We start from the raw sequence: 55,499 nt of genomic DNA, 5'->3' as shown, positions 1-55,499 counted from the left end.
GCGCTCCACACACCACTTGCAGTCCGGATCGGCCGCGTCTGGATTGAGGTGTGCCTGGAGCCAGGAGATGCGGAGCCCTTCCTTGGCGCGAAGCGCCAGTGCGGACACCGCGTTGGGTTTCAGGCCCAGCAACGGTGCCACCTCACGCGGTTGCATGCCCTCCACTTCCACATACCAAAGGACTCTCCGCCACTCGGGTTTGAGGTTGGCGAAGGCCCGGCTGGTGATTGTCTTATCGAGGGTGACACCCTCGAACGAATAAGAGGGTTCGTTTTGTTGATACACCTCATCGAGCGGCGTGGTTGCCTCCCCTTGGGGATCCCAGCTCATGGAGACTGACCTGAGCACCGAGTAGAGGTACGGGCGGAAAACTTCCCGTGGACCTGCGTGGCCGCGGATGGCGACCAGGATGCGGGTGAAAGCCTCCTGCAACATATCCTCGGGGTCGAATTTGCCCGTGATGGACCGGGCGGCCCTCAGGCCGGCGCTTCTGTGGCGATGCCACAACGCCACATACGCTGTTTCATCGCCCTCCCGGGTCAACTCAAGCAGTTGCAGGTCAGAGAGCTGGAGGAAGTCCCCATGACTGTGAGGTGTGGGGGATGCCACGCGCATTTTCATGTCCTGATGTGAAGAGGGGCTCATTCCATGCTGACCGACCACTCGGGCAAGCAGTTGGGCAGCGGCGGGAAATGCTGCGGCTTAGAGGTGATCCTAGCCCCTTTTGCTGAGAATTTTTACCGGGATGCACAAACTAACCAGATATCGGGGATTTCCGTCAGGGAAACAATAAGAATGTCTTTCACAATTTGCGTCACGATTTCCTGCGAGCCCGGCCTGGCTTGGGCTGCCCTCGCGTCGACGTCTTCAGTGTCACGGTGCAGGCTGAGACCAGCTACGACAAGGCGGACCAGATAGTGACAGTCCTTCGCTCGGATACCGAGGCGCTGCGCTGACCGTGCTTTTCTCAGCTCTCAACGTAAGGAACCCCGGCCAACTCATTGACGAGTTGACCGGGGTTCCTTACGGTTCTGGGGTTCCTAGCCGAAGTACTTCGGCAAGGTGCCCTCGTGTGCCTCGCGGAGTTCGGACAGCGGGGCAGCGAACAAACCTTGCAGGTCCAAGGCGCCGCCGGCTGCGTCAACAACACCGATGCGGGCTACCGGGAAGTTCCGGGCCGTGCACATGTCATTGAAGCGGACCTCTTCGCTGCGAGGAACAGACACTATGGCCCGGCCCTGAGTTTCGGAGAACAGCAGTGTGAAGGTGTCCACGCCGTCGCGCTGGGCAACTTCGTTCAATGCCACGCGGGCGCCAGTGTTGAAACGCAGTGCAGACTCAACCAGGCCAGCCGCAAGGCCGCCCTCGGAGAGGTCGTGCGCGGAGTCGATCATGCCGTCACGGGAAGCGTTGATCAGGATCTCGCCCAATTCACGTTCACCGGCCAGGTCAACCTTCGGCGGCAATCCGCCCAGGTGGCCGCGCATGTTGGCCCACTCGGAACCATCCAATTCATCTGCCGTGGTGCCCAGCAGGTAGATGGCCTGGCCGTCTTCGACCCAGCCCGACGGCGTGCGGCGCGCAACGTCGTCGAACTTGCCCAAAACCGCAACAACCGGGGAGGGGTGGATGGGGGTGGAACCGGTCTGGTTGTACAGTGAAACGTTGCCGCCGGTGACCGGGATGCCCAACACCATGCAGGCGTCGGACAGGCCACGAATCGCTTCGGCCAGCTGCCACATGACATCCGGATCCTCGGGCGAACCGAAGTTCAGGCAGTCACTGACGGCCATGGGCACGGCGCCGGAGGTGGCCACGTTGCGGTAGGCTTCGGCCAGCGCCAGCTGTGCACCGTGGTACGGGTCAAGGAAGGTGTAGCGGCCGTTCGCATCGGTGGCCAGGGCAACGCCCAAGCCGGTTTCCTCGTCGACTCGGATCACGCCGGCGTCGTCCGGGAACGCCATGGAGGTATTGCCGCCCACGTAGCGGTCGTACTGGTTGGTGATCCAGTCCTTTGAGCACATGTTCGGTGACGCAATGAGTTCCAGCACTGCTTCCTTCAGCTCATCCGCGGTTGCCGGTCGGCCGGCATCCTGGACGGAGCCGGTGAACGCGTCGGCTTGCAAGGCGTCTTGCCATTCCGGGCGGGCGTAGGGGCGGTCGTACACCGGGCCGTCGTGTGCCACGGTGCGCGGGTCGACGTCAACAATGACTTCGCCTTCCCACTTGATGATCAAGCGGCCGGTGCCGGTGACCTCGCCGAGCCAAGAGTACTCCACGGCCCATTTTTCCATGACGGCCTCAAACGCTGCCATGTTCTCCGGCGTCACCACGGCCATCATGCGTTCCTGCGACTCGGACATGAGGATTTCGCCCGGGGTCAGGGAGGGGTCGCGCAGCAGGACGGAGGTCAGTTCGACTTCCATGCCGCCGTCTCCGTTGGAGGCCAGCTCGCTCGTGGCGCAGGAAATACCTGCGGCGCCGAGGTCCTGGATACCTTCAACCAAGGAGCCCTTGAACAGTTCCAGGCAGCACTCGATCAGGACCTTCTCGGCGAAGGGATCGCCCACCTGCACTGCGGGGCGCTTGGACGGCTTCGTGTCATCGAAGGACTCCGAAGCCAGCACCGAAGCGCCGCCAATGCCGTCGCCGCCGGTGCGCGCACCGAACAGAACAACCTTGTTGCCCTTGCCGGACGCGTTGGCCAGCCGGATGTCCTCGTGGCGCATGACGCCAACAGCCAAGGCGTTGACCAACGGGTTGCCCTGGTAAACGGCGTCGAACACCATTTCGCCGCCAATGTTTGGCAGGCCCAGCGAGTTGCCGTAACCACCAATACCGGCAACGGCACCATGCATGACGCGGGCGGTGTCCGGGTGGTCGATGGCGCCGAAACGCAGCGGATCCATGACGGCCACCGGGCGTGCGCCCATGGAGATGATGTCGCGGACAATGCCGCCGATGCCTGTTGCGGCGCCCTGGTAGGGCTCAACGAACGACGGCGAATTGTGGGACTCGATCTTGAACGTCACGGCCCAGCCGTCGCCCAAGTTGGTGACGCCGGCGTTTTCGCCGATGCCCACCAGCATGTCCTTCTTCATTTCCTCGGTGACCTTTTCGCCAAACTGGCGCAGGTGGTTTTTGGAGGACTTGTAGGAGCAGTGCTCGCTCCACATGACCGAGTACATGGCCAGCTCGGCGCCGGTGGGGCGGCGGCCAAGAACCTTCACGACGTCGTCGAACTCGTTTTGCTTCAGGCCCAGCTCGGCCCACGGCAGCTCAACATCGGGGGTCACGGCTGCGTTGGCAACGGTGTCGATATTGAACTTCTTGGCTGACTCGGTAGTCGAGGTCTCAGACATTTATTTGCCTCCCAGAAGCGTGTTCAGGACAGAGGTGAAGAATCCCAGCCCGTCGGTGCCGGTGTGGCCGGGGCCGTAGCCGTTTTCGATGGCGTGCTCCGGGTGCGGCATGAGGCCCACCACGTTGCCCGCGGCATTGGAGATGCCTGCGATGTCGCGGCGTGAACCGTTCGGGTTCATGCCGACGTAGCGGAAAGCCACCCGGCCCTCAGCCTCGAGGGCGTCAAGGGTCTTCTCGTCGGCAATGTACTGGCCATCCTGGTTTTTCAACGGGATGGTGATTTCGGTGCCTGCTGCGTAGGCGTTGGTCCATGCGGTGGAGTTGTTCTCCACGCGCAGCACCTGGTCGCGGCACAGGAACTTCAAGTGATCGTTCTTGATCATCGAGCCGGGCAACAGGTGCGCCTCGGTGAGGATCTGGAAACCGTTGCAAATACCCAAAACAGGCAGCTTGGCGTCGGAATTCGCGGCATCAACGATCTGGCTCATCAACGGCGCAAAACGGGCGATGGCGCCGGCGCGCAGGTAGTCGCCGTAGGAGAATCCGCCGGGGATGACAATTGCGTCAACGTCAGCCAGCGTGGTGTCGGCGTGCCACAGTGACACGGCTGTGGCACCTGAGGCGCGCACTGCACGGGCGGCGTCGCGGTCATCCAGTGTTCCGGGGAACGTGACAACGCCGATGCGTGCCCCTGCCAAACGGGAATCGACGGGGGCAAAAGTGGCCCCGCCAATCAAGGGGGTTTCAGTCATGGCTAGTCCGCCACTACTTCAACGTTGACCACGTCTTCGATGACAGGGTTGGAAAGCATGGTTTCCGCGGCATTGCGAGCCTGCGCCAGGATTTCCTCTGTCACCTCGCCGTCAACAAAAAGTTCAAAGCGCTTGCCCTGGCGCACAGCGGAAAACGCTGTGAAGCCCAAACGGGGAAGAGCGCCAACAATGGCCTTTCCCTGCGGGTCAAGGATTTCGGGTTTAAGCATGACGTCGACAACGATCCGGGGCATCCGGGGACTCCTGATGTGAAAAAGGGGTGGCCACGGATTGCCGTCTTACGCCGTCTTTTGGGTCAGGAGGTCAAGACCTGAAAACCGGTGAGTCGAAGCGCTCCGCGAGCTTGCCTTTCCATTCTACGCAAGTGTTTGCGAACTCCTGAATTTGCGTGGCCTGCGTCGCATTTGAGCCGACAGAGTTGCCGAGCCCAGCCAACGGGGCGGCTGTTGTGCGCACCTTTTTCGCGACGGAGCACACACCCGGGTTGAGGGCTGCGCCGTGGCGTCAACAGGCCACGATGCGGGCTCTTTAGGCAACCAGTTCCTCGACGGCTGCGCGCAACCGCTCACGCAACACCGCCGCCTCGGCGCTAAATGCTCGCTGAGCTGCCACATAGTCGGCCTTGCCGGCGACTGTTTCAATCGCGATGGCAGGGTAGCCCCACTGGGCCAGGTCGTAGGGTGATGCTTGCATGTCCATGGCCCGGATGCGCCAGGACAGCTCAAAGCAATCCATCACCAGCTCGCTGGGCAAGGATGGCGAGAGTTTGTACGCCCACTTGTAGAGGTCCATGTTGGCGTGCAGGCACCCGGGCTGTTCCAGCTCGCGCTGATTCGCACGGGTTGGCGTCAACTCGTTGAGCCCGACCGCCTGCGGGGTGTAGAAACGGTACGCATCAAAGTGTGTGCAACGAATCTTGCTCTCCTGAACCACCTGGTCAGTGCCCGCCGCGCCAAGGCGCAGCTGAAGGTATTCGTGCCGCACAGCATTGGCCTCCTGTTTGTACACCATGGCCCATTCATGCAGCCCAAAACAGCCGAACTGGGCCGGCCGGGCAGCCGTGCGCCCCAGGATTATGCGAGCAAAATCCACGGCGTCCTTGCGTTCGGCCAAGAACTTTTCCGTGTCAAAAACGACGCCGGAACGTGGGTGAGATGCCCCGGTCGCCGAGGAATCGGCGTCGGGCGCTGCTCGGTAAAACTTCCAGTTCAAGCGCTCGGTGGCGGCGTCGCCCGTGAGGATGACGCCCGCGCCCGGGTGCCAACGCGCGAGTTGGCCCGGTTTCTGGGTGTAGTAGGTGAAGAGGAAGTCTTCCACCGGGTGCTTTTTGTTGGCTGAACGGCGGGCGAGGTAGGGGGCTGCGTAGCGGTCGACGCGGTTGTGGTGCGCTGCGGCGCGGGCCTGCCAAGCGTCCTCGGTGAGGGGGAGTGGGGCAGAGGTCATGTTCTCAATTATCCGCCACGGCCACGGCGCCAGAGTCCGCAAGCGATGCGGGCTCTTCGTCGCGAGTGGCGGCCTCGATCAAAGCCATCATGCTGCCGTGCAACGCCATGGCACCGGCCCGGTCCAGGCCCAGCTTGGCCAGCATGGTCCCCGGCACGGAAAGGGCCCGTTCCCGGAGGGCCGCGCCCGACCGTGTGAGGTCCACGGCCAAGGCTCGCTCGTCGTTCAGGTCCTTGGCTCGAGTGATAAACCCCAGGGCCTCAAGGCGCTTAAGGAGCGGGGAAAGCGTTGCTGATTCCAACAGCAAGGCGTTGCCAATGTCCTTAACCCGGCGCGGTGCCTGCTCCCACAGGGCCAGCATGACCAAGTACTGCGGGTGAGTCAGCCCCAAGGCGGCCAGTACCGGCTTGTAGGCGGCAATGACGCTGCGGGAGGCCACGCTGAGGCCAAAACAAAGTTGGCGCTCCAGCAATAGATCGTCTTCCGTGGTGCTCACAGCCTTGCTCCCTCGATTTAGTTAGTACACTAACTATCAGGGTACTATGTGTTTTGTTGACTTTCATGATTCGGCCAGGGAAACCCGTCGCTGGCCCACGCGCTATAAGGAACCCTGCCCATGCCCAAGATAAGTCCGGTACAAAAACTGATGCGTTTCACGGGCCGCTTGCGCTACATTCTGGGCCCCGCCAGCAGCAGCCCCCTGGATCATGAGATGACGCCGGAGAACAAGGCGCTGCTGAAGAGCCAGGAAGAAGCGGCGGTGCAGTGGAAAACAGTCGCCAGGGCCGACGGCAGCACATATTTGGTGCCCACGGACCCCACCGACAGGTCCTTGCGCTAACGCTCCCTCCCGGTTCATCAGCCCAGCAACCCATGAGTGCCCTTGCGGGGCAAACAGGCGTAAACTTATTAGATTCTGGCGGCAAGATTTTCCGCTCCCGAAAGGGGTGTTGATGATGACCAGCGGTGAAAAATTCGTGGACAAATTCATGCACGCAACCGAAAAGCTGCAAAGAGTTTTTGGGCCTGCGGATCAAGGTGACTCAGCTGCCCCCGTGGTGCATCGTCACGATGCATTTGAAGAAAGCAGCGAAGAGCAGCTCTCCCACTTTGAACAACATACTGATTCGGCGGGCCACCATTACGCTGTCCGCAAGGAAGACGCTGCGGACTAGCCTCACTTCCTCAACTGACCCGCAGAAAACGCCGAAAATCGGGCCCAAAGCGCGTTTTTTCGTCGTTTACTGCGGGCCAGTTTGACTGCGGGGGCGACTAGCGGCCGGTGCCGCCATAAACTGTCGCCTCGTCGTCGCCATCCAAGCCAAAAGCCTGGTGTACTGCGCGCACCGCAACATCTAGCAAGTCAGCGCGGGTGACCACCGAGATGCGGATCTCGGAGGTGGAGATCAGATCAATGTTCACACCGGCGTCGGACAAGGCCTGGAAGAAGCGGTAGGACACGCCCGGGTTGGAGCGCATGCCGGCGCCGATGAGGGAGAGCTTGCCGATTTGATCGTCGTAGATCAGGTCCTCGAAGCCAACGTCGTCCTGCCTGGCGCGCAGGGCGCTCAGCGCATCTTCGCCCTCCACCATGGGAAGTGTGAAGGAGATGTCCGTCTTGCCTGAACCCTTCGTGGAAATGTTCTGCACAATCATGTCGATGTTTGAATGCGCGCCGGCGATGATGCCGAAGATCATGGCAGCCTTGCCGGGGATGTCCGGCACGCCAACAACTGTGACCTTGGCTTCGGACCGGTCATGGGCCACGCCGGAAATGATTGGCTGCTCCAAGGCAACTCCCTCTGAGATCTTGATTTTGTCGTCGGGGCTGGGCAAAACCCAGGTTCCCTCATTGTCGCTAAAGGAGGACCGCACATGGATGGGCAGTCCAAAACGTCTGGCGTATTCAACGCAGCGAAGGTGCAAGATCTTGGCACCCGAGGCTGCCATTTCCAGCATTTCCTCGCTGGAGATCTTGTTGATCTTCTGGGCGCTGGACACCACGCGCGGATCGGCCGTATAGACGCCGTCGACGTCCGTGTAAATTTCGCACACATCGGCGTCCAGTGCCGCGGCGAGGGCAACTGCTGTGGTGTCCGAACCGCCGCGGCCCATGGTGGTGATCTCATTGGTCTGGCGGCTCATGCCCTGGAAGCCGGCCACAATGGCGACCTTGCCCTTGTCCAGTGCGGTGCGGACGCGATGCGGGTCCACGTCGATGATGCGGGCCTTACCGTGGATGCCGTCGGTGATCATGCCGGCCTGGCTGCCCGTGAAGGACTGTGCTACCCCGCCCAATGAGCTGATGGCCATGGCCAGCAGCGCCATCGAAATGCGCTCACCGGCTGTCATGAGCATGTCCAGCTCGCGGGCTGGGGGATGCTCGGAGACTTGGGCGGCCAGATCCAGCAGTTCATCTGTGGTGTCGCCCATGGCGGATACGACTACCACTACCTCATGGCCTGCCGTTTGGGTGCTGACAACCCTGCGGGCTACGCGCAAAATGCCTTCGGCGTCGGACACGGACGAGCCGCCGTACTTTTGAACTATCAAGCTCATGGATGCACACTCATTGACTTACCTAACGCAACACTAGGAGAAGGAAACTTGCTGCCGCCCACACCAGAGCCGCGCCACAGCGCTGGGCCAGTGCGGCATCATCAGCGCAGAAGGCAGTTTCAGGCCAGTTTAGCGCGGTGGCGCGTCAACACCGAACTATGAAGTCCACATATTGATACTTGAAGGTCATTATGTGGTCGCCGCCGGCGGTGGAGGCATCAGCTGAATATCCGACGCCGGGATGATGACTCCCGTGGGCAGAGGGGCCTATGCTGAGTCCATATCCGCTAGTGCGGACCATCGGGGAGGGAAATTATGACGCAGCAATTACCACCGGAACAGGATCCGCCAGCGCCTCAGGATCCGCAGACAGCTCTTGTTTCCGAGCATGCTGGTGCGCCGACGGACGGCGGGGCGCAGGCCTTCCACGGATTGTCTGCCGTGGGGTTGTCCCGCAGCTTTGGTGCCGTCCACGCCGTCGTCAATATGGACCTGCAGGCACCGGCGGGGAAGGTTACTGCCCTTATCGGCCCCAACGGTGCCGGAAAAACCACGCTGCTGCTCATGCTTGCTTCGTTGCTGGCACCGGATTCGGGAACTGTCAGCGTTATGGGCGTTGACCCGGTCAAGGACCCGGCCGCGGCCAGGGCGAAGATCGGCTGGATGCCGGACACGCTCGGGGTGTGGGAGGCGCTCACGGCTCGCGAAATCCTCACCACCATGGGCAAGTTTTACAGATTGCCGAAGGAACAGATTCCAGGCCGGGTTGCAGAACTGTTGACCCTGGTGAACTTGACCGCCCTAGCCGACCAGAAGGCGCGGGTGCTGTCGCGTGGCCAGCAACAGCGGCTAAGCCTTGCCCGTGCGTTGATCCATGACCCGCAGGTGTTGCTGCTCGATGAGCCGGCATCCGGGCTGGATCCGGGCTCGCGTGTTGCCTTGCGGGGGATCCTGCGCCAGCTTGCCGCCGCAGGAAAAGCCATAGTGGTTTCCTCGCATGTGCTGGCCGAACTGGACGAGATCGCTGACGGTGCGGTGTTTGTGAACCAGGGCCGCACGGTGCTGGCGCAAACAGTGGATCAAGCGGCCGGGCAGGGGCGCAAGTATTCCATCGCTGCCCTGGACCCGTCCGCATTGGACGCTGCACTGACGGCGTTGGGTATGAACTATGGGGCCGGAAATGGCCGCCGGGACACCGTCACCGTCACCGTGGGCACCCAGCAGCAGGCATCTGCGCTGTTGCGAGATCTGGTGATGGCGGGGGTAGCGGTGTGTGCCTTCGCCCCCGCCACCGGCGCTTTGGAAGAAACGTATATGAGTATGAAGGTGGAACAGCCATGACGCAGATTCATAGCGAGGCAGGTTCCCGCCCGGTTCCGGACGGTGGTTCTCGGTACACTGGCCTGCGCGCCTATTCGGGTGGCGTATTTGCCGTTGTGGGAATGGAAATGCGCCAGAGGCTGCGCTCGCGCGGCTGGTACATCATGTTGGCATTGTGGTTTCTGGTCATCGGCATAGTCACAGCCCTGACGTGGTGGAGTTGGCAGGCTCAGCAAGAGACCAGCATGGCATGGGATACAACAGCCAGCAGCACCGGGCCCGGGCCGCTGATCTTTGAGATAGTGCTGGCCTTCGTGCTGCTGTTCGGCCTGCTGGTGGCCCCGGCGTTTTCAGCCAATGCCATAAACGGGGACAGGGCCGGGGGAACCTTGGCGATCCTGCAGGTGACGTTGCTGAGTTCCGGACAAATCTTGTGGGGGAAGTTCCTGGCCTCATGGATTGCCGGGATAGCGTTCCTGGCCGCCAGTATCCCGTTCCTGGTCTTCGCCATTGTGCAAGGCGGCCTGGGGTTCGGACACATAGCCATTGCACTGCTGATGCTCGCCGTGGAAATTGCTGTGGTGTGTGCCTTGGGTGTTGGTATTTCAGCTCTCGCCAACAGGCCGCTGTTCTCCATTGTTGTCACCTACTTGGTGGTGTCGGTGCTGGTCTTTGGCACGCTCATAGCATTCGGGCTCGGGGCAATGGTCAGCCAAGGAAAAGTGCAGGCCAATCAGATGGGTTACGCAGGCTCCTACGGTTACGACTATGACATCGGTGACGGCAGCGAGAACCCGCCGCCCCTCCCTAGCGACGTCACCGATCGCAATGGTGATAGCTACTGCTTTGGGCCCATCCAGGAGGTAGATGCCGTGCGCACGGACCGGGTTGCTTGGATGCTGGGCATGAACCCATTTGTGGTGATTGCCGACGCCATCCCCTATCAACAATCGGTTCAACAATCGGTGACCGAGGGCACGGGGCCCACGGGCATCTTCGAGATGATCAGCCAAGGCGCCAGGTACGCCCAGGCCGGTCCCGAAGCAACCTACACTTGCGCCAACGGCAAGCTCACAGCTGACTACATGGGCCAGAAAACCCCGTTGTGGCCACTAGGACTGGGGTTGCAACTCGTGGTGGCGGCCGGCGTCGTGGCACTGGGCTGGCGGGCGCTGCGCACGCCAGCAGGCAAACTACCCAAGGGCACCCGCGTGGCCTAGAGACGGACCATGAACTTCTAGAACCCGCAGTGCAATCTGTGTGGCAGTTGTTGGCTTCGGTCCAACAACTGCCACACAGATGTGAGGGGGCGGTACTAGACGGAAACTTCAGTCCGGGGTGCCACCATCATGACAGCGTCCTCCGGGACTTGGCGGATGGCGCCCTTGTCGGCGCTGGTGGCCATTGAGGCGTAAGCGCGCAGTGCCAGCGAGACTTCCCGCTCGCGGGCCACCGGACGGTAGCCGGTGGTTGCCTCGAGCAGATCGCGCCGTTCGTCCAGTTCGCCCGGGTCAACCAGCAGTTCCATGGACCGGTTGGGGATGTCGATCCGGATCCGGTCCCCGTCCTGAACCAGGGCGATGGTGCCGCCGGAGGCCGCCTCGGGGGAGACGTGGCCAATGGAGAGGCCGGAGGTGCCGCCGGAGAAACGGCCGTCGGTGATGAGCGCGCAAACCTTGCCCAGGCCCAGACCCTTCAGGAATGAGGTGGGGTACAGCATTTCCTGCATGCCGGGGCCACCGCGCGGCCCTTCGTAGCGAATGACCACCACGTCGCCGGCCTTGACGGTCTTGCTGAGGATCTTTTCCACTGCCTCGTCCTGGGACTCACACACCACGGCCGGGCCCTCAAACGTCCAGATGGACGGGTCAACACCGGCTGTTTTGACCACTGCGCCGTCGGGGGCAATATTGCCGCGCAGCACTGCCAGTCCGCCGTCCTTGGAGAAGGCGTGCTCCACAGCGCGCAGGCACCCGCCCGCGGCATCGGTGTCCAGGGAGGTCCACTCGGCCGACTGTGAGAACGCGGTAGAGGAGCGTTGGCCACCCGGGGCCGCAGTCCACAGGGCCTGTGCCTCCGCGGTCGCCTTGCCGCCGCGAATGTCCCAGTCGTCCAGCCAGCCGGTGAGGTTGTTCGAGTGGACCGAGCGGACGTTCGTGTGGAGCAAACCGCCACGGTTGAGCTCCCCCAAGAGGGCGGGGATGCCGCCGGCGCGGTGTACATCCTCCATGTAGTACGTTTTGTCTCCAGCAACGTTCGGCGCAACCTTGGCCAGGCACGGGACCTGGCGGGACTTGGCGTCGATGTCGTCAAGATCGTACTTCAGGCCCGCTTCCTGTGCTGCTGCGAGCAGGTGCAGGATGGTGTTCGTGGAGCCGCCCATGGCGATGTCCAGGGCCATGGCGTTGTCGAACGCCTCGAAGGACGCGATGGCACGGGGCAGCACCGACGCGTCGTCGTCCTCGTAGTAGCGCTTGGCGATTTCGACGGCGGTGGCGCCGGCACGCTCGTACAGCTCCTTGCGGGCCGTGTGCGTGGCGAGGAGCGAGCCGTTGCCCGGAAGGGACAGGCCGATGGCTTCGGTGAGGCAGTTCATGGAGTTAGCGGTGAACATGCCAGAACAGGAACCGCAGGTGGGGCAGGCGTTCGCCTCGATCAGGTCAATGTCGGCGTCGGAGATGGAATCATCCACGGCGTCGGAGATGGCGTTGACCAAGTCCAGTGAGCGGATGGAGCCGTCGGTCATGGTCACCCGGCCAGCCTCCATGGGGCCGCCGCTGACAAACACTGTGGGGATGTTCAGGCGCAGGGCGGCCATGAGCATGCCGGGGGTGATCTTGTCGCAGTTGGAGATGCACACCAGCACGTCGGCGCAGTGGGCGTTGACCATGTACTCAACGGAGTCGGCAATGAGGTCGCGTGAGGGCAGCGAGTACAGCATGCCGCCGTGCCCCATGGCGATGCCGTCATCCACGGCGATGGTGTTGAATTCGCGGGCGATGGCGCCGGCAGCGTGAATGGCGTCGGAGACAATCCGGCCCACGGGCGCTAGGTGGGTGTGGCCGGGGACAAACTCCGTGAACGAGTTGGCGACGGCGACGATCGGTTTGCCGATGTCGCTCTTGGCGACGCCGGAGGCCATCATGAGGGCGCGGGCGCCTGCCATGTTGCGGCCGTGGGTGACTGTGCGTGAACGTAATGGAGGCATAGGGACAGTTAACCAGCATTTTGGCCCGGACAGGAAGACGGCGCTGATACTAGTAGTGGCAGTGCTAGATTTGGTGGCATGGATGAAGAACGACGGCGGGAGCTGGGTCAGTTTTTGCGTGACCGCCGCGCCAATCTAGTCCGCGCCGAACACGGCTTGCCGCCCATTGGCCGCAGCCGCACGCTGGGGTTGCGGCGTGAGGAGATTGCGGCGTTCGCAGCCGTCAGCGTCACCTGGTACACGTGGTTGGAACAGGGGCGGGACATCAACGCATCCCGCCAGGTGCTCGAATCTATTGGGCGTGTGTTGCGCCTGAGTGCCGCCGAGCATGGCTATTTGTTGGCGATGGGTGGCTACGCGGGGCTTCCCTTGGCGGAGGTTGCGGCCATTGAGGCGGCGCCGCCACATTTGCAGGCGTTGCTCGATGCCCTGGATTTCCCCGCCTTTGCCGTGGCCCCGGACTGGGGGATTGCCGGCTGGAACAACGCCTACGCCTGCCTGTACTCACGCATTGGCGACGTTGCCCCGGAGCAGCGGAATCTGTTGTGGCTGATCTTTACCGACCCTGCCTTGCATCAGATGCTGCCCGACTGGGAAGAAACTTCACGGCATTTTGTGGCCGAATTCCGGGCCGAAGCCGGACCCCGGCTCGGCTCGGCCGCGCACACGGCGCTGGTGGCAAGGCTGGCTGCTGCCAGCGAGGATTTCGCCCGCATTTGGGCCGATCACGGGGTGGCCGGATTCGCCTCCAGGCAGCGCACCTTTATCCACCCGGAGGTGGGCGAGCTGATCTTTGACCAGCACCGGCTGGTGCCTTCCGACGCCCCCGATCTGCACTTTGTCCTGTACACCCCCACCCCGGGCACGCCCACGCGCGAACGGCTGGCAACCCTGGCGGCGGGACCGGCGTAGGCGTCGAATCCGACAGCTCCCATCCGGCAGCTCCAGCCCCGCGAACGTACAGTTGATGTTGATGTTTCGCGCAAACATCAACATCAACTGTACGTTCGGCGTTTAGGTCAGTGCGTTCCGGCGGCCCTCGAAGGCGCGGCCCAGCGTGACCTCATCGGCGTACTCCAAGTCGCCACCCACGGGGAGCCCTGACGCCAGCCGGGTCACGGCGATCCCGATGGTTTTGAGCATGCGCGAGAGGTACGTGGCCGTGGCCTCACCCTCCAGGTTGGGGTCGGTGGCGATGATGACCTCCTGGATTTGGCTGTCGTTCAGGCGGGTAAGCAGTTCACGGATGCGTAGCTGGTCAGGGCCAATGCCCGCGATGGGGTTGATGGAGCCGCCCAGCACGTGATAGCGGCCACGGAAGGCGCGGGTCCGTTCCACAGCCAGGACGTCCTTGGATTCCTCCACGACGCAGATGATGCTGGGGTCACGGCGCGGGTCGCGGCAAATGTTGCACAGCTCCGCCTCGGTGACATTGCCGCACACGGTGCAAAATTTTACGCGTTCCTTGACGGTGACAATGGCCCTGACTAGGCGCTGCATGTCCTCGGTGTCCGCTTCCAGAATGTGGAAGGCGAGCCGTTGCGCCGATTTCGGCCCAATTCCTGGCAGCCGCCCCAACTCATCGATGAGCTCCTGAACTGCTCCCTCGTACACAATGCCTCTTGTCTATTGGTTCAAAAATGGTGTCGGCGCCGGACCGGTCAGTTGGACCCGTTGAGCGGGCGTTCCTCAATCAGTACTCCGCCAAGAATACGCTCCACCGCGGCCTGACCCACCACCCCGGATTCCTCAATGGTGACGTCGTCTGGACTGGGGACGTCCTCCACATAGGGTTGCCGCGCTGCAGCCGCCGGGGATAGTGTGCGCGCGGCCTGGGCCTCCGAACTATTGGCCAGGCGTTGGTACCTGCTCAGCTTTGCCGCACCACTGTCAAGGTTCGACGCCGGGTCCTCCAACGCTTCGGCGCCCGCCCGTGCTGTTGCTGGCGCCGTGGCTGGCGCTGTGGCCTGCGCGGGGACGGTGGCCGTGGGCTGTGCTGGCGACGAAGCTGCTGGGTCAGCTGGCGGGGTCGCCGGTGTCTCCGGTGCCGGAGCGTCCGAATCCGCCTGTGCCCAGTCTGGGGCGCTGGATATGCTGCCCCACCCGGGATCTTTTACGTCAGAACGTGCGGGTGCGCCCAACGACACACCCCAGTCCTGCGGGGCCTGTTGTGACATTTGCTCAGCCAGGCGAGCACTGCGTTTGGGTGCTTCGGCCTGCGGAGGATTCTCGCTGGCAGGGGCACTGCTGGGCGCCGGGGTGTCCCAGCCGGTGGTCCAAGCGGCAATGGGTGAAACCTTCGGCGGTGTGTGGGCTGCCGGCGCAACAGTTGCTGGTTGCGCTGCGGGCGCCACGTGGGGCAGTCGCGCTGCAGGGCGCTGGGCCTCCGGTTTTGGCGAATCCGTGACCTGGTCCTGGTAGGGATCGGCCGGGGGATACGAATCCGGGTGTGGCTCATCCCATGGATCACTGGGTTCCGTAGGACCATCCCAGTAGGGCGGCTCCTCAACCGGTGCGGCCAGCGTTGGCGCTTCCGCGGCCGGAGTCGCACTTCTCGGCGCTGCGGGCGCTGAAGCCTCCGGCGCAGGCGCTGGCTGGGTTTGGGCGGGGATGTTGCCTGGCTGCTGCGTGGAGCCAGCCGTGCCGCCGCGACCCCTCTCCGGTACTGCGGCTGGACTACCGGTTTGAACTTTTGGGTTTGGCTCAGCGCTCGCCTTCGGGGCGTCGCCAGCTGCGGGCATGATCTGAACGCCCATGCCCAACACCTGCTTGATGGCCTGCTGCAAATTCTCCAGGTGGCCACTATTGGTGAAAGTGCTGATCAGGCCGGCCGATGGAAGACCCACGCGAAGCTCTTGACCGTCAAAGGTCTGCGGCACCACGTTCTGGTTGACAATGACCCAGGACGCCATGCGGATGGTGCGCAGCGAGCCAAGGATCTCCGGCCAGGCGCGGCGAATGATCTCAATATTGGAGGAACCGCCCCCAGCTGCCGGGCCGGGGTGTGGTTCACGGGGTGCGGCAGCAGCGGTTGGGACCGGCTGAGCGGGCTCAACAACTGTCGCGCTGGGCTGCGGCCGTTGCACAACTTGTGGCTGCGGAATCTGCTCGACTGTTGGCGCGGCTGCGGCAGTGGGGGTTTCGGCGGGCGCCTGTGCCGGAGCTTGCTCCGGAGTTTGGCGGGCCGCCACTTCAGCGCCGGCGGCTTCCTTGGCGCGCGCCAACTGTGCACGGACGGCAGCCAAACCACCACTGGACCCGGCGGGGTCAGCGGCGGCGGGTGCCGGCGTCGGACTTTGCGCGGAAACGCCGTGGTCAGCGGACAGCGGGGCAACTGCGGGCGGGCCGGGGGTAACCGCCGTGGCCCCGGCGTAGTTCAGGCGCCGTTCCAGCTGCTCGAGCCGGGTGGCCATGCCGCGGGCGGAGGAATCTGCGCCCGGCAGCAGCAGACGTGCACCCAGCAACTCCAGATGCAATCTGGGAGAGGTGGCACCGGTCATTTCATTGAACGCTGCGTTGGTCACGTCGGCGGCACGGGAGAGCTCGGCGGCACCGAGCTGGGCGGCCTGGGTTTGCATCCGTGCAATGAGTTCATCGGGGGTGCCGCGCAAGATCGCGTGGGCGCTCTCGGGCATTGCCTGAACAATGATGAGGTCGCGGAAGCGCTCCAGGAGGTCTTCCACGAAGCGGCGGGGATCGTGGCCGGTCTGGATCACCCTGTCCACCGATTTGAAAACGGTCGCCGAATCGGAGGCGGCAAGCGCCTCCACCACGTCGTCGAGCAGTGAAGCGTGGGTGTATCCGAGCAGGTCAACAGCCAAGTCATAGTTCAAACCGGTGGCACCGGCGCCAGCCATCAACTGATCAAGAACAGACAATGAGTCGCGTACTGAACCGCCGCCGGCACGCACCACCAGCGAAAGGACGCCGGGAGCTACGGGGACGTTTTCCGCGTCGCACAACTGTGCCAAATACGCCATGAGAGGCTCCGGCGGCACCAACCGGAAGGGGTAATGGTGGGTGCGCGAGCGGATGGTGCCAATGACCTTGTCAGGTTCGGTGGTGGCAAAGATGAACTTAATATGCTCCGGCGGCTCTTCAACAATCTTCAGCAGTGCGTTAAAACCTGCCGAGGTGACCATGTGGGCCTCGTCAATGATGAAGATTTTGTAGCGGTCACGAATGGGGGCGAAGGTGGCGCGTTCGCGAAGATCGCGGGCATCATCAACGCCACCGTGGCTGGCCGCGTCAATTTCGATGACATCCAGGGAGCCGGTGCCGCCACGGGCCAGCTCCACGCAGCTGTCGCAGGTGCCGCAGGGGTGTGATGTGGGGCCCTGGGCGCAGTTGAGGCAGCGGGCAAGAATGCGGGCGGAAGTGGTTTTACCGCAACCACGAGGCCCCGAGAACAGGTAGGCATGGTTGACACGGTTCTTATCCAGGGCAGTCATCAGGGGGGAGGTGACATGCTCTTGGCCAATTACGTTCGCAAACGAATCGGGACGGTACCGGCGATACAGGGCTGTTGGTGCGCTCACAGTTGAAACCCTATCTAATCCGCCTGACAAATTGCCGCATAGATGCCGCATTTGGGGCACATCTGGGGATAAATAAAGACCCCCCATGCACCCGCCAGAGCCCGCTTACCCTTGCTACCTTCCGGTCCTGGGGGAGTTCACAGGGTGACGCCACATGAGGGGCCGTCAATTAGCTTACCCGAGTGTGGCGGTGCGGGCGAATCCGGATGCCACCCTGTGGGCCATTTCAATTTCCCTGTCACGGTGATACGTTCGCCACAAGGGGCACTGACGCTACTGACGCCACAGCGAAGCTGGTCCCGGCACGCGTTGCCCTTGCGCGGCCTGGCCCACGAAGGAGCGAGTCACCATGTTGGGGTTTGGATTCTTTGAATGGTTGTTTTGGGTGCTGGCCTTCGGTACGGGGATTCTTGCCCTGACCCGCATTGAGACGTTTTCCACCAACTCAAGCCAACGCACACACCACCACGCCGGCCAGACGGCCTTTCTGTGGATACTGACAGCTTGCTTTGCCTTGGCAGGTTTTGTCACTGCGGTTGTGGCAATGCGCGCCAGCAGCTAGGCAGCTAGTCGGCGCGGGCTGTGTAGCGCGGCGCCTTGAGGCCCGTGCCTTGCACGTGGTCCGCCGTCGGCACCGACCCCGTGGCGGAGTGCCGCGTGGGTTGGGTCATGCTGACCCTATTTCGTGCCCGAATTGGCCCAGTCACTCGCCTCCGGGAACGCCTCAAACACTCGATTCGTGACTTGGGTACTTTGTCAGGTACTCTTGAACCTGCCGTGTTCTGCACGGCAAGCTGGAGGATTCGCCTAGCGGCCTATGGCGCACGCCTGGAACGCGTGTTGGGTTAACGCCCTCGGGGGTTCAAATCCCCCATCCTCCGCCAAATGGAAGGCCCGGAATCATTGTGATTCCGGGCCTTCCGTAGTTTAAGACAAGGCGGCCGCTCAGGCGCGCCGGTTAGACTCAAGCTGTGATTACAGAAACCTTAGACACCATCCCCCTCACCCTGAGCGACGGCGCCGAAAAATCGCTGCCGCAGCTGGCCACCAAAGCCATCTTGTTGGTCAATGTGGCCTCCAAATGCGGGTTTACCAACCAATATGACGGCCTCGAGGCCCTCCACGAGACGTACCGCTCCACGGGCCTGACAGTAGTGGGGGTGCCCTGCAACCAATTTGGTGGGCAAGAGCCAGGCACGCAGGAAGAAATCGTGGAGTTCTGCCGCATGAACTTTGGTGTGACCTTCCCGCTCACCACCAAAACAGATGTCAACGGCCCCGACGCACACCCGCTCTACGCCCTCTTGACCAACCACGGCGCCGACCCCATCCAGTGGAACTTTGAAAAATTCTTGATCACCTACGACGGCGCGGTGCTGGAGCGCTTCTCATCCTCCGTGACGCCTGGCTCGCCTGAGCTGATTGCGGCAGTGGAAGCGGCGCTCCGCTAACCACTGGCGGTGACTGTGGTGGTTTGCCGCGCATACCCGGATTAGCCGGCTAGTTGGTCCAACCAGTGCTGTAGGAACGCTGCGCCGGCGAAATCGTTGATGGTGGTCTCGTCCAGGGTGAGATCCGCGGCGCTTTGGATCGTGTACGGCTTGGCGGGGACGCCCTCGGCCGGGCGAACATCAACGTGGATGACATGGTGGTCATGGTGGTGCAGCCAGTCGGCCATGGCGTAGTCGGTGCGGGAATCGCCCACGGTGCGCCATGACTGCGGAACAATGCCTTGGGCGGCCAGCAGCTCCACCGCCCGGCTTGCGCCCAAATCCTTACCCAGGCGCACAGATTCAATGTCGGTGGAGATGATGGACGGGTCAACCCTGTAGTCCACGCTGCCGGAGGACGCCGGGGCGCGGTGCTCAAGGCGAGTGGCACCCAAGTCGTGGGCGGCCAGCAAAGCCAGCGCATCGGCGTCGAACTTGGCCTGCTGCGCCAAATAGCTGCCACTGTCCACCTCGATGTGCTGTTCCACTGACACCATGGCCCGCTTGGTCTCGTCGAAGAACATGTGGTCGGCGTAGGACTGCGCCACGAGCTCGCGGATGCTCCCACCAAAGGCTGCGGGCATGGCAAGATCCTTGTCCACATGGATTGGCCCGGGCCCGCTGGGGGTGAAACTAAACCAGACGGCTCCCTTTTCGCAGATGGCGTGCACCACCGCACCGGCGGGCAGGCCGGCCTGAAGCATGGGGCGCATGAGCTGCTCCGTAATGAAGGCGTCCGAGCGGCCGGTATTGAACACCACAGGAATGTTCCGGCGCACCAGCTCAATCAGGTTGGCGATGATGCCGGGGGTCACCACCCGGGTCACCGGGCTGGCCAGCGGGCCGTCTACATCGAGAAGCAGGGCGAGCGGGGGTTGTTGCAAAAGGGTCATGCCCCCATCGTCCCAGCACAGACGGTGGAAGGGCCACTTTGCATAACCTTTTGGCAACACAGCGTTACGATCACAGCGCGGTCAGTTCCTTTAGGGCCGTGTAGTCCCTAGTCTGAAGGTGTGATCTTCAAAGCTGTTGGCGACAAACGCCCCTATCCGGACCATGGCTACATTACGCCCAAGGACTGGGCGAGTGTGCCACCACGCCAAGTCAGGCTGGCCGACCTTGTCACCACCAAAGCGCAACTGGACCTGGAAGCACTTCTGGCCGAAGACTCGACGTTCTTCGGTGACTTGTTCCCGCATGTAGTGCAATGGCGGGACACCCTGTACTTGGAGGATGGCCTGCACCGGGCTGTTCGCACAGCCTTGCACCAGCGCACCATCTTGCACGCCCGAGTGTTGGTGATAGATGACTAGGCCGCCCGCGGAGCCACCGGACGGTGAATCCGCCCACCCTCCCACATACCCCCCGCGGCACCTTTCCGGTGAGGCCCTCCACGATAACGTGTTGATGACGGCCAGACAGCGGCACAAGGCTGTTCGGGAAAAGAAACGTCAAGCCAAGAATGCGGTCTACGAGCTGCGCCGGCAACGCAAAAAAACTAAAGACATCACTTCCTGGCACGGGCACCACATAGTTGACGCCCGGGGTTTGGCCGCGGCCTTTCCGGAGCCGGAAACTCCGGAGCTCCCCAGCAGCACCGTTCGTCGCCGCATTGTCCACGGCGTCACATTGGTGCTGCTGCTGGCCCTGGTAGTGGCTGGCTTGGTGCTCGCAGGGATGCTGCAGCGCGGAGACCTGGAACTGAAGTTCGGCGCCGGCAGGCCCACGCCAAAACCTGCGGCATGTCCGGGCGAAACGTTGGACTACCCAGCCAATAAGAGCGTTAGTGTGAACGTTTTCAACGGCGGTAGCGCCGAGGGTAAGGCCGGTAACGTGGCCAAGGAACTCAAAAAGCGCGGCTTCGTGGTGAAGGAAGTGACCAACAAGGACTCCGAGTTCTCCGCACCAGTGGTGATTGTCTCCGGCGCAAAGGGGCATGGCGCGGCTTTCAATGTGCAGCGAAATTTTGCCGCCACACAGTCCGGCTCGGAGTACGTGCAAGACAGCAGGGACGACGCCAGTGTCGATGTCATCCTGACCAGCCACTTCACGGAGCTGGTGGCCGCGTCCAAGGTGGACCACACTCCGGGTTTGCTCTCCTGTCCGCGGCTCAGCCCGCCGCCGAGCGCCCCCGCAAGCCCTGCTGTCAAAAAACCGTAGCGGCTCCACGGTGACGGCCGTGCGGTACTACTCCACAGGTACTACTCCACCGTGACGGGGCGGCCCTGCTCGTCGAACGCGGCGCCCACCCCTGCCTGAATGAACTTCACGGCTGCGGCAATCCGGTCCTCGTCGGGGGTGTCGGCGTTGCGGCGGGAGGCGCTGGCCGTCAACGATCCGTGAATGAGCTGCACCAAGCCGTCCACGTCCGACTCCGGCAGGTACCGCTGCTCCATGCCGGTGCGCAAAATATCTTCCAACAAGGCGTTGAGCTCGCCCACGTGGACGCCCAATTTCGCGAACGAATCGCTTGACAGCACAGATCGCATGGCCGGGCCCGGCGGCAAGTGGCGGCGGGTGAGGTCCTCGAGCTGAGCGCGCACGTAGACGGCCAGCCGGTCCACCGGATTCTCCAGACCATCCAATTTGGCCCGCAACTCGGCAACAAACTTGCCGGTTTCATCCAGCGCATAGGCGACCAGGAGCTGTTCCAGATCGGCAAAATAGTTGTACACGGCTGTGCGTCCCACACCTGCCGTGCGGGCAACATCTGTCATGGTGAGCCCGGGCAAGCCGTGCGTGAACAGCAGCTCGCCAAAGGCGTCGAGGATCTTGCGCTGCGTTTGCTCGCGCTGCGCCGCGTTCGTGGGCGCGACTATTCGTGGCATAGTGACATTTTAGCGGCAATTCGTCAGTAAAAGTATTTGGCGCGCTTCTAGCGTTGCATTGCCGCACGTCGAATCCGCAGAACACGCACGACGGCGGCACTGACCTCACGCTCAAAGGGCAGTTCCGCCGTGGTCAAGGCGGAGGCGGCAAGGGCCTTGTCAATGCACTTGGTCACGAGACGTTCGGGTATGTGCAAGGAACGACCAAAGCGGAGCCAGTCATTGCGGGTGAGTCCTGTCCGGCTGCCGGCACTGCCGCCCACGGGCAGGGCCATGCCGGGGTCACGGGAGGGGTCGCCGTCGGTGAGCTCGGTCAAAATACCGCCGGGAACGCCCGCGGCAAAGCCCTGCTCAATCTCGGCAGCAAGGGTGCACTGCAGATCATAGGCGGGGGCCACCAGCCATTCGCCATTGTGTTGCTGCACCACGGAGATGTTCTTGGCGTGCAGATTTCCGTTACCCGTGAGCCAGGCGAAGAGGAACTGCAGGAAAACATTCCGGGCAGCCAGAGATTGGGCTGAACACATATTCACGGCAGCCGCAGCCACGGCTTCGGACGGCACCGAATGCTTGCGCGCCGGCAGCAAACCCAGCAGCTGGGCGCAATCCTCAACCGCCAGCGGCCCACTGGGTGACCTGTCGAAACGTGAGACCAGCAGCGCGGCCTGGCCAACGCCGTCGTACACCAGGCGGGCATCCGCCACCGGGATGGCGAGTTGCTTGGCCTTTTTCAGCAGCATGAACTCCGTTTCAACCTGGCGGGCATGGCTGCCGTCGTTGAACTTGAGAATGTAGGCGCGGCGTGGATCCTTGTCGTGCCGGTAGGAGGCAGTGACCTTGTCTTGCATGCCCGGCAACGCCGAATGGTCTACGGGTCCCGGGACGGAGGCGAAATCGCCAAAATCCAGAGCGGCCATGTTCTTGGTGACGGTCAACAAGGCCGGAACTTTTTGCGGCAGCTGCCCGGCCGGCAGGATTTGTACGTCACCCACAGGGTTCTCGCCCGCGGCAACCAAAAGCGAAAATTCGTCGGAGATGGTGGTTTTCACTGCCCAGCGCAGCTTGGACAAGCGTTCGCCCTCCGGCAGCAGCCCGGCAAAGAACGCAGGAACGCTGCCGTGGCCCAGGGTTACCGGGACGTCCATGGCTGGCAGCGTGGAGGCGATCGCCGGGCCGGCGGCGCTGAGGTAGCTGGGCAGATAGGAAAAAACCACACCAACACTCGGGTGCCGGGTCAGGGTTGCCGCGGCCCTGCCCTTCTTGTAGATCACGGCCTGGGTAACTGTTTTGGCGTGCTCAGGATCCTTCACCCGAGCATCACCTGCAAACTCAGGCTCATGCCAAGGGCCCTGGCCACCGCCGTCAGGATGTCTAGGCGCACTGTTTCGCGGCCGTTTTCCAGATCGCTGAGGACACGGGTGGAGACATCGGCAAGATCGGCTGTTTCGCTCTGCGTCAGTTGCAGGGTTTTGCGGCGGGCACGTAAGGTGGCGCCCAGTTCGGCAGCATCCACGACTCCTTACCTTTCCGCGCAGGGGCGTTGTGGTGTGGGCGTCGCTGAAGACCGCCAGGGCATTGTGGCTCCATACTATGCCCTGCGCGCCGAATATCTGCATGATCCTGCAGAAGAATCGGGGGCATGGCACCGGGCATTGCGGCCGGGCGGGCCGGGCCTAGGTCACCTGCAAGCGGGTCAGGAATTCGGGGGTATCCCAGAGACTGTTGTCCAGGATGTCGAACAGGGCCTCCACAGCGTTCCAAACATCCGCGGACCCCACATAGAGCGGTGTGATGCCAAAGCGAAGCACCCCGGGTTCGCGGTAATCGCCAATGATTCCGCGGGCTATGAGCGCCTGCATGATCGCGTAACCCTGCGGATGAACGTAGCTGACATGGCTGCCGCGTTGGGCATGATTCACAGGCGTGATGAGCTCCAGTGGATGATTCCCGCGCCGGGCCTCCACCAAGGCGATGAACAGATCGGTGAGGGCCAAGGACTTTTCCCGAACCTGTGTCATCGGAGCGGCAAGGCTGATGTCCAGCCCACACTCCACCAGTGCCATGGAGAGGATGGGCTGGGTGCCGCACAAAAAACGCCCAATGCCGGAGACGGGCTCGTAGGAATCCTCCATGGCAAACGGCCGTGCGTGACCCCACCACCCCGAGAGGGGCTGCCAAAATCTGTCCTGATGGGTGGCGCTGACCCAAATAAACGCGGGGGAGCCCGGCCCGCCGTTGAGGTATTTGTACGTGCAGCCCACGGCGAAGTCTGCGCCCGCGCCGCGCAGGTCCACGGGGACGGCCCCAGCGGAATGCGCCAGGTCCCACACAGCCAAGGATCCGGCGTCGTGAATGGAAGAAGTAGTGGCCGCCATATCCCACATGGCCCCGGTGCGGTAGTTCACGTGCGACAACGCCACCACTGCCACATCGGCGCCCAGGGCATCCGCCAGGGGCAGGGAATCATCGATCAGGCGTACCGAATAGCCCTGATCCAGGAAATCCACCATGCCCTGGGCCATGTAAAGGTCCGTGGGGAAGTTGTCCCGTTCGGTGAGGATGACTTTTCGTGCCGGATCGCTGGCTTTCTGGATGCGTACGGCAGCGGCCAGGGCCTTGAAAAGGTTCAGCGAGGTGGTATCCGTGACCACCACTTCGCCATCCCCGGCCCCGAGCACGGCTGCCAACTTATTGCCCAGCCGGCGGTGTTCCAGCTGCGGATCAGCCCGGTGCCCCACTCATCCTCCATGACGCGCGTGGCCACCTGTGCCGACGTTGCAGGCCGGGCTCCGAGTGAGTTGCCGTCCAAATAGTTCACGCCCACCGGCAGGATGAAATTGTCCCGGAGCCGGCCCAGAGGATCAGCCTGATCGGCGGCCAAACAGGCGGCTTTGGTGATGAGCTGCGCTAAATCCATGGGGCATCCTTGTGGAGGGAGAGGGGTGTAGGGGCCAATCCCCAATCTATGGCCGCACTTGGGCCGGGTCAAGGACTGCGCGGCTGATACTGGCCCGGAGGTGGCTACGGTTGAAAGGTGAGTAATTTTGTTGTGAAGAGGCCCTGGACCGGACGCGTCGGGGCACTAGTGGGCATCTTGGTTATGGCCCTGAGCCTGCGCACAGCCGTGTCAGTGGTGCCTCCGCTGCTGGGTGAATTGCGCGTCGAACTGGGTTTCAACGCCAGTACCATCGGCCTGCTGGCCATGCTGCCGCCGCTGGTGTTTGCCGTCTTTGGGCTGCTGACCCCCGTGCTGATTCGCCGCTTCAGCCTGGAAAAGGTGCTGGTCGCCGCCGTCGTCCTTGCCTTGCTGGGGCAGCTGGCCCGCGCCGCCACCGAGGCGGTTTGGCCATTCCTGGGCCTCACAGCTGTGATCATGGCCAGCTACGGAATTGGCAATGTCGTGTTGCCGCCGCTGGTGAAAAAGTACTTCCCCGACAGGGTGGGGATGGTGACGGCCGGCTACGTGACGCTGCTGGCCGTTGGCACCGCCATCAGCCCGCAGCTGGCCGTTCCCGTGGCCGGGCTCAGCAACTGGCGGGTTTCCATTGGGATGTGGGCCTCGGTGAGCTTTCTGGTGCTCCTGCCCTGGATCCTGCAGTTCCGCCGTGATCGCAAGGAGACGCGCGACGCCGTTCCCACGTCCGGGCAGGCCGCCCACCTGAACGCCGCCCAGGGCCCTTCGGATGCAGTGCCGAAGCTGCGGCCGTGGCGCTCACCGGTGGCTTGGGGGTTGGCCATCTTCCTGGCCGGGAACTCCGCCCAAACCTATGTCTACTTCACCTGGCTCCCGCCGTACCTTTCAGGCCAGGGACTCGACGCAGCCACTGCCGGGACGGCGCTGGCGTACTTCGCCATCCTGGGCCTGCCAGTGAGTTTGCTGGTGCCGCTGTGGGTGCCGCGCATGAGGAACCCGATCGTGGCGATCACACTGTTTGCGTTGTGCTGGGCAGCGGGACACCTCGGCTTGTACCTTTCGCCGCTGGAGGGGATGTGGCTGTGGGTGACGTTCTCAGGCTTGGGCCAGGGCACGTTCGCCACGGCCCTGCTGATGGTGAATCTGCGCTCGCGGACAACCCACGGATCGGCTGTCCTGTCGGGGTTCAGCCAGGGCCTTGTCTACGCCGGTGCGGGCATTGCACCCTTGTTCTTCGGCACCATGCACGACGCCACAGGTTCATGGACGGCCTCCTTCGCCATGCTGGGCAGTTGCCTGCTGGTGGTGATGGCTGGTGCCGTCATGATCAACGCCAGGCGGTACATTGAGGATTCCGCCGCAGTGCCGCTCGCGCCCCCAACGACCGAACGTGCAGTTGCCATCAAAGGATAGGCGGCAATGCGTCCGAAGTTCCTCGTCTCTTCCTAAACTGACCCGCAGAAAACGCCGAAAATACGCGGTTTTGGCGCGATTCTCGGCGTTTTCTGCGGGTCAGTTGATGGGGTCTTTGGGTTAGAAGCGCGAGGAACTGCCGGAGCCGGAGAAGCTTCCGCCGCTGGAGCCGTAGCCACCGCTGCTGCCGCTGGAACTGGCGCTGCTACGGGCGGTATCAACCTTGCTGCGGGCACTCGTGTACCCGCTGTTGAACGCATACACGGAGTAAAGGCTGTTCCAACCGTAAATGGAACCGAAAATGGTCGCTTGGTGCCCGCGCATATCGTCCCTGCGGCTGTCCTCCATGGCGCGGCGCATATCGATCTTCTCGGAATCGGTCTTGGCATACTTGCCGATCAAGATCTCCGAATGCTGTTGCAGCAGCACTGTCAATTCCCGGCGCATTTCCCGGAGACTGTCGAGGGCCGCCTCCGGCGAAATGTCCCCAGACTGGAAGTCTGCCGCCAGCTGCTGGAGTCCCTGGGTTTTCTGGGCGTGCAGCGAGTCCAATGCGGCGGCGGTGGGCAGTCCGGCGGCTTCGGAACGAGAGATCATGGTGGGGATCTGGGCGAGATCATCAGCCATCGGCTTGGCCTGCCTGTCCCAGGCGCCTTCCCAACCGGCAAACCTGTTGAGCAAGGTATTGGTGTCCGCGATGACGTCGTCCAGTCCGTCCAGTTCCTCGGCAAGATCGGCGTAGGCGGCCACAATCTTGACGTTTCCGCGGCTGGATAGATCCTTCTTGCTGAAGCCGTGGGACTGCTGGTTCAGTTCCCCAGCTTCGAGGTAGCGGGTGCTGAAATTGCGGTATTTTTCCAGCACCAAGGAACCATATGAGGAGGATTCTGGAATCGTTTTCGCATTGAACTCGGTGACGTCCAGATCCAGACTGACGTTGGAGTAGCTGGCATCGCCGCGTTGGAGATGCTCGGCGGCCTTCTTGCGATTGCTGGCCCGGACAATGGCCCGGGTGCCAAAGCCCAACACGGCAATGCCACCTACAATGCTGGTGGTAATGATGAAACCGGCAGAGAGATACCAGGGCTGGTTGATAAGTGAGGCGCCCTTCTTGACACCGGCGATGGTGCCGTCAGTCCATTGGGATTCCCCGAAAAGTTTGCCCGCAGTTTCTTGGATGGCTTCCTGCTTTCCCAGCGACACCTTGCGGTCTTCACCCATGTACGTGCCCACCTGGCGCCCGACAGGATCAAAAGCAAAAAGGAATAGGCCGTCCGCCCACTTCTGCCCATCCGCACTGATCCACTCGGGGTGGTTTGCGCGGGCGTAGCGCAGCACTTCCTCGTTGAAGTTCTCGCTACTGTTGCCATTGCGGGTGTAGATGACCACCTTGGTGGGGGAGTGGAAGCTAAGCTTCTCCAGCGCAGGCAACAGCTGGGGCTGATAGAGCACTCCCGCGGTGTCCTCCACAACAATGTCCGTTGGCGGCGATGCCATGGCTGCCGGGGCAACCCCCAGCAAGGTCAAGAATGCCAGCGCGAGAATCCCCAGAATCTTCTTCATGGCTACAGCCCACCATTTAGTTGCGGCTTCGTGCAAACCTGGGGTTTGGAGGGGGAGAAGTTCCAGCTCCCAACTGCTTGGCGATGGAGCTATTCGAAAGGCGGCGGCCCCACTATGACGATACCGCCGTTGATCCTGCCGGATTCCTGAATGCGGCCGAAATCAACTGTGCCTGAGGGACTGTCGCCAGCGCCCAGAGGTTCGCTCGCCCCCATGTAGAAGGCCTGCGCATTGCCGGGTGTTTGGATGCAGAGCAGGCTCGTGTCATCAGCCAGTACTTTGAAGGCGTGCGGTTGGCCGCGAAGCGCCATCACCAAGCCGCCTGCTCCCACCCGCTGTTCAACGCCGTCCAGGTTCATGAGGATCTCGCCGGTGAGGATGTACAGGGCCTCATCCGTCTCGGGATGGATGTGCATGGGCGTCACCTTGCCGCGTTCCATGGCGTCGCTGTAAATCAGGGATGCGCCGCCGGTCTCCTCGGCCTTGGCCAGCCAGGTGTGGACCCCGCCCCCGTAGAACCACCGCCGCTCACCAGTCCCGGCGTGGCGGATGAATGATTTGGCCTGCTTCTTCGTGTCCATGGGACTCGCCTCTTTGTTAGGCTCACGAGCTTATGAGACTTATGTCTCATAACAAGACTGCGGTATCATAAGACTCATGTCAACCCCTTATGTGGACCTTGGTCGCAGCGGCCAGAAGCGCCGCACCCTCAATGCTCTGGTTGTTGCAGCCCGGGGGATGGTTGCAGCCGGCAAGACGCCCACCGTGGACGAGGCTGCGCTCGCGGCCGGGGTGGCGAGAAGCACGGCGTACCGCTACTTCCCGGGGCAGCGCGAGCTATTGGCAGCTGCCCACCCGGAGACCGCTTTGCGTTCCTTGCTGCCGGACAATCCGAGCGACGACCCCACAGAAAGGCTCGACGCCGTCGTGGAACGCTTCACGGCAATGATCGTCGAGACCGAGAATCAGCAGCGCACAATGCTCAGGTTGTCGCTGGACCCCATGTTGCCTGACGATAACCTGCCGCTGCGACAAGGAAGGGCCATTCCGTGGATCACAGAGGCCTTGGAGCCTTTACGCGGGAAAATGGCAGACGATGAAATTCGCCGTCTGGTCTTGGCCATCCGAAGCACTATTGGCATTGAATCTCTCGTTTGGTTGACGGACATTGGCGGGCTGTCCCGTGAGGACGCCGTGGAGTCCATGCGGTGGAGTGCCCAAGCTCTGCTGCGACAAGCGCTTGAAGCCGGCCCGCCGAGGCACTGAAAGCCGGCCGTCCCCAATACACGGTTCGTCTCCCATTAACCTGCTGTTCGCCCGATCCTCTCCCGCGCGTCGCCCGGCCCTGCCACTGTGGCTGCATAGCACCCACGTTAGGAAGGCTCGCCATGAACGATCTGAAGAGGCTCTTGCCCATGCTCGGCCACACCCGCGGCAAGCGCAGCGCCGTCACCTGCATGCTCAAATGCGACAATGCCTGTTCCAAAGCCGTCTGCAACACCTCCGCCAACAGCTACTTTCGCGACATCGCCTCCACGGAATTCTCGCGCCGCTCGGCCATGGGCATTGGCTTGGCCGGCGTCTTAAGCGCTGCCGTCCTGGTTCAGGGCCACAACGGTCATGACGGCAAGCAAGACGGCAAGCACGACGGCGGGAACAAGGGTCACGGCGGCAAGCTCGCCTTCGCGCCGATCAAGTCTGTGGACGCGGCCGTGGACACCTTCAACGTCCCCGCCGGGTACAGCTGGGAGCCGATCATCCGCTGGGGTGATCCGCTGTTCAAGGAAACGCCCACCTTTGACTTCGCGAACCAGACACCCGCAGCGCAGGCTGGCCAGTTCGGCTACAACAACGACTACCTGGAGATCCTGCGCCAGCCCAACGGCAAGAAGGGCCTGTTGGTCTGCAACCACGAGTACGTCAATCCGCAGATCATGTTCCCCGCCGCCCCTGCCAACGATGCGGAGAAGGCCCGGCGCCGCAACATTTTCCGCAATGCCGTGGGCATGAGTGTGGTGGAGCTGGAGCGTGGGAAGAAGGGGCAGTCGTGGGACTATGTCCGTGGTGGCACGCTGAACCGCCGCATCACCGTTGACACCAAGTTTGAGTTGACGGGCCCGCTGGCCGGCTCCGACTTCGTCAAAACAGCGGCAGACCACGAGGGCCGCTTCGTGTTCGGCACGCTGGGCAACTGTTCCGGCGGCACTACTCCGTGGGGCACCATCCTCTCCGGTGAGGAAAACTTCAACGGCTTCTTCCGCACGAACGGAACCAGCGTCGAGGACCGCCGCTACGGCCTGGGCAACGCGGCCACGGGCATGGGCTGGGAGCTGGATGACCCCCGCTTTGACGCCCGTGGCGAGGACTACCGCAACGAGCCCAACCGTTTCGGCTACATTGTGGAGATCGACCCGGAAAACCCCAACTCCGTCCCGAAAAAGCACACCAGCCTGGGCCGTTTCAAGCATGAAGGCGCCAACGTCATAGTGGCCGACAACGGCAAGGTGGTGGCGTACTCCGGCGATGACGAGCGGTTCGACTACCTGTACAAGTTCGTCTCCAAGAACAAGTACAAGAAGAATGACAAGGCACACAACATGACCTTGTTGAGCGAGGGCGATCTTTATGTTGCCCAGTTCACCGGCGATTCGGCGGCGGAGATCGACGGCTCCGGCGCGGTTCCAGCGGACGGCGCGTTTGACGGATCCGGAAAGTGGCTACCCCTGGTGGTCAACGGCAAGAGCGCCATTTCCGGCATGAGTGTCCAGGAAGTGCTGGTCTACACGCGCCTGGCCGCAGACAAGGCCGGCGCGACCAAAATGGACCGTTGCGAGGACGTGCAGCCGAACCTGAAAACGGGCAAGGTGTACGTGGCCTGCACCAACAACAGCAAGCGCGGTGTGGGGACGGGCGCCGTTGCCGACGAGGTGAACCCGCGCACGGAAAACCGTGACGGGCACATCGTGGAGATCACCGAGCGCCGCGGCGATTCCACAGCGACCACATTCAACTGGAACCTGCTGATGCTGTGCGGTGACCCGGCCACGAACAGTGAGGCGTACTTCAGCGGATTCCCGGCCTCGAAGGTCAGCCCCATCTCCTGCCCGGACAACCTGGCGTTCGACACCCAGGGCAACCTGTGGATCTCCACCGATGGGGCGCCGTCCACCATCGGCTACAACGACGGCCTGTTCAAGGTGGGCCTGGAAGGGCGCAACCGCGGCAACGTCCAGCAGTTTGCCTCCATGCCGCGCGACGCCGAGACCTGTGGGCCCATCATTCACGACGAGGAATCCATGGTTTACGTCGCCGTGCAGCACCCGGGCGAGGACGGGACGTACGCGGCGCAGAACTCATTCTTCCCCGACTATGTCGCCGAGGGCACGACGCCCAAACCCGACCAGGTGCGCGCGGCCCGCCCGTCGGTGGTGCAGATCTTCCCGAAGGATTCCGGCCGGGGCTAGCCTCGCAGGCTCCTGGACTGTGACGATCGAAGAAATGAAGTAGCCCGCACTCAAAGTAGCCCGCAGAAAACGCCGAAAAATGGGCGGAATCGCCCATTTTTCGCCGTTTTCTGCGGGCCAGTTGTTAAGTGAGCTACTTTTTGGTTTCGTCGTTCGGGTGCTCCTCGCGGAGCTTGGCCTCACGAGCGTCAAGGTCAGCTTTGAGCTTGCGCAGTTTTTCGGCTTCAAGTTTTTGCGCCCGGTTCACTGCCAGATTGCGCAGGAATTCGGGGTCGTCGTCGGGGGCCGTGGAACGCCCGGCATTGCCGGATGAATAGGAGCCCCGGTTTCCTGTGGATGGTCCGCCCACACGCTGCGCGGATCCGGAGGCGTAGCGTGGCCGGCCCAACCAGAACCACAAACCCACCCCGATGACGTTCAACACCACGATGACAAGGATCCAGACCGTCTTGGGGAGGCTGCGCACCTGGGCGCGTTCGCTGCGGATGCAGTCAATGAGCCCATAGATAAAAAGGACAACACCGAAGATGACTGGGAGATAACGCATATTTCATTCTAGCGTTGCGAACCAGCCCGCGGCACTCGTGAAATCGCTGGGAAGATGCTGCGAAAAAGCTCCGGGGGGATACTCAGAATCAGCGGCTAAACTTGAGCCGTGGCTTTCTTCAAATATTCCCTGATTCGTGCGGTCCTGTTCCTGGCGTTCTTCCTCTTCGCCTACTTGATGCTGCAGCTCAGCGACATGACGTCCGCTCTGCTTGCCGCGCTGTGCGCCTTCATTGTCAGCTTCTTCTTCCTGCGCAAGCAGCGCGACGGCGCCACCACGGTCATCGCCGACAGGTTTGCCCCCAACGCCACCACCACCCAGTCATCCGGTGCCATGGCTGACGCCGACGCCGAAGACGCGCTGGTTGATGAGAACCCTGACATCTGGGTCGATGCCGACCGCAAGCCCGAGCAGGCTTAGGCGGCCAAGGACTCGGGCCCACACGCCCTAGAGCGCGGTCAGCACCATGGCGGCCGCGAAAAGTACGCTGAAACCAAGGTTGATCAGACCCGTCTGCTGCAGCACCGGGATCAAACTCTTGCGCTTTTTGCCCGTAAGCATGAGCCAGCTGGGCATCAGCATGAACGGGATCAGCAACAGCACCAGCAGAATCCACGGCTTGGCCGGTGCCAGGATCAGCATCAGCACCACCGATAGTGCCAGCATCACCACATAGCTGATCCGGGCGTTCCTATCACCGAGCCGAACTGCCAGCGTGCGCTTGCCAACCCCCGTGTCGGTGGGAATGTCGCGGACATTGTTGGCCATCAGAAGTGCGACGGCGATCAGTCCCGTTGCGATGGAACCCAGCACCGCCGCCGGGCTTACGGCCCCGGCCTGGGTGAACGTGGTGCCCAAGGTTGCCACGGGGCCGAAGAAGACAAACACAAAAACGTCGCCCAACCCCATGTACCCATAGGGATTCTTACCGCCCGTGTAGCCCCATGCGGCTAGAACCGCGCCCGCCCCCACCAGGAGCAGCCACCATGCCTGGGACAAGATCACCAGGGCCAGCCCGGCAAGCATGGCCAGGCCAAGAGCCCCAAAGGCGGCCATCTTTACGTGTCCGGGGTTCGCCACTCCGCTGCCCACCAGACGCAGCGGGCCAACCCGGACCTCATCGGTGCCACGAATACCGTCGGAGTAGTCATTGGCGTAGTTCACGCCAATTTGTAGCAACAACGCCACCAGGGCAGCCAGCACTGCCCGCCCCCAGTGCAGCGCGCCCAGGTCGAAGGCTGCGGCTGTACCGATGATGACGGGCGCCACTGCCATGGGAAGAGTCCGCAATCGAGCCCCAGCTATCCATTGCCCCACAGTGGCCACGGCGTTACTCCTTATGTACAGGTGAATGAAATATGCGTAGGTGAATAGAAATAGTGAGCCCGAGTCTCGGGCCCACAGCTTTAATTGTGCCGCTTGTCGGCACTAAGCGGCGTGTGCGGCCTCGGTCAACGCGGCCAGAATTGCAGCCCTGTCGGGCTTTCCATTGCCAAGCAGCGGCAGCGCCGAGACAAACACCACAGTTTTTGGCAGCAAATGGGCTTCCATGACCTCGGCCGCACTGGTCAGCAGCTCAGCCTCGGTACCCGAGGCAACCACCATCGCCGCCACCGCCTGGCCCCACTCCTCGGACGGGACCGGGGCAACAAACGCTTCCCGAACACCCGGCACCCGGTGCAGCCCGTCGGTCACGGCGCCGGCGGAAACCTTCAAGCCGCCGGTGATGATCACATCGTCCACACGGCCCAGCACGCGCAGTCGTCCGGCACTGTCCAGCTCGCCCAGGTCGCCGGTTTCATACCAGCGCACCAGCTCGCCGTCGAGCTCCTCCTCGAAGAAGGATGCCGCGGAGAGAGCAGCATTGTCCAGATATCCGGACGCCACCACCGCGCCGCCGAGCACCACTTTGCCGTTGCGCAGGGTGAGCTGCACGCCCTCGAGCGGCACGCCGTCGTACACGCAACCGCCGCACGTCTCGCTCATGCCGTAAGTGGTGACCACGTTCAGCCCGGCACCGCGCGCGGCCTCGAGCAGCACGGGGTTGATGGGGCCGCCGCCCAACAGGATCGCGTTGAAACGGCGCAGCACCGTGAGCGTTTCCGCGCTCGGATTGTTGAGCAGGCGGCCGAGCTGGGTGGGCACCAGCGAGGTGAAACGCATCTTGTCGGTGAGCTCCAATGCCGCCTCGGTGAATGCCTCGGGGGTGAAGCCGCCGCTCAGATCCATGGCCCAGGGCCGGGTCCCGGCGAATAGGCTGCGCACCAGAACCTGCAGGCCGGCCACATAATTCAGCGGCAGCGCCAACAGCCACTGGCCCTCGCCGCGCAGCGCCAGCGCCGTGCCCACCGACGACGCCGCCAACGCGTCAACGCTCAGCAGCGTGCGCTTGGGGGTGCCGGTGCTCCCGGAGGTCAGGACGACGGCGGCAATCTCGGTGCCGCTCCCTTCGGTGCGTCCCAGCTCGCTTTGCGGGAGGAGGGCGAAGCTGCCGTCCGCGGCGATCTGAACGGCGGGGCCTTCGCCGGAAAGAGCATCGGAGAGTGCTTTAAGTACGGGTTCAATGTTCATGGGTACCTATATATAGGGGGACTAGAAGTGGTACGGGAAGGAGGACCAGTCGGGGTCGCGCTTTTCCAGGAACGCTTCCTTGCCCTCCACGGCTTCATCGGTCATGTAGGCCAGGCGGGTGGCTTCGCCGGCAAATACTTGCTGGCCGGCCAGGCCGTCGTCGGCCAGGTTGAAGGCGAACTTGAGCATGCGGATGGCCTGCGGGGATTGGCGGGCAATGTCGGCGGCGTATTCCAGTGCAGTTTTTTCCAGATCCGCGTGAGCCACCGCTTCGTTGACGGCGCCCATGCGGACCATGTCGTCGGCGGAGTATTCGCGGGCCAGGAAGAAAATCTCGCGGGCAGACTTCTGGCCGATCTGGCGGGCCAGCAGGGCCGAGCCGTATCCGGCGTCGAAACTTCCCACGGTGGCGTCCGTTTGTTTGAACTTGCCGTGCTCGCGGGAGGCGATGGTCAGATCCGAGACCACGTGCAGGGAGTGTCCACCACCGGCAGCCCAGCCGTTGACCACGGCGATGACCACCTTGGGCATGGTGCGCATGAGCCGCTGGACTTCTAAGATGTGGAGGCGTCCGGCGCGGGCGGGGTCAATCGTTTCCTTGGTTTCGCCGTCCGCATATTTGTAGCCGTCGCGGCCGCGGATGCGCTGGTCGCCGCCGGAACAGAAGGAGTGGCCGCCGTCCTTGGGGGAGGGGCCGTTGCCCGTCAGCAGAAGCGTTGCCACATCCGGGGTCATCCGGGCGTGGTCCATGGCGCGGTACAGCTCATCCACTGTGCCCGGGCGGAAGGCGTTGCGGACCTCGGGGCGGTTGAAGGCGATGCGTACAGTGGGCAGATCCCGTGTGATGGTGCCAGCCGCGTCCCGCTCCACCTGGCGGTGGTAGGTCATGTCGGTGAAGTCAAAGCCCTCCACCACGCGCCAACGGACGGGGTCGAAAATATCGGATACCTGATTTGGAAGATTCTGCGCGTTGCTCACCCTAACGATCTTAGCTGGCAGGTGGCGGGGAGGTCAGCTCATGCAGAATTCGTTGCCCTCGGGATCCGCCATGGTAAACCAGCTGTGCGGCCCCTGACTGGCTGCCCAGAGGAAAGTGGCACCGCGGGCTTCCAGTTTTTCGCGGGCAACCGTTTTGTCATCGCCGCCCAGCCGCACATCCCAATGGATGCGGTTCTTGCCCGTTTTGTTATCGTCACTGCGTTGGAACAGCATCCTGGGTTGATCCGGGCTTGCGCCCGCGCCGGCTGTGATGGCCGCTCCGTCAGCCCAAACCAGGATGCCGTTGTGGAGAAGTGTTTGGGCTTCGGTGGCGAACCCCTTGGCAACCATGGAGCGGATAAAGTTCTCATCCGACGGTTCCGCCTGCCAGCCCAGGGTCTCGGCCCACCAATCGGCAAGAACGTGCGGATTGTGGCAGTCGACAACAATTTGCAATGAATAGGCCATGAGACGAGTCTGCCCGTGCTTGCCGCCGTGGTCCAGCCCGCGGCTGGGCCCACCTGGCTACGCTATCTCTCGTTGAGATACTTGCGGTTTTGGCCCTGGCTGCCCAGTCAGTGCGCAGATAATGCGCTCCAGATCGATTCTGCTCGCATTATCTGCACACTCACGGACGTGGGAAGGCCGTCACCACGCGGATTCAGGCCAGGACGCGCAGCTTGGATTTGCTGCGGCCAAACAGGACGTGGTCCAAGGAAAACTTGCCGGGACCAACCAGGGCTAGGGCGAGGGCCGCGGTGCCGAGCAGGAGCGCCAGTTCGTAGCCGCCGGCCTCAACGAAGATGCCTGCCGAGGCGTGAACCAAGACGATGGCGCCGACCATGTTCAGTGTCAGCAGGGCTGCGATCGGGCGGGTGGCAAGGCCCAGCATCAAGGCGATGCCGCCGACCAGTTCCAGCATGACAATGAAGGGTGCAACTACGTCTGCGGCGGGGACGCCCATCTGGGCAAAAGCGCCCTGGGTGCCGGCGATGGTGAATTCGTTGTACTTCTGCCAGCCGTGGGCTGTGAAGAGGAAGCCAACCACGAGGCGCAGGATAGTGCGGGCGGCGGTGTTCAGTGCAAGGTTATTCATGAGAATCTCAACGTTTCGTGGGGGTCATGGAAAGGCCTTCGGGAAGAAGCGCCGAGCGTCAATTGATTGAAGCTTCATTAAAAGCATCCCAGTTGTTAGTTGATGCGTCAACTATTGAGAGGTGCGACGCGTGTGGACGCACGTTCAGATGCTGCGGCACGTCGGCTAGTGTTTTTCCATGACAGTAATAAAGCCGATCACCCTGCGCGGAAAATACGTCACCCTTGAGCCCTTGAGTCTGGAGCACCATGACGGCCTGGTGGCAGCCGCGTCCGACGGCGAGCTGTGGAACCTCTGGTACACCTCGGTGCCGCGGCCGGAGGGTATGAGTGCAGAAATTCAAAACCGCCTGGCCGCGCACGCCGGCGGGACTGAGCTGTCCTTCACCGCAAGGAAAAATGACCCCGTGACGGGCGAGCCTGGCCAGATCATTGGCCTGACCAGCTACTACGCCATTGACCTCGCGGTGCCGCGGCTCGCTATTGGAGCAACGTGGAATGCTGCCGGCGTACAGGGCACAGGCACCAACCCGGACAGCAAGCGGCTGTTGCTGAGCCACGCCTTTGAAACGCTGGGCTGCGAGGCAGTGGAATTCCATACGCACTGGATGAATATGCAGTCCCGCGAGGCAATCGCCCGTTTGGGGGCCAAACAGGACGGCGTGCTCCGAGCGCACCGTCGCATGCCCGACGGCTCCTTGCGCGACACCGTTGTCTTCTCCATACTCGCCGCCGAATGGCCCCAGGTGCGCAGCGGCCTTGATTACCGATTGTCCAAGAACCGTTGACGGCTCCGCAGTGGGAGGGGGCCGTCAATGCCCGCCGCCTGACGGGGGACATTTACCGAATGGGCCGCAGCGAATGGCTGACCGAGCATGGGTGGGAACAGCTCTACGAAGACGGCGTTCGTACAGTTATCGATCTTCGGAACCCTGGCGAGCGCCTGCGCAGGCCAACCGACCCGGTGGTGAGCGGGGCGGCCATGGCGAGATTCGCCGTCGTCCATTCACCGACCGAGGACCCGGCGGCACCGCAGTACCAGGAACTGTTCGACCCGTACATGAACCATCCCCGGCTGTACTCCGAGATTCTGCGCCTCTTTCCGCGCCACGTGGCAGCAGTTTTTAAGGAGTTGGCGGCGGCGCAGGGTGCCGCGGTGATTCATTGTTCGGCCGGGCGGGACAGAACCGGTTTGATCGCCACGTTGTTGCTGGCCCTGGTGGGGCAGGCGGAGCGGGTTGCGCGGGAGGATGAGTTGGCGGCCCGTGGCATCAACGAATGGCATTTGGTGTCGCCCGTGAAACATCCCTACGAGCGGCACCTGGAGCAGGCGGAGTTGGCAGAGGTTGTGCAGGGTCGTGGCCAGGCTGTGCAGGATTTTGTTGGCGGCATGGACGTTCGCGCGTTCCTGCTGGCCAATGGGGTGAGCCTTGCCGAGCTCGACGCCGTTATTGCGCGGAGCCGCTGAGCCTGCGACTGAGCCGGTTGGCCTCGTCAAACACTTCTGTTGCCGCGCACGCCCGGGTACAGCTAGCGGGCGGAGCCTGTGCCGACCAGTTCCGCCGTGTTGGCGGCGTCCGTCGCGGCAGATGCGTCACCGTGCACGGCAAGTGGCAGATCGCTGAGTTCTTCGGTGAACACGAAGTACCTGTAGGCCAGGAACCGGAAGATGGTGCCCAAGATCAAGCCGATCACACCGCCGGCAATAAAGTCGGCCGTGAATGATGTGAAGCCCAAAACGTATCTGGAAATGACTTGGCAGGCCAGGACGATACCAAGGCCAATCCCGTTCATGACAAGGAACAGGGCAAACTCTTTCCACACCCGCTCCGATCGGCGATGCCGGAACGTCCAATAGCGGTTGGCAAACCAGGCGAACAAGGTGGCAACAACTGTGGAAACCACGCGTGCTTTAATGGTGCTGTCCGACATGGGGCCGTGCCACAAAACGGTGTAGATTCCGTTGTCAATAATCCAGGCCAAGCCACCCACGGTGCCAAATTTCAGCGCCTCACGCCACAGCAAAGCCAGCAGGTTCATGATTTTGTCGATGACGTGCATAGTGTCTTCCTGCGGGACGAATTGCCCGAGTTATCGAAAACAAATACTTAAGGGCATGACGGTTGAGCTCTGTTCTATGCTTATGCTAGCTGAAAATAGTGCCACGTCTTGGATTGCGGACAGTTTATGCCACCATTGTCACACGTGGTGATGTGCGTCATAGTGGGTGTCTGCGAAGAAGACGAGAAGCAAAATCTCCAACAACCATGGGTTGACATAGCAATGCGAATGAACAAAGAAGCATCCGGAAAGCAGCACGTGGACAAGGGCCGGCCGTTGCAGGGAAGCAGGTTCAAGAACTGGCTGTTCAACGCCCCAGGCGTTGTGGATACATCAGGTGTTGAGCAGGTGGTGGCTCGTGCGGTGGCCAGGGCTCAGGCCCTCGAAGCTGCGGCGAGCTCCTCTATGCGCTCGTCCCAGAACAGCCCAACCGGGGCGCAGGATGTTCTTGACACGCTGCGCGAGTCCGCACCGGAGAAGGCCACCACCTGGACCGATGCGGAGTTGGAAAGCTACTTGTTCTGCGCCCGGGTGCTGATGCAAAAGTCGCTTCGGATGACACTCTTTGACACACAGTTGTTGGCGGCAGCCAATATGCTGCGCGGAACCGTCGTTGAAATGGACACCGGCGAGGGCAAAACATTAGTCGGGGCGTTGGTGGCCGGAGCCCATGCAGTCCGGGGAAACCGCGTCCATGTCCTGACCGTCAACGACTACCTGGCGCAGCGTGATGCCACCTGGATGCAGCCATTCTTTGACCTTCTCGGCGTCGGCGCCCAGGCCGTGACGGCAGCGATGGAGTCAACAGCCCGCCGCAAGGCATACCGGGCAAGCGTTGTTTACGTCTCCGTCAACGAGCTGGGCTTCGATGTTCTGCGGGACCGGACCTGCACGGAACCGGAGCAAGCAGTCCTGCAGCCCTTCGATGTCTGCATTGTGGATGAGATCGATTCGGTATTGGTGGATGAGGCCACAGTTCCATTGGTCCTGGCGGGACGGGCCAGGGAGGAACTTGAAAGCGTTGACGTGGCCAGCTTCGTCAGCGAGCTGCAGCCAGGGATTGACTACACAGTTGAGGCTGACAAACGCAACGTTTCCCTGACCGATACCGGCCTGCACCGGGTTGAGGGCCGGTGGCCCGGCGTCGAACTATATTCTGCGGCAGGAACTCCACTGTTTTCCTCCATCAATGTGGCGTTGCACGCGCACGCGCTTTTGCAGCGCAACGTTGACTACATTGTGCGCGACGGCAAGGCCGAGATCGTTTCGGATTCGCGCGGCCGGGTGGCGCATCTGCAGCGTTGGCCGCACGGCTTGCAGGCGGCTGTGGAGACCAAGGAGGGTTTGCGCCAAACCGAGCACGGCGAGGTGCTTGACCAGTTGCTGGTCCGCGACTTGATCAAGGGTTTTGCCAGCGTCACGGGCATGAGCGGCACCGCCGCGGCCGTCTCGGAGTATTTGCGCACCAACTACGATCTGGTTGCGGGCCGCATTCCAGCACACAAACCGTGCATCCGTGATGACCGTGCGGAACTGATTTACGCGACGGCCGCCCAGCGAGATGCGGCCGTCATCGAGGCAGCAACCAGGGCTCATGCCACCGGGCAGCCGGTCCTGATTGGCACTCATGACGTTGCCACCTCGGAGCGTTTCGCCGCTGACTTGGCGGCTCGGGGCGTTGACGTCCAGGTCCTCAACGCCCGCAACGACGGCCTCGAGGCTGCAATCATTGCCCAAGCCGGCCGCAAGTCCATGGTCACGGTCTCCACGCAGATGGCCGGGCGCGGCACCGACATTGTGCTGGGCGGTACCGCCGCAAGCGATGATGAGCGCCGGGAAGTGGCTGCACTAGGCGGGTTGCTGGTCATCATTGTGGGCCGCTTTTATTCACCCCGCCTCGACGCCCAGCTGCGCGGCCGGGCCGGGCGGCAGGGCGATCCGGGCGCCAGCGTGATCGTCTCCAGCATCGAAGATCCTGCGGCCAACGGGCAGGAGGCGCACGGCCTGGAGCTGAGCGATGCTGTGGCGCAGGAAGCTGACGACGCCGGCCTGGTCAGCAGGGAGGGCGTGTCAAAACTGCTGGACAAGGCCCAACGGCTTGCCGAGCAGGAACGGTTCACCACCCAGGAGAACTCGTGGAAATACAACGAGCTGATTGCCTACCAGCGCAAGGTGGTGCTGTCCGAACGCGGCAAAATCCTGCGGGACGATGAGGCAGCCTTGGCGGCTTTTGAGAGCCTCGACGGCGATGCTGAGGACAACCGGGACGGCGGCTCCGCCGGCGGGGAGCCCGGCCGCTTGCACGAACTTCGCAGTGCCTTGGGCGAGGAAGAACTGGCCAAAGTGTGCAAGGCCGTGATGCTCTTTGAACTTGACGCGGCCTGGAGTGATCATTTGGCGTTGTTGTCCGAACAACGCGCCGCCATTCACCTGCGGGCGTTGGGGCGACAGAACCCCTTGGATGAATTCCGGCGAGAAACCATCAGGGCCTTCGAGGGCTTCTTTGACACAGTCCATGACAACGCCCTGGACACGCTGGCGGCGCTGGAAGTCACTGACGATGGCGTTGACCTGGACGCCGCGGGCATCCGAAGGGGCGCAACCACCTGGACGTATGTCGTCGATGAGAACCCCTTTGGGAGCCAAACTGACCAGATTGTGAAATGGCTGCTCAAAAAAATGGGCAAATAGCTTCCCACCCCAAGACGGGGAGCGAATACTGGGAAAGGACAGCTCAGCAACGTTCAGGAGGCCAGATCCATGGGCAGACTCATCTATACCGCCATCACTTCTCTGGACGGTTACGTTGCCGATGTCGACGGCAATTTTGACTGGAGCATGCCCAACCCGGAAGTTCATGCCTATATCAACAATCTCGAGCGCCCCATTGGCATCTACCTTTTGGGCAGGCGCCTCTACGACGTCATGAAGGTGTGGGACACCTTCTACGGGCGGGTGGATCTACCCCCGGAGATGGTGGACTACGCGACCATTTGGCAGCAAGCCCAGAAGATCATCTACTCAACAACCCTGAGCGAGGCCAGCGCAGCAAACACGCGGATTGAGGCCAACTTTGACCCGGCGTCCATCCGCCGGCTGAAGGCGGAAGCCGCAACGGATCTCTCAGTGGGGGGTGCCGACTTGGCAGGCCAAACCCTCAACGCGGGATTGGTGGATCAGATCCACCTGTTGATCTCGCCGGTGATGGTGGGCGGCGGGAAGCGGGCACTGCCCGAGGGTTTCAGCACCTCGCTGGAACTGTTGGGTCAGCGCAGGTTCAGCAACGGCGTCGTCCATCTCCACTACAGCGTTGAGAATCAAGGCTAGCGGGCCAGCATGCCCCACAAAAGGTAGGCCGAGCACACGGCCGAGCCAAAGATCACCACGGCAAAGCCGCTGAGCCAGATGAACGACGGCGCGCCGGTTCCCTGCGCCAAAATATACGCGTCGGAGCTGGCCAGGTGAGTGCGGCGGCGTGTGTGGACGGCCGCCACCTTGAAGAAATCACGCACTGAGCCAACGCCCAGTGCAATGCCCAAGCCCAGAACCACGTAGCTGACGGTCTGCTGATCGGCGAACATGACAAGTGACTGTGCCACCGCTGCGCTGACCAGGGCCACCATGATGCCGGTGAAATTGCGCAGGAAGATCAGGGCCAGCAGCAGCACCAATGCGCCAACGGACGCGGCGGCCCCGGCCCAGCCGGCGGACACAGACCACACCAAGGCGAACCCCACCACGGCCGGGGCAGGGTAGCCCCAGAAACCTGACCAGGTGGCGCTAAAACCGCGTCGGCCGCTGCTGACCAGCTGGCCGGAATGATCCAGGCCAATCTTGAGCCCGTGCACCACCCGGCCCGTCATGAGTGCTGCAAAGGCGTGGCCCAGCTCGTGCACGAAGGTCACGTAGAGGCCAAACCAGCGCCAGGTCACGCGCGGAATGCTCAAAACAACCGCTGCGGCCACAATGCCGAGCAAGAGGGTGGCGGAAACGCTTGGCGCCTCGGTACGGACAAAACCGGATAACACCGCCTGCCACCATGAATCGATGGTGGCAAGGGGTTGCTGTAGCTCAGTGATCATTCAAGGAAGCTTATGCGAAACGGCTGTGGATTCGCTGTTGCCCGTTCAACGGCAAGGGTTGACAGACCCGCCCCTGCGCATGCCAGACTGGAAACGTTCTGTCCCCGCCGTGAGGAAAATCCGTTGAAGACTTGGCTCGCCCCCGCCTAATAAGCGCCGCAGCGATGCACGCCCTCGGCTAAGAGGCTCCGTGCAGCTCCCGGCGCGCTCATTGAAGAGTTGTCGAAGAGAACCATGCAGAACACCCACCCCATTTCGCTGTCCCACGTTGCCTATTCCTGGCCCGATGGCACAGAAGTTTTTACCGAGCTGACAGCAGTCCTCGCCGCCGGACGCACAGGTCTGGTGGGGCCCAACGGAACGGGCAAAACCGCACTGCTGCGCCTGATTGCCGGCGAACTTGCACCCAGCAGCGGCACTGTTGTGACGACGTCGTCCGTGGCATATCTGCCGCAAAAGCTGACCCTGCACACCGAACAAAGCGTCACGGACCTGCTGGGAGTGAGCGCCAAACGCCGCGCCCTGGTCCACGTCTTGGCCGGCCGGGAAGAAGACATGAGTGAGAACTTCGAGCTCATTGGCGACGACTGGGACCTTGAGGAACGCGCCGTGGCATTGCTGGCTGGCTACGGGCTGCCCGTGACGGGCCCGGAATTTCTGGACAGGACTGTGGGCACGCTCTCCGGTGGCGAGGCCATGATCATCGCCTTGGCGGGGTTGGAACTTGCAGCCAAGCCCATCACGCTCCTTGACGAGCCCACCAACAATCTGGACAAGACCGCCCGCGGCAGGCTGTACCAGGCCGTGGAACAGTGGCGCGGCACGCTGGTGGTCGCGACCCATGACACGGCCCTGCTGGAACGGGTGGACGCCATCGCCGAGCTCCGCCCTGTCCGCAGCCGTGCATGGGCGGGGGAGCGTGTGGAGCTGATCCGCCACGGCGGCAACTGGGACAGTTTCGTTGCCGGGCTGGCGGCCGAGCGTGAAACGGCCCGGCGCATGGTCCGTGACGCCAGCGCCAAGCTGGCGGCGGAGAAGCGCCAGCGCATCGAGGCTGAGACCAAGATTGCGCGCCGCGCCAAGCAGGGGCGCAAGGCGGCGGATAGCCTGCCCAAAATCCTTGCCAATGAACTGCGCAAACGGGCGCAAGAGTCGGCCGGGACGATGCGCGGCGTCATGGGGAGTCGCGAATCCGACGCCGCCGCAGCCCTTGCCGATGCCCGTGACGCGATCCCCACCGAAACCCGGATCCGCATTGACTTGCCGGACACGGCAGTCCCGCAGGGTCGCACAGTGCTTGACGCCCCGGCGTCGACAGTTGTTCTTGGCGTGATGTACGACGACGGCGCGCAGCTTTCGCCCGATTCCCGGCTGACGCTGCGGGGACCTGAGCGGGTCATGCTGACGGGGCCCAACGGGGTGGGCAAGACAACTCTCCTGAACAATTTGGTCTCCCTGGCCTGCGTTCCAGTGGGCTACTTGCAGCAGCGGATTGGCAGCGATTCCTGGTCGGGGTTGGATGACGACCGCTCCGTCGTGGAGAACGTTCGCGCGTCAGCCCCGGACGCGGCGCTGGCCGATGTTCGGGAGCAACTGGCTCGTTTCCACTTCAAGGGTGACCTGGTCAACCAGGCGGTGGGTGAACTGTCCGGTGGTGAACGGTTCAGGGTGGCGCTCGCCCGGATCCTGTTGGCCCAGCCTGCCCCGCAGCTGCTGCTGCTGGATGAGCCCACCAACAATCTCGACATTGTCTCCACCGAACAATTGGTGTCAGCGCTCGCCGACTACAAGGGGGCGTTGATCGTATCCAGCCATGACGATGCCTTCTTGGCGGCCCTGGCCCCGGAACGACCGTGGGAACTCAGACGGGTCCAAGCTGCTGGCCTGACCCCGCTAGGCTGTCAAGCGTGAAGCAAAACACTGATGGACCCCGCCGCTTTGAGCTGACCCTGCGCAAGCCGTGGCTGGGGTGGTTTCCCAGGCCCACAGTCGTTGTCAATGGCACGGCCCAGCCAACACAGTGGGGCACCAGGAATTGGAAGGTTCCCGGTGACGACGCCGTCACGGTGCGCGTCTTCTTGTTCAACCGGCTCTGGAAGTTTGGCGAGGCCAGCTTTGTTGTGGAACCGGGCACCGACCTGGCGCTGGTGTACTCGGCGCCGTGGCTGCCCTTCCTACCCGGCAAGATCCGCGGGGCAAGCGGCACGAAATAAGCGGCGCCGGACTGGCCACGCTGTCCGCCCCGCGCCAGGCGGGGCGGACAGTGTCTCACCAGGCCGAGGCTAGCAGCCCGGCCAGGAGGTCGCCGTCGTCGACCTCCATGCCGCGGGAGGTGAACCAGGCGCACATGTTCCGACAGTCCCTGGCCAGCAGCTCTGCACCCTGCACGTTCCCGGCCAGGTCAACCAGCTGCGGGAGGTCGATGACCACCAGGCGGTCGCCGGCGGCCAGCACGTTGTAGGGAGAGAGGTCGCCGTGGGCAAAACCCATCCGGGCGAAGCCGGACATGGCGTCCACGAGTTGCTCCCAATAGCCTTCCAGCCGTTCCCGGCTTGGATTGACCGACTGCAGCCTCGGTGCAGCGGCGCCGGCGAGCTCCGGGTCTTCAATGAACTCCATCATGATCTCGTTGCCGCAAATCTGCAGCGGATACGGCACGGGAATGCCAGATTCCCAGGCCATGCGAAGGTACGTCCACTCGGCGTTCGCCCAGCGGGCGGCCTCCACTTCACGGCCATAGCTGCTGCCGTTCTTGATGGCCCGGGCGTCGCGGGACCGCCGCACGGAGCGCCCCTCCGTGTAGGTGGAGGACCTGTGGAAGAGCCGCTGCTCGGCTGAGCGGTAGCGCTTGGCCGCAAAAACGGTGCTGCGGGATTCGGTGGCCCGTTCCACGAGGAAGACGTCGGCCTCCTTGCCCGTTTTCAGGATGCCAAGGTCGGTGTCAACGGCGGCGGCGTCCTCAATGACAAACTCGGGATACGGTGCGGGGCCGCGCATGAGTTTTTCAAGATCGGGCCACGTGGACCAGCGCTGATTCTCGGCCAGGGAATCGTCAAGGACATTCCAGTCCTGGGGGCGTGTTTGTGCACTTTCAAAGGCGCTGTCCATGCCTGGACTGCGGCGTTGGGAGGTTTTGCGGGTGAATTTTTCGAAGTGCTGAGTGTCAGCAGAATGCTTCATGGGTGAATCGACTCCTGTGGAGGGCAATGCGGATGTTTTGGGCACGGAGAGCTGCGCGAACAATCATTGGTTCCTCCTTCGGGTCGGTTCGTATCATGGCGGAAAGCCACTTAATCTGACCATGCCGGCATTGGCGGTGTCAATGGCACATGTGCGTGACGGGTGCCGGCCGCGGGTATCCTGCTAGCTGGTGCGCTTGGCCCGGGCCGCTCCGGCGCTGCCAGCCGGGAGGGTTCCCCAGCGCTGCCAGCCCAGGTAGGCCAGAGCTGCCTGGGCCACGAACAGGAAGATCAGCACCGAACCCTGGGCCAGCATGGTGGTGGAGTAGACCGATGCCACGGACGCCGCGATGACCAGCAGCCACGCCCAGCGTGAGCGGTGGGCCAGACCCACCAGAGCGGCCGGCAGCAGGCCCATCAGAAAGCCGGTGAGCAGCAGGGACGACCAGGGGATGCGCGAGAGCGGGGCGGAGAACCCCGAGAAGACCGAGGCGACAACCAGCATTGAACCCAGGGCGTAGACCAGCGCCGCGGCCGCAGGTGCCAGCAGGTCCACGCCGCTGAACGGCCGCAGCGCAACGGTCCGAAGCCGCCCGGATTCCCGCGGCAGCTTCCGGAAGGACAGAAGCCCATACGCGGCGGAACCCACCGCCACGGCGAGAGGGATGGCCACCCCGGCGGCGAACATCAGCAGCCCGGCCGGGGAGGCGGCCAGCAGGCCCGGGAAGTTCATCAATTGCGCCAGCGCCTGCACCAGGAACGCGGCGCCGGCCAGCCACCAGCCTGTGTCGCTGCGCCGGGCCAGCAGCACCAACGACGCGCAGATCAGCAGCGCGCCAAGGACAGTCAAGGCCATGGCTGCAACGTCGAGGGGGCCGGTCATCCGGCCGAACAAAAGCTCGCCAATTCCATACATGCCCCCACTCTAGGCATGGCGGGGCGTTTGGCGGGCATTCCGAGGTGGGCCGGGCCTGGCCGAACAGCCCGGCCCGGGAGTGATTCCCGTCGTCATTTGATCCGGATGCGGCCCCGGCGTGCTTGGATGGTGATAGAGCTGCGAAAGGTAAGAAATTGACCATGGCCCGTGGAATTTATGTAAGTGCAACAACACCCGGTTCGGGAAAGACTCTGGTCTCCCTGGGCCTGGCCGACGCGCTCCACCGGCGTGCGGACAGGATAGGGTTCTTCCGCCCCATCACTGCCGCCGCAGACCCTGAACAAGACCCCACGGTGGCCATGCTTCGCCGCACTTACGAGCTGTCTCCGAGGGTGTGCCGCGCCGGCATGACCACCATAGAGGCCCGCACCCTCATGGCGGCCGGACGGCGCGAAGAGATTGATGCCCGGGCCGTGGAGATCTTCAGCGAAATCGCCAAGGACTGCGACGTGGTCATTGTTGAAGGCACGGAGTTGACCGGCCAGGACGCTGCGGTGGAATTCGACCTCAACGCCCGGCTGGCCAACAACCTTGGGCTGCCGGTCCTGGCAGTTGTGGGTGCCCGCGGGCTCGACGCCGCGGAAATTGCCGACGCTGTCGACGTGGCCCGCAAGGAACTTGCCGCGGAAAAAACCTCCCTGATGGCCATGATGGTCAACCGTGCCGAGCCAGTCGCCATCGATGCCATCTTGGCGGCCATACGGCCTGGCGGCAGCAGTCTTCCGGTCTATGTCATCCCCGAGATTGCGGAGATTTCACGCCCCACCGTGGCGGAGGTGGCCGCGGCGCTAGGATTGCGCCAAATGGCCGGCCGGCCGGAGCTGGAACGCGACATCCACGCCATCAAGATTGCCGCCATGACCGTGGGCAACTTCCTGAACCTGTTCGAGGCCAATGATCTGGTGGTGGTTCCGGGCGACCGTGCCGACATCATGGTGGCAACGCTGGCATCGGCGTTCTCGCCCGAATTCCCGGTGCCCAGCGGCATGATCTTGACCGGAGGGCTCGCTCCCGACCCCCATGTGCTGCCGTTCCTGGCCCACGCACCCTTTCCCCTTTTTGCTTCCGACGCCGACACCTACAGCACCGCCCGCGCCGTCAGCGAGGTCCGCAGCGAGATTCACTCGGGACAGCGGCGCAAGGTGGCCGCGGCCATGGGCGCCTGGGCCCGCAACGTGGACGAGTCCGAACTGCTGGGCAGGCTCACGATTCCCCGGCCCGCCACCATGACGCCCCTGCGGTTCCTTCATGAGCTGATCGAACGGGCCCGCAGCGAACGCAAGCATATTGTGCTGCCCGAGGGCACCGATGCCAGAGTCCTGGCAGCAGCGGAGATTCTGCACCGACGGGACGTCTGCGAGCTGACAGTCCTGGGTTCCCCGCAGGCCGTGGAGGAAGTGGCGGCCACCCACGGCATCGGGCTCAGCGGCATCAACATTGTTGATCCGGCAACGTCACCCCTGAGGGAGGCTTTTGCCGTTGAATACCAGCGCCTGCGCGCCCACAAGGGCGTTGACCTGGACCGGGCCCGCGAGATAATGGCCGACGGATCCTACTTCGGCACCATGATGGTCCAGCTGGGCCACGTGGACGGCATGGTCTCCGGCGCCGCCCACACCACGGCCAACACCATCCGCCCGGCACTGGAATTCGTCAAGACTCGGCCAGGCGTGCGCATTGTCTCTTCGGTGTTCCTGATGCTGCTGTCAGACCGCGTGCTGGTGTACGGCGACTGCGCCGTGAACCCCGAACCCAACGAGGAACAGCTGGCCGACATTGCCATCGCCTCCGCTGAAACAGCAGCCCAGTTTGGGGTGGAACCACGCATTGCCATGCTGTCCTACTCCACCGGCGGCTCCGGTTCTGGCGCGGCCGTTGATGAAGTGCGCCGCGCCACGGAACTGGTCCGCGCGGCGCGCCCCGACCTCGCGATCGAGGGGCCCATCCAGTACGACGCCGCCGTGGACGCCTCCATCGCCGCGTCCAAGCTGCCTGCCTCAACCGTTGCTGGCCAGGCAACCGTGTTCATCTTCCCCGACCTGAACACCGGCAACAACACGTACAAGGCAGTCCAGCAATCCTCGGGGGCCGTCGCCGTGGGGCCCGTCCTGCAGGGGCTCAACAAGCCCATCAACGACCTGTCCCGCGGCTGCACCGTCGAGGACATTGTCAACACCGTGGCCATCACGGCCATCCAGGCCCAGGCCCAGGCCCCGGTCGCGGGCCCAAGTTCACCCACCAACGTGAAGGATTCCTAATGCGCGTGCTCGTCATCAACTCGGGTTCCTCCTCGCTGAAGTACCAGGTGCGCGACACCGACAGCAACGAGATTGCCGCCAGCGGCCTGATCGAACGCATTGGCGAGGGAGTCGGCGGGCCCGCAAACCACGGTGAGGCCATGGATCAGGTGGCGGCCGCGCTGGAAGCCGGGCTGGCGGAGAAGCCGCTGGACGCCGTCGGACACCGCGTGGTGCACGGTGGGGAGCGCTTTAGCGAACCGGTGCGCATCAACAATGAGATCACCCGCGCCATTGAGCGGCTCAACCCGCTGGCCCCGCTGCACAACCCGGCCAATGTGCTCGGCATCCGCGCCATCACGGCGAAGTGGCCGGATCTGCCACAGGTGGCGGTTTTTGACACCGCCTTCCACAGGACGCTGCCCGAATTCGCCTGGCGGTATGCGGTGCCGGACTCCCTGTACCGCCAGTACGGGATCCGCCGCTACGGCTTCCACGGCACCTCGCACGAATTTGTCACGGGGCGTGCGGCGGAGCTGCTCGGTGTGCCTGTGAAGGAATTCAACGCCGTGGTGGCGCACCTGGGCAACGGCGCTTCGCTCACGGCCATCCGGGGCGGCGCCAGTGTTGACACGTCCATGGGGTTCACGCCCCTGGAAGGCCTGGTCATGGGCACCCGCAGTGGTGACATCGACCCCTCAATTCTGGTCTTCCTGCAGCGCCAAGGGATGTCGGCCGATGAGATTGACACCCTGCTGAACCGCGAATCCGGCCTCAAGGCGCTATTTGGCGACAACGACATGCGCGCCATCGTGGACGCCGCCCAGGTGGGCGACAGGCGCGCCCAGATGGCCCTGGACATCGCCTCCTACCGGCTGGCGAAGTACATTGGCGGCTACCACGTGGCCGTCGGAGGGGCGCAGGCGCTCGTTTTCACCGCCGGGATTGGCGAGAACTCCGCTTCCTTCCGTGAGCAGGTGGTGGCCCGGCTGGGCGCCCTCGGCGTGAAGCTCGACGGCGAGGCGAACCTGGTGCGCTCCGGCTCGCCACGGGTGGTTAGCACGCCCGATTCGGCCTTTGCCGTCCTGGTGGTTCCCACCGACGAAGAGCAGGCGATCGCGGAGGCGACGGCCGCCGTCGTGCTGGGGGAGCTGCCGGGGTAGGGTCGGAGAATGGTTGAAATTCCCTTTCCCCTGACCACCGAGCGGCTCATCCTGCGGCGGTTCACCGTCGATGACCTGGCTCCGTACTACGACTACCAGCGGCTGCCCGAGACGGCCCGGTACCTGTACGGCGGGGCCCGGAGCTATGCGCAGTGCATGGCGCGGATCGGCCGCTATGTGGAGGAACCGTTCAACGGGCCCGGCGACTGGGCCACGTTTGCCGTGGAAGCGAAGTCCTCACCCGGGCTGATCGGCGAAATGGCGCTGAAGTGGAACGCCGGCGGCAAGCCCGAAGGTCCGCAACCGGAGCGCTTTGGCGAGATTGGCTGGACCATGGCGCCGGCCGCGCAGGGCCACGGCTACGCCACTGAGGCGGCCCGGGCCGTGCTGGAGCTGGCGCTCGAAACGCTCGATTTCCGCCGCGTGGAGGCACGGTTGGACGCACGGAACGCGGCTTCGGCGGCCATTTGCGAGCGGCTGGGGATGCAGCGCGAAGGCGTCATGCGCAACAACATGTACCTCAAGGGCGAATGGACGTCCGAGGCCGTCTACGCAACCGTCCGCAGTTTGTGACCCCTGCTTCTGACCCGTGAAAGTACAGTTGTGGCGGATGTTGGCGGCAAACATGCGCCACAACTGTACGTTCGACGGAGTGGCCAGCGGAGCGGAGGGGTTAGCGGAGCTCGGTGGCGCCCAGGGCGTCGGCCAGGAACGCGTAGTCCCAGGCGCGGGTCTTCCAGCCCTCGTACCGGCCGGAGGCGCCGCCGTGCCCGCCGTCCATCTCGATCTTGAGCACAATGGGCTCCGAACCGGTGGAGACGGCACGCAACTGCTGCACCCACTTGGCCGGCTCCACATACAGCACGCGCGTGTCATTGAAGCTGGTGACGGCCGCGATCTTCGGGTAGGCAACAGCCCCGACGTTCTCGTACGGGGTGTAGCTCTTCATGTACTTGTACACCGCAGGATCGGTGATGGGGTTGCCCCACTCCTCCCACTCGAGGGCTGACAAGGGAAGTTCCGGATCCAGGATGGTTGTCAGCGCATCCACAAAGGGGACCTGGGCCACTACGGCCGCGTACTTTTCCGGGGCCAGGTTCGCCACGGCGCCCATCAGCAGCCCGCCGGCCGAGCCGCCCATGGCCGCAATCCGCGCCGGATCCACCCAGCCGGAGCCGGCCACCCAGTCCGTGGCCGCAATGAAGTCCGTGAACGTGTTTAACTTGTTGAGCTTCTTGCCGTCCTCATACCAGTGGCGGCCCATCTCGCCGCCGCCGCGGACATGCGCAATGACAAACACCACGCCGCGATCCAGCAGGGACAGGCGCGGCACACCAAATCCGGGGTCCATGCTGACCTCGTAGGAGCCGTAACCGTACACGACGGCTGCGTTGTTGCCGTTGCGGGGCAGGTCCGCCCGGCGCAACACCGACAACGGAACCTGTGTGCCGTCGGGGGCCGTGGCCCACTCGCGTTCGGCAACGTAGTCCTGGGCACGGTAGCCGCCCAGCACGGGTGTCTCCCTGCGCAGCAGCAGTTCGCCGTCAGCTCCGGCCACGGGCAGCACATAGTCGTAGACGCGCGGCGGCGTGAAGTCGGAGGTGTAGATCAGGCGGATCACAGGGGACTCAAACTCGCTCCCACCCATCGAGGCCGTGTACAGCTCCTCGTCAAAGACAGGTTCGACGGCGGCACCCTGTCCCGCTGTACCCAAGCCTTCCAGCGGAGTCACCTGGATGCGTTCGATGGTGTCCTTGCGGAGGGAAACCACCATGTGGGTGGCCGTGACGGAGGCGCCGTTGATGCGCACGGAGTCGCTGTGCGGCACCACTGTGTCCCAGTCCTGGGCGGCCGCGTCCTTGCTGAACTCCGCGGCGTCAACCAGCGAGATCATCGAGTTCACGGCGTCACGGTTGTGAGTGAGCAGAACCTTTTCGACGTCATCGACAAGGAAGGGTTCGGCGTCGTACAGGATCTCGGCGCTGCGCGGGATCAGGAGCTGCAGGCCCTTGTCTGGGGCGGCAAAGTCCAGGAGGCGGGTTTCGCTGAATTCGGAGCAGCCGATGCTGATCATCAGGTGGCGGCGGTCGGCGGAGAGGTCGAAGCCTGTCCACATGGCGACGTCGTCCTCCTGGTACAGGACAGCATCGGAGGAAACAGGCGTGCCCAGGACGTGGGTTTTGACTTGGTAGGGGCGCCAGGAGTCGTCGGCCACCATGTAGAACAGGGTGGTGCCGTCGGGGGAGAAGCTCAGGCCGTAAAACACGTTCTCGATGGTGTCCGGGAGCATCTCGCCGGTGCGCAGGTCCTTGATGCGGACGGTGAAGAGCTCGTCCCCGGCGTTGTCCACGGCGTAGGCGTACAGGTTCCCATCGCGCGTGACAGCCGCGCCGCCCAGCGAGAAGAACGGCTGCCCTTCGGCCTCAACGTTGCCATCGAGCAGGATTTCCTCGCCCGGAACGTCCACGCCGGGCTCCACCAGAGGGGGCGTCCAGTCAGCCAGGGTGCCGTCACTGCTGGCAGCCACCCGGCACTGGATGCCATACGCCTGGCCCTCCACCATGCGGCCGTAGTACCACCAGTTATCCTTGCGGCTGGGCACCGAAAGGTCGGTTTCCTGCGTGCGGTTCTTGATCTCGGTGAAGATGTCCGTCCGGAGCTGTTCCTGGCCGGTCGTGACGGCGTCAGTGTAGGCCTGCTCGGCGTTCAAGTGGGCCACCACCTCGGGGCTTTCCTTTTCCCGCAGCCACTCGTAGTTGTCCACAAAGGTCTCCCCGTGATGGGTACGCTCCACCGGAACCTTCTTAGCAACCGGCGGGCGTGCCGGGCTGGCGTCGGTGGCGGGCGTGGTGACTGCAGCATCGGAAGAGGTCATGGCTCCACTGTATCCAGCGGTGACCGGGCCCGCGGGGGTGTATGCCCACAGCGGAGCGATGCGCTTGCGGGGGCGGGTGTGCCGTCTCATCTAAAGCGGACCAATCTCACTAAACATGGACCACCGGAACATGACTCGATCATGCCCGGGCGTCTTCATATCTTGTCCCGTATAGGGTCCGCACCGGGCATTTCTTGCGGGCGGGGTCTACAGGAATCGGGCGGCTGCGGAAACGCGGTGATCGTGAGCCTGAGAATTTGGGTGCCGCTTGCGTCGGTGGCGGACCGGCTTACGGGACTCTTTGGGCGCTCAATACGGGACACCCCTTTCGGGACGTATGACGGCTTCGGAGGTAAAGAGCCGTCGTACCGTTCGACCCTGCGGTTAGCTGTCGCTTGGTGATTGACGAGCCAGTCATTGCACATTCGCACCTACCTTCAAGGAATCGGAGCGCTTGTGTGCAAGACTCATAATCATGCGAGAAATTATCTGGGGATGGACTAGCTCTGCGCTTGGGTTGGCTGTATTGGTTCTACTGTTCGTCTACGGCATGCAGAGCGGCACCTGGCTAGATGAAGCTGGTCCTTTGCGTGTATCACCACCGACTTTCATGATTCCTTTCGCTATTGGCGGCCTTGGTGTGGTCCTGTTCCTCGGTGGACTGATCGTAGGCTTAGTTGCGACCGGCGAACGCGCACAGAAACGCCATTAGCACGCTAGTGCGTATCCGGTTAGCTCAGGTTCTCCGTGTAGTGCCGGGCCCCTGTGCCACGATTTCCCGGAAGGTCGTTGGGTCTTGGTGGGACTCGAGTCCGAGCAGGCTTTGGAAGGCTGACATGGGTGAACGCCGGCGGTTGTAGCGGAAGACGAACTCGTCCAGATAGACCTGCAGGTGTTCGTTGCTGACGGCGCGGTGGGTGCCGCGCAGCCAGGATTTGAAGTTGCTGATGGCCCTGTGCACCCTCGGCATGACGGGTTCGGTGTCTCCGGTACGTTTGGCCGCCCTTTGGGATCGTGGCCGGTGGTCGTAGCCGTTCTTCGCGAGCAGGACATACGGCCCCAATCCGTCCGTGTGGACAACCGCTCCCGGTGCCACGGTCTCATGGACGAAGTTGTACAACGTCGGTCCTGAGGCATCCAGGATGACCTGCATGCGAATGCGCCCAGAGCCTTGGCCGCGGACCTCAACAGCAACAACAACATGGGCTGCTTTGGCGATCCGGCTGCGTCCGCCGCTGCGGCCCTTTTCCACTCCGCCGACCTCACACTCATCAACCTCGACCTCCCCCATCAGCAAGGTCCGCTCAGGATTGACCATGGCCCGGCGCAGCTTGTGCAGCATCGTCCAGGCACTCTCGTAGCGGCTGAGCCCGTGCTGGCGCTGTAGCTGCACCGCGGAGATTCCAGGGGTGCTCGTCGTCATCAGGTACGCCGCCCAAAACCAGTATTGGAGCGGCAGATGGGTCTTGTGCAACACCGTCCCTGCCGTGAGTGAAGTTTGGCGATGGCAATCAGCACATTCCCAAAGAATCCGCGTTGAAAGGGGCCAGCCCTTACGCCCCTGACATCGTGGGCAAACAAAGCCCTCCGGCCATCGGCAGGCAAACAAATACTCCCAGCAGGACGGCTCGTCACCGAACCTCGCCTGGAACTCCAGAATCGACCGCGGAAAGTCCGGACATGCCATAATCCCAAGCTACACCTGAGCTAACCGGATACGCACTAGCACGCTATTCCTCATGGCACCGCTCCGCGCTCTCACTACAGGAGTAAGGGCAGCTACCACCACCTCAGACTTGCCGAATAAGCCCACCGGAACCAATACAGAAGCCAATCCTCAAGATCACAAGGGCGATAATTCGGGGAAAACGTGAAATCTCTCGAAACGACCTTGCGTCCTGTCCACTGGATCGACAGCTCAATCGCTGGGCCCCATAGGCCTGTCCCGTCCGGTACTACTCGCCGCCACGCAGCGCTTCACCCGTCAGCACCCCGCCGATCGTTTGGATCCACGGGGGAGGATTCTTCAAAGGAAGCCTCGACCAATCGGAATCTCACAACGTCGCCCGAGCCTTGGCAGCAGCTGGATTTCGCGTCATCACCGTTGCATATCAACTCGCAACCGTCTCGAGATTTCGTTGGTCGACACGTGGATTACGGCGGTCCTCGGCCATTCACTACCCGATACCAGTCGACGAAGTCGTTGCTGTAGTTCAGGAAGTGCAACGCGAAGCTCCCAACGGGGTGATTCTGGGCGGCGCAAGCTCCGGTGCGTGTTTGTCGGCCGCCGCAGTACTTCGCCTGGCAGGCGATGGGGCTGATGCTTTTGCGGGCGCCTTTTTTGCTTACGGACTTTTTCATGCCCGGCTTCCGATCCGGTCGCGCGAATTGCGCCGCCGTCTCCGTGGCTTGCGTCGTTTCGTTCACACGCCGACGGCTCTCAACTTGATGAATCTTCACTACGCAGGCCGGCGATCTGCCCTCTCCGAATCCGATGCTTTTCCTGGTGGACACCCTTTGCATGGGTTCCCGCCGACGCTCATGATTGATGCCGATCATGACTCAATGCGCGCATCTGGCAGTCAATTCGCCCAGGAACTTTCTGCGGCCGGGATCGCGGTGGACCACCAAGTGCTGCCCGGAGCTTTCCACGCCTTCCTTAACCGTCCGCAAGACCCGAGCTTTGCCACGGGCCTAGACCTGATTATCGAATGGGCCCGCGGGGTATGAACGTGGTGACCTTCGCCCACGGCCAATGAAACCGAGCTGGACATGCCCGGTTAAGGTTGTTATGTCGCATACCTTATTGGACGGTTCTGTCTCGGACCTTCGTAGACACTATGTCTCTTACCCTCGTGGACAGTTGAGGGGTTTTGCTTGTGAGTTGTGAGTAAAACA

54 protein-coding genes, 1 tRNA gene, 1 other RNA gene and 1 pseudogene (1 of these 57 running past the window's edge) are annotated in these 55,499 nt (G+C 62.9%); 26 read left to right on the top strand and 31 right to left on the bottom strand.

What is annotated here, in order from left to right:
- Positions 1-615, bottom strand: the start of a protein-coding gene (locus tag ACX80E_RS12165) for a zf-HC2 domain-containing protein (RefSeq protein WP_459302236.1). The gene continues 1,206 nt to the left of window position 1, outside the view; 615 of the gene's 1,821 nt are visible here — the first part of the coding sequence; it begins with the start codon at positions 613-615; the stop codon falls past the left edge of the window.
- A 194-nt stretch (positions 616-809) separates the two neighbouring features.
- Between ACX80E_RS12165 and ACX80E_RS12160 the strand changes: the two genes are divergently transcribed.
- Positions 810-956, top strand: coding sequence for a hypothetical protein (locus tag ACX80E_RS12160; RefSeq protein ID WP_459302235.1), 147 nt, complete (start codon positions 810-812; stop codon positions 954-956).
- Positions 957-1,040: 84 nt separating this feature from the next.
- Here ACX80E_RS12160 and purL read toward each other — a convergent pair whose 3' ends face one another.
- The 5 genes from purL to ACX80E_RS12135 all read right to left on the bottom strand — a co-directional run bounded on the left by purL (position 1,041) and on the right by ACX80E_RS12135 (position 6,075).
- The gene (gene purL, locus ACX80E_RS12155) at positions 1,041-3,362 is read right to left on the bottom strand and encodes a phosphoribosylformylglycinamidine synthase subunit PurL (protein ID WP_459302234.1); all 2,322 of its coding nucleotides are present in this window, start codon (positions 3,360-3,362) and stop codon (positions 1,041-1,043) included.
- The gene (gene purQ, locus ACX80E_RS12150) at positions 3,363-4,115 is read right to left on the bottom strand and encodes a phosphoribosylformylglycinamidine synthase subunit PurQ (protein WP_459302233.1); all 753 of its coding nucleotides are present in this window, start codon (positions 4,113-4,115) and stop codon (positions 3,363-3,365) included. It lies immediately after the preceding gene.
- A 2-nt stretch (positions 4,116-4,117) separates the two neighbouring features.
- A complete protein-coding gene (gene purS, locus ACX80E_RS12145) occupies positions 4,118-4,369 on the bottom strand; it encodes a phosphoribosylformylglycinamidine synthase subunit PurS (protein ID WP_103465358.1) in 252 nt (83 codons plus the stop codon).
- A 295-nt stretch (positions 4,370-4,664) separates the two neighbouring features.
- Complete coding sequence (locus tag ACX80E_RS12140) at positions 4,665-5,579, bottom strand: 3-methyladenine DNA glycosylase (RefSeq protein ID WP_459302232.1); 915 nt, start codon at positions 5,577-5,579, stop codon at positions 4,665-4,667.
- Positions 5,580-5,583: 4 nt separating this feature from the next.
- Positions 5,584-6,075: a MarR family winged helix-turn-helix transcriptional regulator gene (locus ACX80E_RS12135; RefSeq protein ID WP_459302231.1), complete on the bottom strand. Its 492-nt coding sequence runs from the start codon at positions 6,073-6,075 to the stop codon at positions 5,584-5,586.
- Positions 6,076-6,195: 120 nt separating this feature from the next.
- On the opposite strand from ACX80E_RS12135, the gene ACX80E_RS12130 reads away from it, so the two are divergent.
- Positions 6,196-6,420 carry a hypothetical protein gene (locus ACX80E_RS12130; protein WP_459302230.1) on the top strand — a complete coding sequence of 75 codons (225 nt, stop codon included), beginning with the start codon at positions 6,196-6,198 and terminating at the stop codon, positions 6,418-6,420.
- 115 nt (positions 6,421-6,535) lie between these two features.
- Positions 6,536-6,754, top strand: coding sequence for a hypothetical protein (locus tag ACX80E_RS12125; protein ID WP_459302245.1), 219 nt, complete (start codon positions 6,536-6,538; stop codon positions 6,752-6,754).
- Positions 6,755-6,851: 97 nt separating this feature from the next.
- On the opposite strand, the gene ACX80E_RS12120 is transcribed toward ACX80E_RS12125, so the two are convergent.
- Positions 6,852-8,138 (bottom strand): aspartate kinase, encoded by a 1,287-nt coding sequence (locus ACX80E_RS12120; protein WP_459302229.1) that lies wholly within the window; start codon positions 8,136-8,138, stop codon positions 6,852-6,854.
- Between the two features lie 315 nt (positions 8,139-8,453).
- Between ACX80E_RS12120 and ACX80E_RS12115 the strand changes: the two genes are divergently transcribed.
- The gene (locus ACX80E_RS12115) at positions 8,454-9,479 is read left to right on the top strand and encodes an ABC transporter ATP-binding protein (protein WP_459302228.1); all 1,026 of its coding nucleotides are present in this window, start codon (positions 8,454-8,456) and stop codon (positions 9,477-9,479) included.
- The gene (locus ACX80E_RS12110; RefSeq protein WP_459302227.1) at positions 9,476-10,678 is read left to right on the top strand and encodes an ABC transporter permease; all 1,203 of its coding nucleotides are present in this window, start codon (positions 9,476-9,478) and stop codon (positions 10,676-10,678) included. Before ACX80E_RS12115 ends, ACX80E_RS12110 begins: the two co-directional genes overlap by 4 nt.
- A 95-nt stretch (positions 10,679-10,773) precedes the next feature.
- Here ACX80E_RS12110 and ilvD read toward each other — a convergent pair whose 3' ends face one another.
- Positions 10,774-12,666 carry a dihydroxy-acid dehydratase gene (ilvD, locus tag ACX80E_RS12105; RefSeq protein WP_459302226.1) on the bottom strand — a complete coding sequence of 631 codons (1,893 nt, stop codon included), beginning with the start codon at positions 12,664-12,666 and terminating at the stop codon, positions 10,774-10,776.
- Positions 12,667-12,744: 78 nt separating this feature from the next.
- On the opposite strand from ilvD, the gene ACX80E_RS12100 reads away from it, so the two are divergent.
- Positions 12,745-13,578 (top strand): helix-turn-helix transcriptional regulator, encoded by an 834-nt coding sequence (locus ACX80E_RS12100; protein ID WP_459302225.1) that lies wholly within the window; start codon positions 12,745-12,747, stop codon positions 13,576-13,578.
- A 102-nt stretch (positions 13,579-13,680) separates the two neighbouring features.
- Here ACX80E_RS12100 and recR read toward each other — a convergent pair whose 3' ends face one another.
- The 3 genes from recR to ffs form a co-directional block, all read right to left on the bottom strand.
- Positions 13,681-14,280 (bottom strand): recombination mediator RecR, encoded by a 600-nt coding sequence (gene recR / locus ACX80E_RS12095; protein WP_103465060.1) that lies wholly within the window; start codon positions 14,278-14,280, stop codon positions 13,681-13,683.
- 47 nt (positions 14,281-14,327) lie between these two features.
- Complete coding sequence (locus tag ACX80E_RS12090; protein ID WP_459302224.1) at positions 14,328-17,204, bottom strand: DNA polymerase III subunit gamma and tau; 2,877 nt, start codon at positions 17,202-17,204, stop codon at positions 14,328-14,330.
- 71 nt (positions 17,205-17,275) lie between these two features.
- Positions 17,276-17,371, bottom strand: an RNA gene (ffs, locus tag ACX80E_RS12085) — signal recognition particle sRNA small type.
- A gap of 182 nt (positions 17,372-17,553) precedes the next feature.
- On the opposite strand from ffs, the gene ACX80E_RS12080 reads away from it, so the two are divergent.
- The 3 genes from ACX80E_RS12080 (at position 17,554) to ACX80E_RS12070 (ending at position 18,655) form a co-directional block, all read left to right on the top strand.
- The gene (locus tag ACX80E_RS12080) at positions 17,554-17,766 is read left to right on the top strand and encodes a hypothetical protein (RefSeq protein WP_459302223.1); all 213 of its coding nucleotides are present in this window, start codon (positions 17,554-17,556) and stop codon (positions 17,764-17,766) included.
- Positions 17,767-18,000: 234 nt separating this feature from the next.
- Positions 18,001-18,088: transfer RNA gene (locus ACX80E_RS12075), tRNA-Ser, on the top strand.
- Positions 18,089-18,175: 87 nt separating this feature from the next.
- Entirely contained in the window at positions 18,176-18,655 is a 480-nt protein-coding gene (locus ACX80E_RS12070) for a glutathione peroxidase (RefSeq protein ID WP_459302221.1), read from the top strand.
- Positions 18,656-18,696: 41 nt separating this feature from the next.
- Here the strand turns inward: ACX80E_RS12070 and ACX80E_RS12065 are convergent, their stop codons facing one another.
- On the bottom strand, positions 18,697-19,587 hold the full coding sequence (locus ACX80E_RS12065; RefSeq protein ID WP_459302220.1) for a hypothetical protein: 891 nt from the start codon (positions 19,585-19,587) through the stop codon (positions 18,697-18,699).
- A 120-nt stretch (positions 19,588-19,707) separates the two neighbouring features.
- Between ACX80E_RS12065 and ACX80E_RS12060 the strand changes: the two genes are divergently transcribed.
- Together ACX80E_RS12060 and ACX80E_RS12055 are read left to right on the top strand one after the other, a co-directional pair.
- On the top strand, positions 19,708-20,007 hold the full coding sequence (locus ACX80E_RS12060; protein WP_459302219.1) for a type II toxin-antitoxin system VapB family antitoxin: 300 nt from the start codon (positions 19,708-19,710) through the stop codon (positions 20,005-20,007).
- Between the two features lie 94 nt (positions 20,008-20,101).
- The gene (locus ACX80E_RS12055) at positions 20,102-20,854 is read left to right on the top strand and encodes a LytR C-terminal domain-containing protein (RefSeq protein WP_459302218.1); all 753 of its coding nucleotides are present in this window, start codon (positions 20,102-20,104) and stop codon (positions 20,852-20,854) included.
- Between the two features lie 41 nt (positions 20,855-20,895).
- Here the strand turns inward: ACX80E_RS12055 and ACX80E_RS12050 are convergent, their stop codons facing one another.
- The 5 genes from ACX80E_RS12050 to ACX80E_RS12030 form a co-directional block, all read right to left on the bottom strand.
- Positions 20,896-21,522 carry a TetR/AcrR family transcriptional regulator gene (locus ACX80E_RS12050; RefSeq protein WP_459302217.1) on the bottom strand — a complete coding sequence of 209 codons (627 nt, stop codon included), beginning with the start codon at positions 21,520-21,522 and terminating at the stop codon, positions 20,896-20,898.
- 47 nt (positions 21,523-21,569) lie between these two features.
- Positions 21,570-22,832 carry a type II toxin-antitoxin system HipA family toxin gene (locus ACX80E_RS12045; RefSeq protein ID WP_459302216.1) on the bottom strand — a complete coding sequence of 421 codons (1,263 nt, stop codon included), beginning with the start codon at positions 22,830-22,832 and terminating at the stop codon, positions 21,570-21,572.
- On the bottom strand, positions 22,829-23,035 hold the full coding sequence (locus tag ACX80E_RS12040; protein WP_459302215.1) for a helix-turn-helix domain-containing protein: 207 nt from the start codon (positions 23,033-23,035) through the stop codon (positions 22,829-22,831). The genes ACX80E_RS12045 and ACX80E_RS12040 overlap by 4 nt, the downstream gene beginning before the upstream one ends.
- 160 nt (positions 23,036-23,195) lie before the next feature.
- Positions 23,196-24,176: a kynureninase gene (gene kynU, locus ACX80E_RS12035; protein ID WP_459302214.1), complete on the bottom strand. Its 981-nt coding sequence runs from the start codon at positions 24,174-24,176 to the stop codon at positions 23,196-23,198.
- Positions 24,149-24,439, bottom strand: coding sequence for a hypothetical protein (locus ACX80E_RS12030; RefSeq protein WP_459302213.1), 291 nt, complete (start codon positions 24,437-24,439; stop codon positions 24,149-24,151). The genes kynU and ACX80E_RS12030 overlap by 28 nt, the downstream gene beginning before the upstream one ends.
- A gap of 117 nt (positions 24,440-24,556) precedes the next feature.
- Between ACX80E_RS12030 and ACX80E_RS12025 the strand changes: the two genes are divergently transcribed.
- Positions 24,557-25,849, top strand: coding sequence for an MFS transporter (locus tag ACX80E_RS12025; RefSeq protein WP_459302212.1), 1,293 nt, complete (start codon positions 24,557-24,559; stop codon positions 25,847-25,849).
- 120 nt (positions 25,850-25,969) lie between these two features.
- On the opposite strand, the gene ACX80E_RS12020 is transcribed toward ACX80E_RS12025, so the two are convergent.
- Positions 25,970-27,412: a DUF5129 domain-containing protein gene (locus ACX80E_RS12020; protein WP_459302211.1), complete on the bottom strand. Its 1,443-nt coding sequence runs from the start codon at positions 27,410-27,412 to the stop codon at positions 25,970-25,972.
- Between the two features lie 89 nt (positions 27,413-27,501).
- A complete protein-coding gene (locus ACX80E_RS12015) occupies positions 27,502-27,993 on the bottom strand; it encodes a cupin domain-containing protein (protein ID WP_459302210.1) in 492 nt (163 codons plus the stop codon).
- A 76-nt stretch (positions 27,994-28,069) separates the two neighbouring features.
- On the opposite strand from ACX80E_RS12015, the gene ACX80E_RS12010 reads away from it, so the two are divergent.
- Positions 28,070-28,678, top strand: coding sequence for a TetR/AcrR family transcriptional regulator (locus ACX80E_RS12010; protein WP_459302209.1), 609 nt, complete (start codon positions 28,070-28,072; stop codon positions 28,676-28,678).
- A 122-nt stretch (positions 28,679-28,800) separates the two neighbouring features.
- Positions 28,801-30,876, top strand: a complete 2,076-nt coding sequence (locus tag ACX80E_RS12005; protein ID WP_459302208.1) for a PhoX family protein — start codon at positions 28,801-28,803, stop codon at positions 30,874-30,876.
- A gap of 133 nt (positions 30,877-31,009) precedes the next feature.
- On the opposite strand, the gene ACX80E_RS12000 is transcribed toward ACX80E_RS12005, so the two are convergent.
- Positions 31,010-31,423: a PLD nuclease N-terminal domain-containing protein gene (locus ACX80E_RS12000; RefSeq protein ID WP_459302207.1), complete on the bottom strand. Its 414-nt coding sequence runs from the start codon at positions 31,421-31,423 to the stop codon at positions 31,010-31,012.
- Positions 31,424-31,531: 108 nt separating this feature from the next.
- Here ACX80E_RS12000 and ACX80E_RS11995 point away from each other — a divergent pair, with 108 nt between their 5' ends.
- Positions 31,532-31,843 (top strand): DUF4229 domain-containing protein, encoded by a 312-nt coding sequence (locus ACX80E_RS11995; protein WP_459302206.1) that lies wholly within the window; start codon positions 31,532-31,534, stop codon positions 31,841-31,843.
- Between the two features lie 27 nt (positions 31,844-31,870).
- Here ACX80E_RS11995 and ACX80E_RS11990 read toward each other — a convergent pair whose 3' ends face one another.
- From ACX80E_RS11990 to ACX80E_RS11970, 5 genes are all read right to left on the bottom strand, one after another.
- On the bottom strand, positions 31,871-32,749 hold the full coding sequence (locus ACX80E_RS11990) for a 1,4-dihydroxy-2-naphthoate polyprenyltransferase (protein ID WP_459302205.1): 879 nt from the start codon (positions 32,747-32,749) through the stop codon (positions 31,871-31,873).
- 102 nt (positions 32,750-32,851) lie between these two features.
- Positions 32,852-33,994, bottom strand: coding sequence for an AMP-binding protein (locus tag ACX80E_RS11985; RefSeq protein WP_459302204.1), 1,143 nt, complete (start codon positions 33,992-33,994; stop codon positions 32,852-32,854).
- A gap of 21 nt (positions 33,995-34,015) precedes the next feature.
- On the bottom strand, positions 34,016-34,972 hold the full coding sequence (locus ACX80E_RS11980; RefSeq protein ID WP_459302203.1) for a 1,4-dihydroxy-2-naphthoyl-CoA synthase: 957 nt from the start codon (positions 34,970-34,972) through the stop codon (positions 34,016-34,018).
- A 33-nt stretch (positions 34,973-35,005) separates the two neighbouring features.
- Positions 35,006-35,440 (bottom strand): VOC family protein, encoded by a 435-nt coding sequence (locus tag ACX80E_RS11975; protein ID WP_459302202.1) that lies wholly within the window; start codon positions 35,438-35,440, stop codon positions 35,006-35,008.
- Positions 35,441-35,633: 193 nt separating this feature from the next.
- Positions 35,634-36,068, bottom strand: a complete 435-nt coding sequence (locus ACX80E_RS11970; RefSeq protein ID WP_459302201.1) for a DoxX family protein — start codon at positions 36,066-36,068, stop codon at positions 35,634-35,636.
- A 178-nt stretch (positions 36,069-36,246) separates the two neighbouring features.
- On the opposite strand from ACX80E_RS11970, the gene ACX80E_RS11965 reads away from it, so the two are divergent.
- Positions 36,247-36,855, top strand: coding sequence for a GNAT family N-acetyltransferase (locus tag ACX80E_RS11965; RefSeq protein WP_459302200.1), 609 nt, complete (start codon positions 36,247-36,249; stop codon positions 36,853-36,855).
- Entirely contained in the window at positions 36,852-37,535 is a 684-nt protein-coding gene (locus ACX80E_RS11960) for a tyrosine-protein phosphatase (protein WP_459302198.1), read from the top strand. Before ACX80E_RS11965 ends, ACX80E_RS11960 begins: the two co-directional genes overlap by 4 nt.
- A 62-nt stretch (positions 37,536-37,597) precedes the next feature.
- Here ACX80E_RS11960 and ACX80E_RS11955 read toward each other — a convergent pair whose 3' ends face one another.
- Positions 37,598-38,128 carry a GtrA family protein gene (locus ACX80E_RS11955; protein ID WP_459302197.1) on the bottom strand — a complete coding sequence of 177 codons (531 nt, stop codon included), beginning with the start codon at positions 38,126-38,128 and terminating at the stop codon, positions 37,598-37,600.
- Positions 38,129-38,356: 228 nt separating this feature from the next.
- Between ACX80E_RS11955 and secA2 the strand changes: the two genes are divergently transcribed.
- Both secA2 and ACX80E_RS11945 read left to right on the top strand, forming a co-directional pair.
- Positions 38,357-40,819 carry an accessory Sec system translocase SecA2 gene (gene secA2 / locus ACX80E_RS11950; RefSeq protein ID WP_459302196.1) on the top strand — a complete coding sequence of 821 codons (2,463 nt, stop codon included), beginning with the start codon at positions 38,357-38,359 and terminating at the stop codon, positions 40,817-40,819.
- Between the two features lie 69 nt (positions 40,820-40,888).
- On the top strand, positions 40,889-41,455 hold the full coding sequence (locus ACX80E_RS11945) for a dihydrofolate reductase family protein (RefSeq protein ID WP_459302195.1): 567 nt from the start codon (positions 40,889-40,891) through the stop codon (positions 41,453-41,455).
- On the opposite strand, the gene ACX80E_RS11940 is transcribed toward ACX80E_RS11945, so the two are convergent.
- A complete protein-coding gene (locus ACX80E_RS11940) occupies positions 41,452-42,210 on the bottom strand; it encodes a M50 family metallopeptidase (protein ID WP_459302194.1) in 759 nt (252 codons plus the stop codon). The two genes, ACX80E_RS11945 and ACX80E_RS11940, sit on opposite strands and share 4 nt — an antisense overlap.
- A gap of 234 nt (positions 42,211-42,444) precedes the next feature.
- Here ACX80E_RS11940 and ACX80E_RS11935 point away from each other — a divergent pair, with 234 nt between their 5' ends.
- A complete protein-coding gene (locus tag ACX80E_RS11935; RefSeq protein WP_459302193.1) occupies positions 42,445-44,121 on the top strand; it encodes an ABC-F family ATP-binding cassette domain-containing protein in 1,677 nt (558 codons plus the stop codon).
- Positions 44,118-44,423, top strand: a complete 306-nt coding sequence (locus tag ACX80E_RS11930; protein ID WP_459302191.1) for a hypothetical protein — start codon at positions 44,118-44,120, stop codon at positions 44,421-44,423. The genes ACX80E_RS11935 and ACX80E_RS11930 overlap by 4 nt, the downstream gene beginning before the upstream one ends.
- Before the next feature lie 55 nt (positions 44,424-44,478).
- Here the strand turns inward: ACX80E_RS11930 and ACX80E_RS11925 are convergent, their stop codons facing one another.
- Both ACX80E_RS11925 and ACX80E_RS11920 read right to left on the bottom strand, forming a co-directional pair.
- Complete coding sequence (locus ACX80E_RS11925) at positions 44,479-45,390, bottom strand: serine protein kinase RIO (protein WP_459302189.1); 912 nt, start codon at positions 45,388-45,390, stop codon at positions 44,479-44,481.
- Positions 45,391-45,573: 183 nt separating this feature from the next.
- Positions 45,574-46,305, bottom strand: coding sequence for a hypothetical protein (locus ACX80E_RS11920; protein ID WP_459302187.1), 732 nt, complete (start codon positions 46,303-46,305; stop codon positions 45,574-45,576).
- A 161-nt stretch (positions 46,306-46,466) separates the two neighbouring features.
- On the opposite strand from ACX80E_RS11920, the gene pta reads away from it, so the two are divergent.
- From pta to ACX80E_RS11905, 3 genes are read left to right on the top strand one after another with little or no spacing between them, the layout of a single operon-like run.
- On the top strand, positions 46,467-48,584 hold the full coding sequence (gene pta, locus ACX80E_RS11915) for a phosphate acetyltransferase (protein WP_459302186.1): 2,118 nt from the start codon (positions 46,467-46,469) through the stop codon (positions 48,582-48,584).
- The gene (locus ACX80E_RS11910) at positions 48,584-49,726 is read left to right on the top strand and encodes an acetate kinase (RefSeq protein ID WP_459302184.1); all 1,143 of its coding nucleotides are present in this window, start codon (positions 48,584-48,586) and stop codon (positions 49,724-49,726) included. The genes pta and ACX80E_RS11910 overlap by 1 nt, the downstream gene beginning before the upstream one ends.
- 9 nt (positions 49,727-49,735) lie before the next feature.
- Positions 49,736-50,299 carry a GNAT family N-acetyltransferase gene (locus ACX80E_RS11905; protein ID WP_459302183.1) on the top strand — a complete coding sequence of 188 codons (564 nt, stop codon included), beginning with the start codon at positions 49,736-49,738 and terminating at the stop codon, positions 50,297-50,299.
- Between the two features lie 100 nt (positions 50,300-50,399).
- On the opposite strand, the gene ACX80E_RS11900 is transcribed toward ACX80E_RS11905, so the two are convergent.
- Positions 50,400-52,601, bottom strand: a complete 2,202-nt coding sequence (locus tag ACX80E_RS11900) for a S9 family peptidase (protein ID WP_459302182.1) — start codon at positions 52,599-52,601, stop codon at positions 50,400-50,402.
- Between the two features lie 475 nt (positions 52,602-53,076).
- Here ACX80E_RS11900 and ACX80E_RS11895 point away from each other — a divergent pair, with 475 nt between their 5' ends.
- Positions 53,077-53,313 (top strand): hypothetical protein, encoded by a 237-nt coding sequence (locus ACX80E_RS11895; RefSeq protein ID WP_459302181.1) that lies wholly within the window; start codon positions 53,077-53,079, stop codon positions 53,311-53,313.
- 24 nt (positions 53,314-53,337) lie between these two features.
- On the opposite strand, the gene ACX80E_RS11890 is transcribed toward ACX80E_RS11895, so the two are convergent.
- Positions 53,338-54,288, bottom strand: coding sequence for an IS1595 family transposase (locus tag ACX80E_RS11890; RefSeq protein WP_459302179.1), 951 nt, complete (start codon positions 54,286-54,288; stop codon positions 53,338-53,340).
- Positions 54,289-54,569: 281 nt separating this feature from the next.
- On the opposite strand from ACX80E_RS11890, the pseudogene ACX80E_RS11885 reads away from it, so the two are divergent.
- Positions 54,570-55,331: pseudogene (locus tag ACX80E_RS11885) on the top strand (alpha/beta hydrolase); the annotation flags it as partial.
- Between the last annotated feature and the right edge of the window lie 168 nt (positions 55,332-55,499).

Source organism: Arthrobacter sp. TMN-49, from assembly GCF_054511095.1.
The sequence above is the reverse complement of the archived record's forward strand: the minus strand, read 5'-3'. Positions and strand labels throughout refer to the sequence as shown.

What these genes read in the sequence shown, in the direction of transcription:
- purL (WP_459302234.1), bottom strand. Translation starts at nt 3,362, where the DNA reads ATGTCTGAGACCTCGACTACCGAGTCAGCCAAGAAGTTCAATATCGAC.
- purQ (WP_459302233.1), bottom strand. Translation starts at nt 4,115, where the DNA reads ATGACTGAAACCCCCTTGATTGGCGGGGCCACTTTTGCCCCCGTCGAT.
- purS (WP_103465358.1), bottom strand. Translation starts at nt 4,369, where the DNA reads ATGCCCCGGATCGTTGTCGACGTCATGCTTAAACCCGAAATCCTTGAC.
- ACX80E_RS12140 (WP_459302232.1), bottom strand. Translation starts at nt 5,579, where the DNA reads ATGACCTCTGCCCCACTCCCCCTCACCGAGGACGCTTGGCAGGCCCGC.
- ACX80E_RS12130 (WP_459302230.1), top strand. Translation starts at nt 6,196, where the DNA reads ATGCCCAAGATAAGTCCGGTACAAAAACTGATGCGTTTCACGGGCCGC.
- ACX80E_RS12125 (WP_459302245.1), top strand. Translation starts at nt 6,536, where the DNA reads ATGACCAGCGGTGAAAAATTCGTGGACAAATTCATGCACGCAACCGAA.
- ACX80E_RS12120 (WP_459302229.1), bottom strand. Translation starts at nt 8,138, where the DNA reads ATGAGCTTGATAGTTCAAAAGTACGGCGGCTCGTCCGTGTCCGACGCC.
- ACX80E_RS12115 (WP_459302228.1), top strand. Translation starts at nt 8,454, where the DNA reads ATGACGCAGCAATTACCACCGGAACAGGATCCGCCAGCGCCTCAGGAT.
- ACX80E_RS12110 (WP_459302227.1), top strand. Translation starts at nt 9,476, where the DNA reads ATGACGCAGATTCATAGCGAGGCAGGTTCCCGCCCGGTTCCGGACGGT.
- ilvD (WP_459302226.1), bottom strand. Translation starts at nt 12,666, where the DNA reads ATGCCTCCATTACGTTCACGCACAGTCACCCACGGCCGCAACATGGCA.
- ACX80E_RS12100 (WP_459302225.1), top strand. Translation starts at nt 12,745, where the DNA reads ATGGATGAAGAACGACGGCGGGAGCTGGGTCAGTTTTTGCGTGACCGC.
- ACX80E_RS12080 (WP_459302223.1), top strand. Translation starts at nt 17,554, where the DNA reads ATGTTGGGGTTTGGATTCTTTGAATGGTTGTTTTGGGTGCTGGCCTTC.
- ACX80E_RS12065 (WP_459302220.1), bottom strand. Translation starts at nt 19,587, where the DNA reads ATGACCCTTTTGCAACAACCCCCGCTCGCCCTGCTTCTCGATGTAGAC.
- ACX80E_RS12055 (WP_459302218.1), top strand. Translation starts at nt 20,102, where the DNA reads ATGACGGCCAGACAGCGGCACAAGGCTGTTCGGGAAAAGAAACGTCAA.
- ACX80E_RS12050 (WP_459302217.1), bottom strand. Translation starts at nt 21,522, where the DNA reads ATGCCACGAATAGTCGCGCCCACGAACGCGGCGCAGCGCGAGCAAACG.
- ACX80E_RS12030 (WP_459302213.1), bottom strand. Translation starts at nt 24,439, where the DNA reads ATGGATTTAGCGCAGCTCATCACCAAAGCCGCCTGTTTGGCCGCCGAT.
- ACX80E_RS12020 (WP_459302211.1), bottom strand. Translation starts at nt 27,412, where the DNA reads ATGAAGAAGATTCTGGGGATTCTCGCGCTGGCATTCTTGACCTTGCTG.
- ACX80E_RS12015 (WP_459302210.1), bottom strand. Translation starts at nt 27,993, where the DNA reads ATGGACACGAAGAAGCAGGCCAAATCATTCATCCGCCACGCCGGGACT.
- ACX80E_RS12010 (WP_459302209.1), top strand. Translation starts at nt 28,070, where the DNA reads ATGTCAACCCCTTATGTGGACCTTGGTCGCAGCGGCCAGAAGCGCCGC.
- ACX80E_RS12005 (WP_459302208.1), top strand. Translation starts at nt 28,801, where the DNA reads ATGAACGATCTGAAGAGGCTCTTGCCCATGCTCGGCCACACCCGCGGC.
- ACX80E_RS12000 (WP_459302207.1), bottom strand. Translation starts at nt 31,423, where the DNA reads ATGCGTTATCTCCCAGTCATCTTCGGTGTTGTCCTTTTTATCTATGGG.
- ACX80E_RS11985 (WP_459302204.1), bottom strand. Translation starts at nt 33,994, where the DNA reads ATGAACATTGAACCCGTACTTAAAGCACTCTCCGATGCTCTTTCCGGC.
- ACX80E_RS11975 (WP_459302202.1), bottom strand. Translation starts at nt 35,440, where the DNA reads ATGGCCTATTCATTGCAAATTGTTGTCGACTGCCACAATCCGCACGTT.
- ACX80E_RS11970 (WP_459302201.1), bottom strand. Translation starts at nt 36,068, where the DNA reads ATGAATAACCTTGCACTGAACACCGCCGCCCGCACTATCCTGCGCCTC.
- ACX80E_RS11965 (WP_459302200.1), top strand. Translation starts at nt 36,247, where the DNA reads ATGACAGTAATAAAGCCGATCACCCTGCGCGGAAAATACGTCACCCTT.
- ACX80E_RS11955 (WP_459302197.1), bottom strand. Translation starts at nt 38,128, where the DNA reads ATGCACGTCATCGACAAAATCATGAACCTGCTGGCTTTGCTGTGGCGT.
- secA2 (WP_459302196.1), top strand. Translation starts at nt 38,357, where the DNA reads ATGAACAAAGAAGCATCCGGAAAGCAGCACGTGGACAAGGGCCGGCCG.
- ACX80E_RS11945 (WP_459302195.1), top strand. Translation starts at nt 40,889, where the DNA reads ATGGGCAGACTCATCTATACCGCCATCACTTCTCTGGACGGTTACGTT.
- ACX80E_RS11940 (WP_459302194.1), bottom strand. Translation starts at nt 42,210, where the DNA reads ATGATCACTGAGCTACAGCAACCCCTTGCCACCATCGATTCATGGTGG.
- ACX80E_RS11935 (WP_459302193.1), top strand. Translation starts at nt 42,445, where the DNA reads ATGCAGAACACCCACCCCATTTCGCTGTCCCACGTTGCCTATTCCTGG.
- ACX80E_RS11925 (WP_459302189.1), bottom strand. Translation starts at nt 45,390, where the DNA reads ATGAAGCATTCTGCTGACACTCAGCACTTCGAAAAATTCACCCGCAAA.
- ACX80E_RS11920 (WP_459302187.1), bottom strand. Translation starts at nt 46,305, where the DNA reads ATGTATGGAATTGGCGAGCTTTTGTTCGGCCGGATGACCGGCCCCCTC.
- pta (WP_459302186.1), top strand. Translation starts at nt 46,467, where the DNA reads ATGGCCCGTGGAATTTATGTAAGTGCAACAACACCCGGTTCGGGAAAG.
- ACX80E_RS11910 (WP_459302184.1), top strand. Translation starts at nt 48,584, where the DNA reads ATGCGCGTGCTCGTCATCAACTCGGGTTCCTCCTCGCTGAAGTACCAG.
- ACX80E_RS11905 (WP_459302183.1), top strand. Translation starts at nt 49,736, where the DNA reads ATGGTTGAAATTCCCTTTCCCCTGACCACCGAGCGGCTCATCCTGCGG.
- ACX80E_RS11900 (WP_459302182.1), bottom strand. Translation starts at nt 52,601, where the DNA reads ATGACCTCTTCCGATGCTGCAGTCACCACGCCCGCCACCGACGCCAGC.
- ACX80E_RS11895 (WP_459302181.1), top strand. Translation starts at nt 53,077, where the DNA reads ATGCGAGAAATTATCTGGGGATGGACTAGCTCTGCGCTTGGGTTGGCT.
- ACX80E_RS11890 (WP_459302179.1), bottom strand. Translation starts at nt 54,288, where the DNA reads ATGGCATGTCCGGACTTTCCGCGGTCGATTCTGGAGTTCCAGGCGAGG.